Source organism: Kitasatospora sp. NPDC086009 (assembly GCF_044540385.1).
GTDB lineage: Bacteria > Actinomycetota > Actinomycetes > Streptomycetales > Streptomycetaceae > Kitasatospora.
In genome coordinates, this window is sequence record NZ_JBITSA010000002.1 from 273,054 (window position 1) to 327,899 (window position 54,846).

A 54,846-nucleotide genomic window follows, 5' to 3' on the forward strand; every position below is an offset into this window, starting at 1 on the left:
ATCACCTCCTGAACTGCCCACGCGAGGCTGTGTGCCGCTTCGCCGACCTCGGATGCGCACAGTACGTGGATCGTCTTCTGCATCACCCACACCCTGTCAAGGACCTGCCGTGCCCGGGCCTGCCACTGTTCGTCAGCCAGGTTGTGGTGATACCGATCCACCGCGACTCGTTCAGCTTCCTGCACCGCAGACAGAAATTCGACGAGGTGAGTAAGCCGCTCGTTGCGGCGCGCCTCGGCACGTTCATGAGCACTGCGGCGTGCCTCGCCGCGTTCCAAGGCGCGTCCTGCCGAGCGCTGGGCCAGCATCGACATGAGCCCGCCGAGTAGGACGCCGATGAGCGGCGCAAGCGTTGTCCACACAACGTCCGACTATGACATCGATGGCGTGAACACGGCACGGGGTTCGGGCAATCTCGGGCCGGGGCCGGGGCCGGGGCCGGGGCCGGGACGCGGCCAGGTCGTCGCCGCACTCGACAACGGCGGGCAGCAGACGGCGGAAGATCTGAGATCTTCGCGCTGCCCTGGGCGTTCTTGGCCACAGCGCGGACCGGGGGATCCAGCACGGGCGGCCATGGCGGCGACGTCCGGTCTCCCGTCGCTTGTCGGCCTGCTCAAGCGTGAAGCCGAGCGATCGGGCAGTCCCCCGCCGGCGGCCGGAGAGACAGACAGGGCGGCCAAGATCGTTCTGTGACGAATGACCTGGACGCCTTGCTCACCGCACTGTATGTGAAGATCGACGACGAGCTGACGGACACCCGGCGGCTGGGACGCCCTCCCCGGCTGACCGATTCCGAGCTCGTCTGCCTCGCCGTCGCCCAGGCGATGCTGGGCTTCACCTCGGAGTCCAGGTGGCTGCGGTTCGTCAGCTCCCGCCTCGGCGAGATGTTCCCCTTCATGCCGAAGCAGCCGGGCTGGAACAAGCGGCTGCGGGCTGCGCTGCCGCTGGTCAGGCGGGCTATACGGCTCCTTGCGACAGACACCGACTTCTGGTTCGACAACCACTGGATCATCGACTCCACCCCGGTCGAGTGCGGCCGGTCACGCCCCCCGTGAAGCGGTCGGACCTGGCAGGCTGGGCCGGATACGGATACGGATACGGATACGGATACGGATACGGATACTGTGCCAGCCATTCCCGATACTTCTGGGGCCTGCGGCTGTACCTGGTGTGCGCCCCAACTGGCATGCCGATCCTGTGGTCCCTGGCGAACCCGAAGCTGGACGAGCGCGAGGTGCTGACGGCGATGTCGGATCGTGAGCCGGAAACAGTCACCGACCGCCCCGGCCTGCTGATGATCACGGACAAGGGCTTCGCCTCCAAGGAATTCGAGACCGATCTGGCCATGCGCGGGGCAGAGCTGCTGCGGCCCCGTTCAAGCGGGAGAAACGCCGCAAGGGCGAGTCACTGCTGAAATCGGTGCGGCAGCTGATCGAGTCGGTGAACGACACCCTCAAAGGCCAGCTCGACCTGGAACAACACGGCGGACGGACCTTTGAGGGCATCGCCGTCCGCGTCGCCCAACGCGTCCTCGCGCTGGCCGCAGCAATCTGGCACAACCACAAGACCGGACAGCCAATCACACGGTCCCTGATCGCCTACGACCACTGATCACTTCGGAATGACTCGTCTAGGGGAACACCTGACGCAGAAGCGGGTCCGGCAGGCCGCGGCGGCGCCACTCGCGGGGGTAGCCCAGCGAGACCTCCTCGAAGCGGACGCCGTCGTAGTTGGTCACCCGAGGGATGTGCAGGTGCCCGTAGATCATCGCGGCGGTGTTGAAGCGCCGGTGCCAGTCCGCCGTCAGCTCGGTGCCGCACCACTGGGCGAACTCCGGGTACCAGAGGATCTCGGTGGGCTGGCGGACCAGCGGGTAGTGGTTGACCAGGACCAGCGGCAGCTCCGGGTCGCAGGCCGCCAGGCGCTTCTCGGTGAGCCGGACGCGCTCGCGGCACCAGGAGTCGCGGTCGGGGAACGGGTCCGGGTGGAGCATCCGCTCGTCCGAGCAGACCACACCGCTGTTGTACGCGGCTTCCAGGGACTCCTTCTTCGTGGTCGTACCGGGAGCCCGGAAGGTGTAGTCGTACAGCAGGAACAGCGGCGCGATGGCGACCGGTCCGCCGGCGCCCTCCCAGACCGGGTACGGGTCCTCGGGAGTGACGACACCGAGTCGGCGGCAGAGGTCCACCAGGTACTCGTAGCGGGCGACACCCCGCAGCTGCACCGGGTCGTCGGGGTGGGTCCAGAGCTCGTGGTTGCCGGGGGCCCAGATGACCCGGGCGAAGCGCTCGGCGAGCAGGCTCAGGGACCACTCGATGGTGGTGCTGATCTCGGCGATGTCACCGGCGACGATCAGCCAGTCGTCGGGCGAGTCGGGTTGCAGCTTCGCCACCAGGTCGCGGTTCTCCTGGTAGGAGACGTGCAGATCGCTGACGGCGAGCAGCCGGCCAGCCCGTTCGGGGCCTCCCGTCCGCCCCGACTGCGCGTCACTCTGGTACTCGGTCGTCACTCCAGCCCCCATGTCGTCACCCGGCCGATGCCGCCACAGTACGGGGACGGACGGGCTTCGCGCCGCAGGTTGGCTGGATCAGTCGTTCGAGCGGCTCGGTTCCGCCGTTGGGACGAGAGTGACCGGAGCGGCCAGGGCGGCCAGGGCGGCCAGGGCATCAAGGGCGTTCGAGGGCCGAGGGGGCCGCCAGGACGCCGGAGCCGCTGGGCCGTCAGGAAGGCGTGACCGGCGCCGAGGTCAGTCGCCGATCTGCCAGAGCACGCCGTGGCTGGTGGCGGTGGTGACGGCGAGGACGACCAGCGCGGCGACGCCGAGGACGATGCCGAGCAGGGCGCGCCCACGGCGGTGGGTGCCCCGGACGAGGGCGAGCGTGCCGAGGGTGATGGCCAGGGGGCCGAGAACGATGTTGAAGAGCAGCAGGCCCGGCAGGCCGAGCAGGAAGGAGGCGACGGCCAGGTTGTCGGCCTCGGCGGTGCGGTGGCGCCGAACAGCGGCGCCGGTGCTGGTGGCGGTGGCGGTGTTCATGACGGCGGGTGTCCTTCCGGGACGGTGGTGTGGCGAGAGGGTCAGCGCTGACGCAGGCGGGCGATGCCCTCGCGGGCGCCGAACGCGAGCAGCCAGGCGGCGATGGCAGCGGCGGCGGTGAGGAAGACCGGGAGCGTGGTGTGCGCGGCTGCGCCGATGAGGACGCCCATGGCGACCAGGGCGGTGAGCAGGATCATGGCGGTCCCTTCCGGCGGCTTCCACCGCCTTGGGTTTACAAGTGTTCGCTGAATCCTCTGTCACTCTACGCGGGCTGGCCATTTTCGGCAAACGATTGTTTACTGAATGGCGTGAGTCACACCGTTGGGGCCAGGCAGGCCCAGAAGCAGCAGAGTCGGCGCGCGTTGCTGGACGCGGGGCTGCACCTGCTGGCCGATCAGAACCTCGCGAGCGTCGGCGTTCGCGAGGTCACCCGGGAGGCGGGACTCTCGCCGGCCGCCTTCTATCGGCACTTCCCGGACCTCGCCGCCCTCGGGGTGGCCCTGGTCGAGGAATCGCTCGCCAGCCTCCATGTGATGATCCGTTCCGTACTCGCCGGTGCGGGCGGGTCCGACGAGCTGATCGACCGGACGGTGGACGTCATCGAGCAGCATGTGCGTGACCATCGGCCGCACGTCCGCTTCCTGGCGCGCGAGCGGCACGGGGGAGTGCGGCAGGTGCGGGAGGCGATCGACGTCGAACTCGGGCGCTTCGCCACGGAGGTGGGTGCGGCGCTCGCGCTCCAGCCGGTGTCGCAGGGATGGAGTGAGGAGGATCTGCGGACGCTCGCCGAGCTGTATGTCGACCACATGGTCTCCACGGCCGCCGCCCTCCTGGAGGCGCAGGAGGCCGACCCGGAGCGCGAGCGGCACATCGCCGCCACCGCCCGACTGCAGCTGCGTCTCATCAGCCTCGGTCGCCGCCACTGGCAGGGCGGCTGACGGTAGCCCTGGTCGGCGGTGCCGCCGTCCCACTTGGGGCGCTCGGTCCCGTGCCCCACTGCCGCGCCCCACTCCCGCCGCTCCGCGCCCCGGTCCTCACTCCGGTCCTCACCCCGCTCCCCAGCCCCCGAGGCCTCCCTCCGTCTGACCTCCCCTCGTGGTGGACCCTTGACAACTCGTCATGTCCGCGCCAGTTTTGGTGCACCCCCACAACGAGAGGTCTCTCATGAAGAAGCCGCTCATAGGCACGTTCGCCGCGCTCCTGTTCGCCGGGGCGACCGCCCTGGCCGGCGCCCCCGCCGCCGTCGCCTCGTCGCCCGCGGACGCGCGGACCGCCCCCGCGGCCGCGACCGAGGCACAGGTCGCGGCCCAGACCCTGGCCGACCCCCAGCTCCAGGCCTCGTCCCAGGACCAGCAGGCCCGGGCTGCCGTGAACTTCGCCGGGACGGTGGCGCTCAGCAACTGTTCCGGTTCGCTCGTCCGGCTTCCGGCCTCCGCCGCGACGGACCCGGCGCTCATCCTCTCCAACGGCCACTGCCTGGAGACCGGGTTCCCCGGCCCCGGCCAGGTGGTCGTCAACCAGTCCTCCAGCCGCACGTTCTCGCTGCTCAACGGCACCGGCTCCAAGGTCGCCACGCTGCGCGCGAACAAGGTGGTCTACGGCACGATGACCGACACCGACGTGTCGATCTACCAGCTGAACACCACCTATGCCGCGATCCAGTCGAGCTACGGCATCGCCCCGCTGACCATCTCCGCGAGCCACCCGGTGCAGGGCACCTCCATCAAGGTCGTCTCCGGGTACTGGAAGAAGACCTACTCGTGCTCGGTCGACGGCTTCGTCTACCGGCTCAAGGAGGGCTCCTGGACCTGGAAGGACTCGGTCCGTTACACCTCCAGCTGCAACACGATCGGCGGTACCTCCGGCTCCCCGGTGATCGACACCAGCACCGGCCAGGTCGTCGCCGTGAACAACACGGGTAACGAGGACGGCGAGCGCTGCACGGACAACAACCCGTGCGAGGTCGACCAGAACGGTGTGGTGACCGTCCGCCAGGGCATCAACTATGCCCAGGAGACCTACGGCATCCCGGCCTGCTTCGCCGCCGGGAACCGCCTCGACCTCACCCGGGCCGGCTGCACCCTGCCGCGCCCCTGATCAGCACATCTTTCCCCGGTGGGCCATCCGCGATCCCGCGGGTGGCCCACTCGGCCGTCTACCGGACGGCCGATCGTCCGGCAGTCGGGCGCCGATTGCCGGAGAGTGTCGAACAGTTCCATTGACCCGATGGAGAGTTGATGTCCACCAAGCTCAGAAGGCTGCTGGTCGCCGTTCTGCTGATGCCGCTGCTCGGCCTCGGTCTGGCGACGCCCGCCCTGGCGGCCGGCGCCGACGCGTCGGCCGGCCCGGTCTCGGCCGCGGACAACCCCGCGGCCGACATCAAGGACCGCCTGGCCGCGATCCCGGGGATGACCGTCACCGAGGAGAAGCCGACCACCACCGGTCACCGCTACTTCCTGCTCACCTACACCCAGCCGATCGACCACCTCCGCCCCTGGCTGGGCACCTTCCAGCAGCGGCTGAGCGTGCTGCACCGGGGGTACGACCGCCCGACCGTCTTCTACACCAACGGCTACACGCTCGGCACCAACCCCTCGCGCACCGAGCCGACCCGGCTGACCGACGGCAACCAGGTCTCGATCGAGTACCGCTACTTCTCGCCGTCCCGCCCGGAGCCGGCCGACTGGACCAAGGCCGGCATCGAGCAGGCCGCCACCGACTCGCACCGGATCATCACCGCGCTGAAGCGCGTCTACCACCGCGCGTGGCTGTCGACCGGGGCCAGCAAGGGCGGTATGTCCTCGACCTACCACCGCCGCTTCTTCCCGGACGACGTGGACGGCACCATCGCGTACGTCGCGCCGAACGACGTCGACAACCGCGAGGACTCCGCCTACACCGAGTTCTTCCGGACCGTGGGTACCCCGGAGTGCCGGGCCACGCTCGCCGCCGCGCAGCGCGAGCTGCTCGTCCGCCGCGACCGCCTGGAGGCCCGCTACGTGGCCGACAACGCGGCGGCCGGCTCCACCTTCGCCACCACGGGCAGCGCCGACCGGGCCTACGAGGCGGGCGTGCTCGACGTCGTCTGGGCGTTCTGGCAGTACAGCACCGAGGCGGACTGCGCCGCCGTCCCGGTGGCGGCCACCGCCACCGACGACGAGCTGTACGCGTGGTTCGACACCCAGTCCGGCATCACCGGCAACAGCGACCAGTCGCTCGCCCAGTACACCGCGTACTACTACCAGGCGGGCACCCAGCTGGGTTCGCCGTCCTTCGACGTCTCGCACCTGAAGGGCCTGCAGCACTACGACTACAAGGAGCTGTACTCGCCGCGCACGTACGTGCCGAAGAACATCCCGATGCGCTTCGACGCGTCCGCGATGCGCGACATCGACCGCTGGGTGAAGCACTCCGCCGAGCGGATGATCTTCGTCTACGGCCAGAACGACCCGTGGGGCGCCGAGCCGTTCCGGCTGGGCCGGGGCAGTGAGGACAGCTACGTCTACACCGTGGCCGGCGGCAACCACGGGTCCAACATCGGCAAGCTGAAGGCCGACGAGTCGGTCCAGGCCACCGCCAAGGTGCTGGAGTGGGCCGGCCTGGCCGACCCGGCCGCCGCCAAGTCCCTCGCGCAGTCCCACCAGATCCCGCCGTTCGGGCCGCTGGACGAGGAAGGCCTCAAGCTGGAGCACCACCGGCTGTAACGCGCCACGGCTGTCACGCGTCGCCGGCCGTCACGCATCACCGAGTGTCACGCGTGAGCCGACCGACCCACCGGGGCCACCCGTCGCCATCGCGAGGGGTGGCCCTTCGGCGTCCCCGTCCGACGCGGAACCTCCGCCGCACGTGGAATCCTCCCCGGGCGCAAGCCCCCGCTGGACGCGGAGAACGCAGCGTGCCCCCTCCCCGAAGCAATGAATCGGTGCTTCAATACTTTCATGGCCTATCGACGCACCCCCGCCGTACAAGCCCGACTGGACGCCCAGCGCGAGGCGGTCCTGCAGGCTGCGGTCGGGTTGCTCGCCGAGCGCGGCTACGGCGGCTGCTCGATGGCCGCCGTCGCGGACCGCGCCGGAATCGCCACCGGCAGCCTCTACCAGCACTTCGCCAACAAGGCCGAGCTGTCGGTCGAGCTGTTCCGCCGGGTGGTCAACCGCGAGATCGCCGCGGTGACCTCGGCCGTCGCCCGCCACGAGACCCCGAAGCGGCGGATCGCCGCCGTGGTCGAGACCTTCGCCGCCCGCGCCCTGCGGGCGCCCAGGCTCGCCCACGTACTGCTGGTCGAGCCGGCCGACGCCGTCGTGGACGCCGAACGGCTGGTGTTCCGGCGGGCGTTCCGCGATGTGATCGCCACCGAGATCGCCGCCGCCGTGGCGGCCGGTCAACTGCCCCGGCAGGACCCGGAGCTGACCGCGGCCGCCCTGGTCGGCGCGGTGGGCGAGGCGCTGGCCGGTCCGCTCGCCGCGGCCCACGCACCCGTTTCCGGGGACACCCCGCCCGAGGTGGTCCCCGCCCTGGTCTCCTTCACCCTGCGTGCCCTGGGAGGACGCGATGACAGCGACGCCTGACACGACCACGCCCGACACGACCGCACCCGACGTGACCGCACCCACTCCGGTGGCCCCCGTTCCGGTGTACGCGCCCTCCCGGACGCACGAGGTCACCAACCAGGTGCCGCTGCCGTACGGGCACGACACCGCCGCCGACCCGACCCTGCTCGCAGGCCTGCACCGGGCCGGCGCGGGCTGGGCCGAGGCCGAGCTGCACGAGCTCGGCCGGCTGGCCGGTTCCGAACAGGCCGCCGACTGGGGGCGGTTGGCCAATGAGCACCCGCCCGTGCTGTGCACCCACGACCGGTTCGGTCACCGGATCGACGAGGTCGAGTTCCACCCGTACTGGCACGAGCTGATGCGCACCGCCGTCGGCCACGGTCTGCACGCCACGCCCTGGCGGGACGGCCGGCCGGGCGCGCATTCCGCCCGCGCCGCCAAGTTCTTCGTCTGGGGCCAGGTCGAGGCCGGTCACACCTGCCCGATCTCGATGACCTACGCCGCCGTCCCCGCCCTGCGCGCAAGCCCGGCGCTGGCTGCCGAGTTGGAGCCGCTGCTGGCCGCGACCGAGTACGACTTCGGGCTGCGCGAGCCGCACGGCAAACGGGGACTGATCGCCGGCATGTCGATGACCGAGAAGCAGGGCGGCTCGGACGTCCGCACCAACACCACCACCGCCGCTCCGCAGGCGGACGGCACCTACCGGCTGACCGGCCACAAGTGGTTCACCTCGGCGCCGATGTCGGACCTCTTCCTGACGCTCGCCCAGGCTCCGGGCGGGCTGAGCTGCTTCATGCTGCCCCGTGTCCTGCCGGACGGCACCCGCAACCGCCTCCACCTCCAGCGGCTCAAGGACAAGCTGGGCAACAAGTCCAACGCCTCCGCCGAGCTCGAGTACGACGGCGCGGTCGGCTGGCTGGTGGGGGAGGAGGGCCGGGGGGTCCGGACCATCATCGAGATGGTCAACATGACCCGTCTCGACTGCACCGTGGGCGCCGCCTCCGGCATGCGCCTGGGGGCCACCCGGGCGGTCCAGCACGCCCTGCACCGGCGGGCGTTCGGCAAGGCGCTGGTCGACCAGCCGCTGATGCGCAACGTGCTCGCCGACCTGGTGGTGGAGTCCGAGGCGGCCACCGTCGTGGCGATGCGCCTCGCCGAGGCCACCGACCGGGCGCTGGCGGGGGACGGGACCGAGACGCTGGTGCGCCGGCTGGGGCTGGCCGTCGCCAAGTACTGGGTCTGCAAGCGCGGTCCGGCGCACGCCGCCGAGGCACTGGAGTGCCTGGGCGGCAACGGCTACGTCGAGGAGTCCGGGATGCCCCGGCTCTACCGCGAGGCGCCGCTGGTCTCGATCTGGGAGGGCTCCGGCAACGTCGCCGCCCTGGACGCGCTCCGCGCCATGGCCAAGCACCCGGAGACCGTCGAGGCCTTCCTCGGCGAGCTGGACGCCGCCGCCGGCGCGGACCGCCGGCTGGACGCCGCCGTCGCCGAACTCCGCAAGCAGCTCACCGATCCGAGCGATCTGGAGTACCGGACGCGCCGACTGGTCGAGGCGATGGCGCTGGCCTTCCAGGGATCGCTGCTGGTCCGCCACGGCGACCCGGCGGTGGCCGACGCCTTCTGCGCCTCCCGCCTCGGCGGCGACCACGGCGCGGCCTTCGGCACCCTGCCCGCCGGCCTCGACGCCGGGGCGATCATCGACCGCGCCCGCCCGGTGCCCGCATGAGCGCGGACGACGCGGCTGAGACCGCCGAGACCGCCGAGACCGCCGAGACCGCCGAGACCGCCGAGACCGCCGAGACCGCCGAGGTGGCCGAGGCGGACACGGCGACCGAGGCCAGCCAGGCAATCGAGGCGAACGAAGTAATCGAGGCGAACGAGGTAGACAAGGCAACCAAAGCGGACGAGGCCGCTGCGGTCCGCGGCTTCTGGCAGGCGCTCGGCCTCCCCGGCCTGATCGACGTGCACACCCACTTCATGCCGAAGAACGTCCTCGACAAGGTGTGGGCGTACTTCGACCTGGCCGGTCCGCTCGTCAACCGGCCCTGGCCGATCACCTACCGCGTCGCCGAGGCCGAACGGGTCGAGCGGCTGCGGGAGTTCGGCGTCCGGGCGTTCACCTCCATGCTGTACCCGCACAAGCCCGGGATGGCGGCCTGGCTGAACGCCTGGGCCGCCGACTTCGCCGCCCGCACCCCGGACTGCCTGCACACCGCGACCTTCTTCGCCGAACCCGAGGCGCCCGGCTACGTGGCGCGGGCGGTCGAGGACGGCGCCCAGGTGTTCAAGGCGCACCTCCAGGTCGGCGGCTACGACCCGACGGACCGCCGGCTGGACGCGGTCTGGGGGCTGCTGGCCGAGACCGGTACGCCGGTGGTCACCCACTGCGGATCCGGGCCGGTGGCGGGCAAGTTCACCGGCCCCGGCCCGATCGGCGAGGTCCTGGACCGGCACCCGGGGCTGGTCCTGGTGGTCGCCCACCTCGGCATGTCCGAGTACCGGGACTTCCTCGACCTCGCCGAGCGCCACCCGTCCGTCCGGCTGGACACCACCATGGCGTTCACCGACTTCGTCGAGGCCGACGACCCGTTCCCGCGCAGCGAACTGTCCCGCCTGCGTGCGCTCCAGGACCGCGTCCTGCTCGGCAGCGACTTCCCCAACATCCCGTACCGGTACGTCCACCAGCTGGAGGCGCTGGCCGGGCTGGGACTGGGGGAGGAGTGGCTGCGGGCGGTCTGCCACGACAACGCGGCCGCACTCTTCGGGCTCACCCCGAAGGGCTGACCCCGAAGGGCTGACCCCGGCGGGCCGACCGGTGGCGGGCTGACTGGCGGCAGGCCGGCCCTGGCCCACCCCGCCCGGTGCCCGGCCGGCCCGGCCGGGCACCCACCACGCCCCGGTCACCGCACGGCCCGCAGCACCTCCACCAGGGCCGGGTGCAGCCCGGGCGCGGCGGCGAGGAAGCTGTCCGAGCCGGGTGTCCAGGCCGCCCCGGCGGCGTCCGTCACCGTCGCGCCCGCCTCGGCCGCGATCAGGGCGCCCGGCAGCAGGTTGCCCGCGTCCGCCCCGTACTCCCAGAACAGCGTCAGGTGTCCGGAGCCGACCTGGGCGACCTGCAAGGAGGTCGGGCCGAGGCAGCGGACCGCCAGGACCGAGCCCAGCACCGCCGTGAGCGACTCGCCCGCGCGGCGCAGCGCCACCGGGTCCGCGGCCACCAGCGGCGGCTGCGCCGTCCCGGCGACGGCCACCGCCGGGTCGCGCTCCAGCGGTGCGACGGGCCGCCCGTCCAGTTCGGCGCCGCCGCCGCGGACCGCGCGGTACGTCCGCCCGGCGAGCTCGGGGGTGTGCACCACGGCCAGCACCGCGACGCCGTCCCGGACCAGCGTGGCGGTGACCGCCCACGGCTGCTGGCCGAGCAGGTACTGCACGGCGCCGTCGGTCGCGTCGCAGAGCCACCACTCGCCCTCGGCCGGTAGCGTGCCCGCCGGTTCGTCGCTCACCCAGCCGGCCTGCGGACGCAGCGCGCCCAGCCGGGCCCGCAGGCGGGCGGCGACCGGGTCGTCCAACTCGGCGAAGCGCGCGGTCAGTTCCCCGAGCGTCCGCCCGGGGGTGGGCCCGGCCGGCCGCGCCGCCGCCAGCTCCGCGCCGACCTCCCGCACCGCCGCCTCGACCCCGGGCAGCAGCTCCCTGAGCGCCCGTACCTCGTCCATGGCCGTCCTCCGATCCGTCGCGGGCCGGGAGGGGAACTCCCGGCCGTCGGGTACCAGGGGTACCGTCGGTGCTGCCGAACAGGACGGACGGCCGGGTGGTTCCGGCGGAGATCGGACTCTATGGACCTCTCAACTGCTGATCCGGACAGCGTGCTGGACGCGCTGGACCGCCGCCTGGTCTGCGCGCTACAGGTCGACGGCCGGGCCGAGACCGGCCGGATCGCCGAGGTGCTCGGCGTCTCCGCGCGGACGGTCACCCGCCGGCTGGCCCGGCTGCAGCAGACCGGGCTGCTGCGGGTGGTCCGGATGCCCGACGTCGAGGACGCCGCCGTCGGTGCGCTGCTGCTGCGCGTCCGGGTGCTGCGCGGCAAGGCCGACACCATCGCCCAGGCCCTGGCCGACCGCCCGGACGTTCCCTTCGTCGACGTCATGCTCGGCGGCCAGGAGATCGGTGCGGTGATGCTGGGCGAGGCCGGTGGGCGGGACCAGCTGCTGTACGGGCGGTTGCCCGCCACCGCGGCGGTCACCGAGACCACCGCGCACGCGGTGCTGCACGCCTTCTCCGACGCGGGGCAGTGGCGGGCCGGCTACCTGGACGAGGCCGAGGTGGCCGCCCTGACCCCGCCGCCCGTCGCGACCGCCCCGGAGAAGCCCCCGCTCGACGCGCTGGACCACGCGCTGCTCGCCCGCCTCGGCGTGGACGCCCGGCAGTCCCACGCCGCCCTTGCGGCGGCCGTCGGCGCTCCCGAGTCGACCGTCCGCCGCCGGTTGCACCGGCTCGCCGGCGCCGGTCTGCTGCGCACCCACGCCACTGTCGATCCACGGCTGCTGGGCATGGCCGTGGACGCCAACCTCTGGCTGGACGTCCCGCCGGGCCGGCTCGCCGAGGTCGGTACGGCGATGGCCCGCCACCCCCAGGTGCACGGGGTGTTCGCGACCAGCGGTCCGGCCAACCTGGTGGCCACCCTGTTCTGCGCGGACCACGGCGGTCTCTACCGCTTCCTCACCGGAACACTCGGCCCGCTCGGCGTCGACCGGGCCGAGACGGCGATCGTCGCCCGCGCGGTGAAGCGGGCGGGCGTCCCGGTGCGGCGTCCGCGGCCACGGCCCTGAACCGGCTCGCGGCACCGGGCGCGCGGCACCGGGCGCGCGGCAGCGCCCCCGCGCCGGTATCCCCCGCGCCGGTATCCCCCCCGGCGGGGCGGCCGCAGGTCAGGCGCCGGTGGTCGAACCGGGCCGGATGACCATCAGGACGACGACCACGGCCCAGAGCAGGTTGAACACCCCGGCCGTCATCGGCAGCAGCCGCAGGCCTTGGACGGCCTTGCCGTGCTCCGGTGCCCCGGCGTCGAGGTCGAGCGCGTCCACCGCGGCCTGCTGCGCGGGCAGTACGAACAGCAGCAGCGCGAGCGCCGACAGCGCGGTGAGCACCATGGAGACGATCAGCCAGGACTGCCCGAGCACGTCCATCACCTGGGCGACGCCGATGCCCAGGATCGGGACGGCTATCCCCAGCAGCGCGTAGACCTGGGTGATCCGGTGCAGCAGTCGCAGGGTGCCGGCCTCGGCGGCCCGCTCCGGTCCGCCGGCCAGTGCGGCAGCGGCCCGGCGCGGGAACATGCTGACGGCCACCGCCACCGGGCCGATGAACAGCACCGAGGCGAGGACGTGCAGGCTCAGCAGGAACTTGGCCATGGCGGGAACACCCTTTGATCCAACGGGGGCTGCGCGCCGGGGACGCGGCGCGGGCAGCCGGGGCGTCCGGTTTCCGAGCCCCGAGCAGGCACGCTAACACCGCTTATCCGGGCCCCGGCCGTGCGGGTGGGACCACGGTTCCAGGGGCGGGAGGGCCCGTGGGTCAGCCGGCCGGCGGCGTCAGCACCACGACCCGGGGGGCGGCGGTGCTGGCGACCGAGACGGCCGCTCCCTGTCGGACGTCCGCCCAGTCGAGCAGGTGGAGGTCCTGGTAGCGGCTGTGCAGCGGCTCGCCCGCCGGCACGTCGAGCGGCAGTGCGGAGAGGTCGACGCCGGCCAGGGTGTCCAGGCTGGCCCGGCCGAGCTTGATCAGCGACTCCTTGCGCACCCACAGGCGCAGGAACGCCCGCCCGGGCTCCGGGTGCGCCTCGACCTGCCGCAGTTCGGCCGGGCTGAGCACCCGTGCGGCGACGTCGAGGAGCGAGCCGCTCCGTGCTGTCAGCTCGACGTCGACGCCGACCGGCTGGTACCCGGCGGCGGCCGCGACGACGCCGTGGGTGTGCGAGAGGCTCACCTGGACGTCCGGGTGGTCCGGCAGGTAGGGCCGGCCGTGGTCGCCCTTGCCGCAGTCGGGGCAGTTCTGGGCCAGCGTCAGCCCGGCCGCCGGCACGCCGAGCAGCCGGGCGGCGCAGAGCCGGACCAGGATGTGCGCGGCGGTGAAGTCGACCCGCCCCGACTCGTGCCGGAAGCGCGCGGCGCGTTCGTGTTCGAGGGCGGTGAGCAGGTGGTCGCCGGCTTCGGGGTGCCGCAGGACGTCCGCGCTGGCCGAGACGGCGGCGAGCGGAGCCTGCGGGTCCTGGTCCTCGGAAGTCATGCTCCCAACCTAGCGGGGCCGCCCGTGGTCGTGGCCGCCCGCGGGCGTGATCGGCGCCCGCCCGGACAGCTTGGGATCGATCCTGACGGTCTGTAGGGTGTGGTTCGTCCGATTTGGTGTTGGATGTACCGGATCTGTCGTGTATCAGATGGGATCTACTGAAACGTGGCGGGTTGTGCGACCCGCCACTCTCTCTGTGCGGAGGAATGTGCGATGGATCAGGGCATGGGTTCGCCGGAGCGCAGGACGGCCGCCGACCGGAGGCCGTCGGCCGTCCGCGGACGCCGGGCGGTCCGACTGGCGGTGGCGACCGCCGTCGCCGCGCTCCCGATGGCCGCGGTGCTGACGGTGGGCTCGGCCGCACCACTGGCCCCGCCGCTGGGGGCGTGCTCCGGGCCCGACTGCCCGGCGGTCTGGCCGACGCCGCCGCACAACGGGGACTTCGCCGGCCGGGACGCCACGATCAACGTCTTCACCGGCGGCGACTACACCGTGAACGGCCGGGCGGCCGAGGTCGAGGGCAAGATCGTCACCCTGGGGGACCTCACCGTAGACAAGAGCCAGGGCGGCGGCGCCTTCAACATGGGGGTGGTCGGGGTCGGTTCGCGGGTGGTGCCGCCCAACGGCAGCGACTTCGTGACCGTCGGCGGCGCCGTGGACGTCAAGGCCGGCAACCGGATCCTCATCGGCGGCAGCGACTCCAAGGGCGCGGCCTTCGGCAACCTCCGTCACGCGGGCACGGTCACCGGCACCGTCGACATCGACCCCACCGGCCGGTCGATCGCGGATCCGGACGCCGCCGCGCCCTACCGTTCGGTGCTGAACCAGATCGAGGAGGTCTCCGCCTGCGTCGCCAGGGCGACCGCGACCGGCACGGTCACGGTGACCGGCAGCGAGGCCACCTTCGCGGGGGACGGGACCAGCATGAAGCAGGTCTTCAACGTCACCGGGAACCTGGGCTCGACCACCCGGCAGATCGGCCTGGTCTTCACCGGCGTCCCGGCCGGCGCCACCGTGGTCGTCAACATGCTGGCGGCCGACCCGGTCATCAACACCTACACCGGTACCGGCCTCCCGGGGGACCAGACCACCGAGATGCGTTCCAGGCTGATGTGGAACTTCCCCACGGCCACCGACGCGCGGATCCTCGGCGGCGCCCAGTTCCAGGGCTCGGTCATGGCGGGCAACGCGGGGGGCACCACGACCCTCGCCCAGCCCGGCATGAACGGCCGGGTCTACCTGGCGGGCAATCTGATCCAGACCGGCAACGGCGGCTACGAGATCCACGGTTACCCGTTCGACGGGGACCTGCCGGACTGCGCCGTGACGCCCAGCCCCTCGCCGACCTCGCCGAGCCCGTCGCCGACCTCCCCCAGCCCCACGCCGACCTCCACCTCGCCGTCCCCGACCTCGGCCTCACCCTCCCCGACGTCGCCGACCTCCACGTCCAGCACCCCGGCCCCCACGTCGTCCGGCCCCGCTCCGACCGGTCCGAGCGAGCACCCGACCAGCCACCGGCCCAGTAGCCACCGGCCGACCAGCCAGCTCCCGGCTCCCGGCTCGTCGACCGGCGGGGGCGGGCAGCTGCCGTCGACCGGCGCGGGTGACGGCCCGGTCGTGCTCGGCCTGGCCGGTGTCGCCCTGCTCGGCCTCGGCGGCCTCGCCGTCCTGGTCGCCCGCCGACGCGGACGCCACAGCTAGCCCGCAGGGCCTTGCAGGCCCCACCAGTCCCGCAGGCCCCACCGGACCGAGGCGCCTGACCGCAGAGGCGCCGGAGTTCCGTTGGGTCGCCCGGTCACCCGACCGGGCGACCCGACCCGCGACCGGCCCCGTCGGCCGGGGCCCCGGTCCGGGAGCTGCCCTGCGGTGACCTGCGGTGATCTGATCTGACCACCGGATCGACCGGCCCCGGGCAGGCCCGCCCTGGCGGGTGGGGACCCGTTCGGCCGGCACGAACGGGCGTGCGCCGCACCTGCTCAGTGCTCGTCGAAGAAGCGCTCCACCGTGTCGCGCTCGGCGGCGACGGCCGCCAGCGACTCGCCGACGATCCGGCCGGCCAGGTCGACCGCCAGTTCGCCGACGTCCTGCCGGAGGGTGACGGCCGCGAGTGCCTGGTCGACGGTGATCCGGGCGTGGGCCTCGGCGACCAGCCGGTCGCGCTCCCGGACCCCGTCCTCGCGGGCCGCCGCGATGGCGGCCGCGCCCCGTTCGGCGGCCTCCTGCCGGATCCGCGCCGCCTCGTGCCGCGCGTCCGCCAGTTCGTTCCGGTAGGCCTCGTAGACGCGATCCGCCTCGGCGTGGAGCGCCTCGGCCCGCTCCACGCCGCCCTCGGTGGCGTCCCGGCGATCGGCCTGGAGCCGCTCGATCCGCGGGAGCACCCGGCGGCCCAGCACCCGGACCACCAGGAGGAAGCAGATCAGGCCGACGATCAGTTGGCCGGGTTCGGGCTTCAGTGGACCGAGCTCGAAGTTCATCTGCTCCTCCTATGACCTGATGTCCCGTCATAGAAGGTGCTGCCCGCCCTGGTTGGCGCCGAACCGCGGCCGAACCGCGGCCGAACCGCGGCCGACCCGCGGACCCGGCTCCTGAGCCGGCCCTGCACCGGGGCCGGCCCCGCACCGGAGCCGGCCCCGCTCCGGTCCGGTCAGGTCACCTCGCCGCGCCGGCCGAACCGCTCCGCCCGCCACTCGCCGGTCTCCAGCACCTCGGCCAGTTGCCGCGCGGCGTCCCAGACGTCCACGTACGACAGGTACAGCGGGGTGAAGCCGAAGCGCATGAGGTCCGGTGCGCGGAAGTCCCCGATCACCCCGCGCTCGATCAGCGCCTGCACCACCGGGTAGCCGTCGGCGTGCCGCAGGGCGACCTGGCTGCCGCGCCGGGCGTGCTCGCGCGGGGTGGCCACCTCGATCCCCTCCAGTCCCTCCACCAGCGCGATGAAGAGGTCGGTCAGGGCCAGGCTCTTCGTCCGTACCGCGTCCAGGTCGGCGCGCTCCCAGATGTCCAGGCTGGTGCCCAGCGCGGCCTGGCCGAGCAGCGAGGGCGAGCTGGTCAGGAAGCGCCCGATGCCCTCCCTCGGGTCGTACCCGGGCTCGAAGGCGAACGGGCGGGCGTGGCCGAACCAGCCGCTCAGCGGCTGCCGCGGGCCGGCCGCGAGGTGGCGCCGGGCCACGTACAGGAAGGCCGGCGCGCCGGGGCCGGCGTTCAGGTACTTGTAGGTGCAGCCGACCGCGAAGTCCGCGTTGCTCGCGTCGAGTTCGATCGGCAGGGCGCCCACCGAGTGGCAGACGTCCCAGATCATCAGGGCGCCCGCGGCCTGCACCCGGGCGGTGATCCCGGGCATGTCCAGCAGCTCGCCGGTGCGGTAGTCCACATGCGAGAGGACGACGACGGCGACGTCCGCGTCCAGGTGCCGGTCGAGCTCCCCGGGGGTGGTCAGCACGCTGCGCGCGCCCTCGAACAGCCCGGTCACGCCCTCGGCGATGTAGAGGTCGGTGGGGAAGGCCGCGCCGTCGCCGAGCACCGTGTGCCGGCCGGGGCGCAGCCGCAGCGCGGCCGTCAGCACCTTGAACAGGTTGACCGAGGTGGTGTCGCAGACCACGACCTCCTCGGGGCCGGCCCCGATCAGCGGCGCGATCCGTCGGCCGAGCCGGTAGGGCTGCTCGAACCAGCCGGCCTCGTTCCAGCTGCGGATCAGCTCGCGGCCCCACTCCTCCTCGACGACCTGCCGCACCCGCTCCGGGGTGCGGGCCGGCAGCGCTCCGAGCGAGTTCCCGTCCAGGTAGACGACGCCCTCGGGCAGGGCGAACTCCTTGCGGAACGCCGCCAGCGGGTCGACGGCGTCCAGCGCCGCGCACTCCTCGCGCGTCATGATGCCCAACGTCCTGCCCACTCTCTCGCTCACAGCTCGTCCCGTACGGTCCACAGCTCGGGGAACACGTCCTGCTCGGCGGCCTTGCGCAGCCAGGTGAGGCCGCTGGAGCCGCCCGAGCCGGGCTTGGCGCCCATCGCGCGCTTCACCGCGGCCAGGTGCCGCTGGCGCCAGCGGGTGACCCGCTCGGCGACGTCCAGCAGCGCTTCGGCGAGCGGCTGCAGCGCCGCGTGCGCGGGGTCGGCGTAGACCTGCCGCCAGGCGGCCTCCACGGCCGGATCGGCCCGGTGCCGCTGCTCGGAGGGCTCGTGCGGCACCGCCAGTCCGCGCCGGGCGAGCAGCGCCAGGGCGTCGTCGTACAGACCGGGGGCGCGCAGCGCCTCGCTCAGCTCGGCCCGCGTCTCGGGTATCTCGTCGTACATCCGCAGCAGGCCGGCGTTCTTGTTGCCCAGCAGGAACTCCAGGTGCAGGAAGGCCGATGACTGGAACCCGGAGGCCTCGCCGAACACCGAGCGGAAGGCGTTGAACTCCTGCGGGGTCATGGTCGCCAGCAGGTCCCAGGACTCCACCAGGACGTCCTGCACATGGGTGCCGCGCCGCAGCGCGGCCAGCGCGGCCGGCAGGTCGTCCTCGCGCATGGCCTGCTGGGCCAGCGTCCACTCGTGCCGGAGCAGGCCGAAGAGCAGCTCCATCACCTGGGTGGTGACGATGAACGACAGCTCGGCCGGGACCTTGCTGCGCGGCTGCTGCAGGCTGTGCAGCTCCTCCAGGCGCGCGTACCGGGCGTAGGGGGTGCCCCGACCCGGCTCACCGCCCCGACCGAACGACAGGTTGGGTGTCTCCACCGTGTCGTGCCCCATCCCGATCCCTCCTGATGACCCGGCCGGCGGATGCCGCCCTACCGGTGACGCGGCCGCCTGCTGGTCCGTAGTGGCCGGGGCCCCATTGTGCGGCGGTCACTGCCCCCACTTGAATGGGCACCGGGCACGGCAACCGCAGCCGGACCTGCCGATCGAGAGGTCTTCCCACCGATTCCCTTTACGATCGCAAAAGAGCGGGATCCAGCCAGTCGATCAACCTCTCCGGGAGCCGCCATGGACGCCGTCGACCGCCGCCTGCTGGCCGAGCTGCAGGCCGATGCCCGGCTCTCGTACAACGAACTCTCCCGCCGGGTGAGCCTCTCCGCACCCGCCGTCGCCGAACGGGTGCGCCGGTTGGAGGCCGAGGGGGTGATCAGCGGGTACCACGCGCACGTCGACCCCGCCCGGGCCGGGCTGCCGATCACCGCGCTGGTCCAGCTCCAGTGCTACGGCCCGCGCTGCGTGCTGCGCGACCCGGAGGTGCCGCGGTGGCCGGAGGTCCTCCAACTGCACCGGGTGACCGGCGGGGCCTGCTGCGTGCTGCTGGTGGCGGTCCCCGCGATGGCCGCCTTCGAGGCACTGATCGACCGCCTCGGCGGCTATGGGCAGCCGGCCAGCTCGATGATCCTCTCCAGCCCGGTGCCCTGGCGGCCGGTGGTCGCGCCCTGACGCCCGCGCCGGCGCCGCGCCGCCCTCAGTGCGCCTCGGGCAGGTGCAGGCCCAGCCCCGCCAGGCCGTTCAGGAACAGCTCCACGCCGACCGCCGCCAGCAGCAGGCCGAGCAGCCGGGAGAGCACCTCCAGCGACGTCCGGTGGGTGCGCCGCATCAGCGGGGCGAGCGCCGCCACGCAGATGTAGTTGATCGCCACCACGGCGAGGTAGGCACCGACGACGGTGGTCCGCCAGCCCCAGTCGTCCTTTGTGAGCGAGCCCACCAGCACCGCGGTGACCGCCAGCGGGCTGGCCACGTACGGGAGCATCAGTTCGCGGATGCCGTCCACCATCGGGTTCGGCAGGTGGTCGTCGTCCTCGCCGGTGCCGGCGCCGAGGTGGATGCCGAGGACCAGGGCGACGGCGTAGACGAAGAAGATCGTCCCGCCGGCCAGTTGCAGCGACTGGTCGCTGATGTGGAACAGCGAGGTCACGAAGTCCGCGCTGTAGGCGAGCACCAGGCCGATCAGGGCGGTGATCAGGGAACTCCAGGCCGCCAGCCGCCGCAGTTCGTGGGTGCTGCGGGTGGCGGCCAGCCGGGCGAAGGACAGCAGGACCTTCGGCGGGCCCACGACGGCGAAGAAGGCGATGAACGCGCTGCTCAGGTTGAAGACGAACATGGGCCAAGCATGATCGGGACGCTCAGCGCAGTTCGACCGCCACGCCCTCGGTGCGCAGGGTGTCGAGGATCGCGTCGAAGTAGCTCAGCCGCCGCCCGCCGATGACGACGGTGCCCGTGAGGTGCCGCCGGGCGGTGCCGGCGTCCCGCCAGACCAGGGTGAACGGGGGAGCGGGCCCGAAGCCGCCGTGCAGGCAGTCGGCCAGTGCGTCGAGGTTGCTGCCGTAGTAGCCGCCGGGGCCGTTCAGGGCGGCGCCCAGGGCGGTGTAGAACGCGACGCGGTCGGTGATCGCGTTGCCGTCCAGCTGGTAGGCGGGCGGCGGCGCGGGCGGGTCGGTGGCCATCGTTCCTCCATTCCTCGGTGCTCCGATGTTCGCCCGGATGGCGGCCCCGGGTCGAGCCGGCCCGCCCTTTCGGCTCCTATGGAAGCCGGATCACCTCCGCTGGAACGAGGGGATCACCTCCGCTGGAACGAGGACTCGACATGTGTCTGAACCGTAAGGATCTCGGCCTGCTGGCCCTGCGCGGCGCCGTCGGCGGGGTGCTGATCGCGCACGGCACCCAGAAGCTGTTCGGCTGGTTCGGTGGCGGCGGCCTGGAGGGCACCACCCAGGCGATGGAGCACATGGGCTTCCACCCGGCCCGGCAGAGCGCCCTGGCGGCCGGCCTCGGTGAGGCCGGCGGCGGCGCGCTGCTGGTGGCGGGGCTGGCCACCCCGGCGGCCGGCGCGGTGGTGGCCGGCACCATGGCGGGCGCGGTCGCGGTGCACGCCCCGTCCGGCTTCTTCGTGATGTCGGGCGGCTATGAGTACCCGGCGTTCCTGGGGGCGACCGGGCTCGCGCTGGGCCTGGCGGGCCCGGGGCGGTACTCGCTCGACCACCTGACCGGCCACGCCTTCGACCGGCCCTGGGTGGGCCTGGTGGCGTTCGCCGCGAGCGCCGCCTCGGCGTACGGCGTGGTGGCCCGCCGCCGGCACGTGGTGCGGCTGCGCGAGGAGCGGGCCGCCGTGGAGGCGCAGACGCAGGAGGGCTCGGGGCTGTCCTGAAACCGCCCCACCGGAGTTCCGCGCGCCGGGGCGGTGCGCGGAACCCCGCGGTCGCGGCCCGCCGCGACCCTCACCCGGATGCCCACCCCTGTTGGCGGGCGCGGTCGCGCCCTCGGAGGGTGGGCGTGAGGTGTGCCGGGCAGCCCGGCGCCGAGCCGGAGCAGAGCCGCCGCAGCGCGGAGACGAAGCAGCGCGGACGACGACGCGCAGAATCGAGGACCCATGGACCGCCAGTCGCCGACCCGGGCGAACCGCCCGACCGGCCCGACCCACCCGACCCGCACCACCGCCCAGGACGTCACCGCCGCGGTGGTGCGCCGTCCCCGCCGGGCGGTGGCCGGTGTCCTGGCCGCCGCCGCCCTGGGCACGGCGGCGCTGGCCGGCTGCTCCTCGGACAGCGAGCCGAGCAAGGCCGTCTCCTCGGCCGCCGGCGCGGTCCAGTCGGGCCTCTCGGCCGCCGCCTCCGCCGCCGCCTCGGCGGTGGAGTCGGCCGCGAGCGGGCTCTCCTCGGCGGCCTCCTCCGCGGTGGCGTCGGTGGCCGCCTCGGCGCAGGCGGCGGCCTCCTCGGCGGTCTCGAACGTCAAGGGCGGGCTGGACGCCAAGGGGGACGTCACGGTGAGCGGGGTGACGATCGGCTCGGACGGCAAGGCCGAGGCGACGCTCTCCGTCGCCAACCACGAGCAGCAGTCCAACCGGTACGTGATTCAGGTCAACTTCACCGACGACTCCGGCAATGTCCTGGACGCGACGGCGGTGACCGTTCCGGACGTGGCCGCCGGGCAGACCGCCCAGGCCACCGCCCGGAGCAACCGCGACCTCTCCGGCTCGGTGAAGGTCGTGGTGGCCAACGCCGTCCGGTACTGATCCGCAGGTCAGCGGGGCCGGCCCGGCGGGGGTCAACCTTAAGCGCGACTCAAGCCTCAACATCACCCCTTGACGGGCGAGTTGGTCTAGTCCATTTTAATCCACAGGTGCAGGGAGCCCCTGAACCGGCGTCAGCGGTCTGTGGCCGCGGGCGCCGGTTCGGCATATCCCGGTGTCCGTCAGGCATGTACCCGCTCGATTCCCTTTCCCCCGTTCTGTCATGCCCTGGTCGTACGGCCCCACCCCGTACGAGCCCGCCAGGCGCGGCGGATCCCCCACAACCAGGAGTCACGCACCCATGCTCCGTTCACGTATCGAAAGGGCCGGGACCCCGGCTCAGGAGGGCGGCCGCCGGCGGCGCCCGAAGAGCCTGGCCGCCCTCGCGGTCGGCACGACCGCCTCCCTGCTGCTCGGCGCGGGCCTCGCCCTCACCGGTGGTGCCTCGGCCAGCGCGGCCGTCACCAACTCCACCGGCGCGCCCGCCACCAGCGGTGGCATCAAGGTCGCCTACTTCGACCAGTGGTCGATCTACGCGAACGCGTACTACCCGAAGACGATCCAGGACACCGGCGTCGCCGGGAAGCTGGACTACCTGATCTACTCGTTCGCGAACATCCACCCCACCAACCTGAACTGTTTCGAGGCCACCAAGGCCGCGAGCCAGGACGACAACAACCCCAACGCGGGTGACGGTGCGGGCGACGCGTTCGCCGACTACCAGAAGAGCTTCGGCCCGGACATCTCGGTCGACGGCGTCGGCGACGCCTGGGGCCAGCCGATCGCGGGCAACTTCAACCAGCTGAAGAAGCTGAAGGCGAAGAACCCCAACCTCAAGGTCCTGATCTCGCTGGGCGGTTGGACGTACTCCAAGTACTTCTCGGCGGCGGCCGCCACGGACGCCTCCCGCAAGAAGCTGGTCTCGTCCTGCATCGACATGTTCATCAAGGGCAACCTGCCGACGGACGCCGGCTACGGCGGCCCGGGCTCGGCGGCCGGCATCTTCGACGGCATCGACATCGACTGGGAGTACCCGGGCGGCGGCGGCCACACCGGCAACATCTCCAGCCCGAGCGACAAGCAGAACTTCACCCTGCTGCTGAAGGAGCTGCGCGAGCAGCTGGACGCCCAGGGCAAGACCGACGGCAAGACCTACGCCACGGCGGCGGCGGTCGGCGCCGGCCAGGACAAGATCCGGAACGTGGAGACCGACAAGATCGGTCAGTACCTCACATTCCTGGACATCATGACCTACGACATGCACGGTGCCTGGGACGCCAAGGGCCCGACCAACCACCAGGCCCCGATCTACTCCGGCCCGGACGACCCGATGACCCCGGCCGCGCCGGGCAACGGCAAGTACTCGGTCGATGCCGCGATCAAGGCGTACACCGCCGGTGACACCGACTACGGCATCCCGGGCGGCTTCCCCGCCAAGAAGATCAACGTGGGTGTGCCGTTCTACTACCGCGGCTGGACCGGCGTCCAGAACAACGGCAAGAACGGTCTCTTCCAGCCCGCCACCGGCCCGGCCACCGGCGCGGCGATGTCCGGCAACGTCCCCGGCATCCAGATGTACAAGGAGCTCGCGGGCTTCGTCGACAACCCGGCCCGGACCTTCTGGGACGACACGGCGAAGACCACGTACTTCTACGACGGCTCCACGTTCTGGAGCGGTGAGGACACCCGGTCGATCCAGGCCAAGGTCGACTACGCCCACTGCAACGGCCTCGGCGGCTCCTTCGCCTTCTCGCTGTACGACCTGGGGACCAAGACCGCGCTGTTCGACAAGATGGTCGAGGCCACCAACGGGTCCGCCGCCGCCTGCCCGGCCGCGCCGAGCCCCACCCCGACCCCGACCAAGACGGTGACCCCCACGCCGACCCCGACCGCGACGGCCACCCCGACCGCGACGGCCACCCCCACCGCGACCCCGACGCCGACCACCACCCCGACCTCTCCGGCCGGCTGCTCCGCCGCCCCGAGCTGGGACGCGGCGGCCACCTACGCCACCTCGACCAAGGTCTCCTGGAAGGGCCACTACTACACCAACAAGTGGTGGACCAAGGGCGAGGACCCCGCCACCACCGGTCAGTGGGGCGTCTGGACCGACAACGGCCCCTGCTGAGGCCGTACCGCTCCACCGTTCAGGTGCCCGGCTGTCCGCGGGCCCGCGCACCTGAGCAGCACCTGAAGATCTGAGGGCCCTGACGGACCCTCGCACCACGAGTCCGGCCCGCCGGGGGACGACACCCCGGCGGGCCGGACTTTCCACGTTCCCGGGCCCGGGGCGGGCCACCAGGCCACCGGCCCGCCGGGCTCAGGCCAGGTCGTCGGTGCGCCCGAGGGCGTCGGGCTGGCTCTCCTCGATCCGGCGCAGCATCCGGGCCAGCATCGCGGACAGCACGGTGCGGTCCTCGCCGACGACGTCCTGGAGCAGCTCCTCCTCGAAGACGGCCGCCATCCGCATCGACTCCAGCCACTTGTCGCGGCCGTTCTCGGTCAGCTCGATGATCACCCGGACCCGGTTGGTCTCGTCCCGCTCCCGGGTGACGAGGTCCTCGGCGACCATCCGGTCGATCCGGTGGGTCATCGCGGCCGGGGTGAGCCCGAGCCGCTTGGCCAGCTCGCCCGGTCCCAGCCGGTACGGGTTCCCGGCGACCACCAGGGCCTTGAGCACCTCCCACTCGGCGGAGGTGATTCCCAGCACAGTCAGCTGCCGGCTGTAGGAGACGCCCATCCGCCGGGCGACCCGGGAGAGGGTCTGCACGATGGTCTCCACCTGCGGGTCCACGGTGGGGAATTCCCGCTGGTAGACGGCTACCTGCTCGGCGATGCCCAGCTCGTCGGGGGCGGCCGGCGCGGGCTTGTCTGCTGTCATGCGGACCAGTGTCGCACGTGGGGGTGCAGACCTTAAGCCTTTGACTCCGCAGTCTTCCGGTGCTAAGACTTTATCTCGGCAGACTTTAGCTCTTAAATCTTCTGCCCTTAAGAGTATTCATTGAAACCAGCGAAGGGGTGTGCACGGTGACCGGCACGGTGAAGCAGCAGAGGCAGCGGCGTCATGGGGCGGGCGGCCCGCTGCGCCGCGTCCAGATCGGCAACGCGCTCAGTGCGTTCGGCAGCGGATTCACGATGCCGTACATGTTCGTGTACGTGGACCAGGTGCGGGGGCTGGGCTCGCTGGCCGCCGGGATGGTGTTCACCGTCTTCGCGCTGGCCGCGCTCGCGGTGCTCCCGTTCACCGGCCGCGGCATCGACCGGTACGGCCCGCGCCCGGTGCTGCTCGCCGGCGCCGCGCTCGCCGCCACCGGCGCGTTCGCCTTCGGCCACGCCACCGGCACCCCGGCCCTGCTGGTCTCGTCCTTCCTGTTCGGCGCGGGTGTCACCACCTGCCAGCCGGCGCTCGCCACCATGATCGTCCGCTGCTCGACCGCCGCGACCAGGTCGCACGCCTTCGCGCTGCAGTTCACCCTGATCAACCTGGGCATGGGCATCGGCGCGCTGGTCGGCGGCCAGATCGTGGACGTCGCCGACCCGGCCAGCCTGACCCGGCTGTTCACCATCGAGGCCGTCACCTTCCTGGGCCTGGCCCTGGTCACCGGCAGCGCCCGGATCCCGAACGCGGCCCCGGTCCTGGTCCCGGGCGCGGCCAAGGGCCCCCAGGGCCTGCGCGCGCTGGTCGCCGACAAGGCGATGCTGCGGCTCTGCGTGCTCGCCGGGCTGATCTTCTTCACCTGCTACGGCCAGTTCGAGTCCGGTGTCGCGGCCTTCGCCACCGACACCGTCGGCACCGCGCCCTCCACCCTGGGCATCGCCATCGGCGCCAACGCGCTGACCATCGTCGTGCTGCAGATGTTCGTGGTGCGGATCACCGCCCGCCGCCGGCGCACCACCGCGATGGCCGCGGCCGGCGTGGTCTGGCTGGGTGCCTGGGCGATGGCCCTAGTGGCCGGCCTGATCCGGACCGAGACCATGGCCGCCACGGTCGCGATCGTCTCGATCTACGCCCTGTTCGGGGTGGGCGAGTCGCTGCTCGCCCCCACCCTGGGCCCGATCGTCGCCGATCTCGCCCCGGCCCGGCTGCTCGGCACCTACAACTCCGGGTACGCCCTGGTGAAGCAGGTCGCGATCGCGGTCGGCCCGGCCGTCGGCGTGCTGCTGGTCGGCTCCGGCACCTGGCCGCTCTACCTGGCGGCGATGGCCGGCTCCACCGTGCTGATCGTGGTCCTGGCGCTGCGGCTGCGCCCGTACCTCACCGCCGTCCAGGACAACGCGGCCCCGGCCGTCGTCCGGACGACCCTCCCGGTCCGGGAGCTCCAGACCGCGGCGTGACGCCCGGCCTGACATGCCACGACTGCGCCGTCCGGGTCACCTGGACGGCGCTCGTCGCGCTTGGATTCGTGACCACCGGCACATAGTGTCAGTGGCTGTTGACCGTCCGGCTCCGACCGGCACAGGCGAGACAGGCGAATCGGCGAGGCTATGACGCAAGCGGCGCTCACGCACCCACCCGCACCAGCGGCCCCCGCAGCCCCCGTACCGGCCCGTCGGGGGCTGCCGCGCTGGGCGGCCGAACGGGCCGGCTGGCTCGGGCCGATCGGCGTGGCGCTCTTCGCCGGACTGCTGCGGTTCTGGAACCTCGGCTACCCCAACGCCTTCGTCTTCGACGAGACGTACTACCCCAAGGACGCCTGGTCGCTGCTGCGACAGGGCTACGAGGGCACCTGGCCGGACAGCGCCAACGCCGACATCCTGGGGGTGCCGCAGCGCATCCCGCTCACCTCCGCGCCGGAGTTCATCGCCCACCCGCCACTCGGCAAATGGGTCATCTCGCTCGGCGAATGGGGCTTCGGCCTGCACCCCTTCGGCTGGCGTTTCATGACCGCGCTGCTCGGCACCGTGACCGTGCTGATGCTGGCCCGGATCGGCCGCCGGCTGTTCGGCTCCACCCTGATCGGCTGCACCGCCGCCCTGCTGATGGCCGTCGACGGGCTCCAGCTGGTGATGAGCCGGGTCGGCCTGCTGGACGGCGTCCAGATGTTCTTCGTGCTCGCCGCCTTCGGCTCCCTGCTGGTCGACCGCGACCGCACCCGGGCCCGGCTGGCGTCCGCCCGCGACGGCGCGCAGCCGGACGGCGACCGGATCCGCCTCGGCCCGCGCCCCTGGCGGATCGCCGCCGGGGTCGCGCTCGGCGCCGCCTGCGCGGTCAAGTGGAACGGCGTCATGGTGCTCGCCGCGTTCGGCCTGCTCACCGTGCTCTGGGACCAGTCCGGCCGCCGCTGGGCCGGCGCCCGCCGCCCCTGGCGCTCGATGCTGCGCCGGGACGCGCTGCCCGCCCTGCTCGCCATGGTCGGCTCGGCCCTCGTGGTGTACGTCGGCTCCTGGGCCGGCTGGCTCGCCGCCGGCGGCCGCACCGGCGGCGGGTACGACCGGCACTGGGCCGACGACCGGGCCGGCCTCTCCGCCGACAGCTTCCTCGGCGTCCCGCTGCCGCAGGTCCCGCTGAGCTGGGTGCCGGCGCCGCTGCGCAGCCTCTGGCACTACCACGCCCAGATGTACGACTTCAACACCGGCCTGAGCACCCCGCACACCTACCAGTCGAACCCGTTCAGCTGGCTGGTCCAGGGCCGCCCGGTCTCCATGTACTGGGAGCAGGTGCCGAACGGGCAGCAGGGCTGCACGGCCTCCGGCGGCTGCGCCGCGCAGATCCTCGGCCTCGGTACCCCACTGCTCTGGTGGACGGCCTGCTTCGCCCTGGCCTACCTGCTCTGGCGCTGGTTCTTCCGCCGGGACTGGCGCTCGGGCGCGGTGCTCTGCGGCGTCGCCGGCGTCTACCTGCCGTGGTTCCAGTACCAGGAGCGGACGGTCTTCTCGTTCTACATGGTGGTGCTGGTGCCCTTCCTCTGCCTGGCCGTGGCGCAGATGCTCGGGGCGATGCTCGGCCCGGCCGGGTGCTCGCCCGAGCGGCGCCGGGTGGGTGCGGCCGGGGCCGGGCTGATCGTGCTGGCGATCGTGGCCTGCTTCGCCTTCTTCTATCCGCTCTACACGGCGGAGGTGATCCCCATGACGTCCTGGCAGGACCGGATGTGGTTCACCAGCTGGATCTGAGGCATGGCGCTCGCGGCGGCCGCGGGGAACCAGCTGCTGCCGGTCACCCCCCTGCTGGGGGTGGTCGCCGCCGTGCTGCTGGCCGCCGCCGTGGCGGTGGCCGGGTGGGGCCTGCTCGGGCACGGCCACGCGGTGCTGCGGGCCGGGCTGCGCGCGGCGGCGCAGCTGGCCGCCGTCGCGCTGGTGATCACCTGGGTGGTCGGCTCGCTCTGGTGGTCGGCGCTGTTCGTGCTGCTGATGTTCGCGGTCGCGGTGCGCACCGCCGGGAGGCGGCTGACCGCCGGCCCGCAGTGGGTCCGGGCGGCCGTGCCGATCGGCGCCGGGGTGCTGCCGGTGCTCGGGCTGCTGCTGGGGGTCGGGTTGCTGCCGCCGAAGGGCCTCTCGGTCATCCCGGTGGCGGGCATCCTGATCGGCGGAGCGCTCACCGCGACCTCGCTCGCCGGCCGGCGTGCCCTGGACGAGCTGCGCCAGCGGCACGGCGAGGTGGAGGCGGCGTTCGCGCTGGGCTTCGAGGAGCGCGACGCCCGGCTGGAGATCTGCCGGACGGCCGCCGCGACCTCGCTCGTCCCGGCCCTCGACCAGACCAGGACGGTGGGCCTGGTCACGCTGCCCGGGGCGTTCGTCGGCATGCTGCTCGGTGGCGCCTCCCCGGTGCAGGCCGGCGCGGTGCAGCTGTTCGTGCTGGTCGCTCTGCTGGCGGTGGAGTCGGTGGCGGTCGTCGTGGTGCTGGAGCTGGTCGCCCGCGGGCTGCTGGGCGCCTCGCCGCCCGGCGCCGTCGGGTAGGCTTGGCGCGTTGAAGGGGAGTAGCCCTCCACCGGACCGTCGACATACTGGCCCCTCGGGGCCCGGCGCCCGGGGCATCTGTCAGCTGGATGCCGGCGAGACCTTCGGCCGCAGTGCTGTGATGTTCTGACCAGCGCTGTCGGGCCGGAGCGACCCCTCACGGAGCTGCCGAGGCCGGGCAGCCCGACCCCTGAGGGATACCGAACCCCCGATGAGCCTGACCGTAGCCGCGATCACCTTCGGCATCGTCTTCCTGTCCGAACTGCCGGACAAGACCGCCCTGGCCAGTCTGATGCTCGGCGCCAAGTACCGGGCGAGCTATGTCTTCGCGGGCATCGCCGCCGCCTTCGCCCTCCAGGTCGGCATCGCCCTGGTCGCCGGGCACCTGCTCGCGCTGCTCCCGCACCGCTGGGTGGAGGGCGTCACCGGCCTGCTGTTCCTGGCCGGGGCCGCGATGCTGCTCTTCCACGGCGGCGGTGACGACGAGGACGGCCACGCCGCCAAGGAGCCGTCCGCCAACAGCTTCTGGAAGGTCGCCGGGGCCAGCTTCGTGGTCGTGGCGATCGCCGAGTTCGGCGACCTCACCCAGATCATGACCGCCAACCTCGCGGCCAAGTACGCCGACCCGCTCGCCGTCGGCCTCGGCGCCTGGCTGGCGCTCTGCGCCGTCGCCGGGATCGCCATCCTCGGCGGCCAGAAGCTGCTGAAGCACGTCCCGATGAAGATGATCATCCGGGTGGCGGCCGGGATCATGGTGCTGATGGCCGGGTTCAGCATCTTCCAGGCGATCACCGGCTGACCGGGGGTCAGCAGGTACCCGGGTCGCTCTCCAGGGCGGCCCGGGTCTTCGGCCCGTAGAAGGCGCCGCCCGGACCCGTCTCGCCCTTGATCTTGAAGCTGCGCTGGTAGTCACCGAGCACGGTCGCGGTCCACCAGTCGAAGGTGCTGGTGGCGATCGACTTGTCGACGAATCCGCACGAGGTGGCCGCGAGCCGCAGCTGCATGTCCTTGACGTCCGCCCCGGTCATCCCGCGCTCCAGCACCCGCACCGTCGGTGTCGGGGCCGGAGTGGTCGCCGTCGGAGTCGGCGTGGCGGTGGCCGTCGGGGTCGGCGCGGTGGAGGTGGGGGCCGGCGCCGGGGGAGCCGCCGGGACCGGAGCGCTCGTCACGGCCGTGGCGCTCGGCGCCGCCGGCCGGCTCGTGGTCGGTCTGGCCGTCCTGCTCGGGGACGGGCTCGGGGCCTCGCTGGTGGACGGCGGCGCGCTCGGGCTCGGCGCCGGGGTGGTCGGGTCGACCGGGACGGGCGCCAGCGTCGTGGAGGGGGCGGGCTGCGCCCGGTCGCCCGGCTCGGCGGAGGGCGTCACCGCGTACGCCAGGCCGACGGTGAGCACCAGCAGCCCGGCGCCGGCCGCGGCCAGCAGGCCCTTGCGCCGGGCGGGCATGCCCTCCTCGGCCTGCTCCGCCGTGCGCCGGGCGGCCCGGCCGCCGGTCGGCCCCGGGGCGTCGGGCGCCGCCGGGTGGAACGGGAAGTAGCCGATCTCGGCGCCGTCGGCCGGGGGCTGTCCCACCGTCGGCCCGGGGCCCGGCGGCGGCACCGACATCACCGGTGGGAGCACGGTCGTCGCGTAGGCGTCCGCGTCCGGCCCGGCCGGTCGCGCCGGCGGGCCGTCAGCGGCCTGGGCGGGCGGCAGCACGGTGGTGGCGAACGGGTCCGCTGGGGCGCCGGCCGGCGGGGCGTCCACGATCGGGCCGAGGGCCTGCGGCACGTACGGGCGGACCAGCGGCGGGCCTTCGAGGTGCGGGAGGACGGCGGTCTCGGTCAGGCCCGGATCCGGGAGGCACCGGCACCCGGCGGAGCGTGCGGTGCCGCACGTCGGGCAGTGCTGGTCCGGCATCGCCGGTCCTCCTCGGTCTCGAATCGTCTTCCGCCCGCCCCGGGAGGGGTGTCCCCGGGGGCGAACGCGCCTGATTATGCAGGACGGTCCCAGGGGTGGACAGGGGCGTCCGGGCCACCGCGGGGGTGTTGTGACGGTTGGTGGTGGTTGTGACCCGATGAACGGCTGGCCGGTCGGCGACGTCCCCCGAATGGCCGCCGTTCTTACGTTCGGCTCAACTGAACGGCGCAGACCGGGGCATTTCTGACAGCATGGTGGCTGGGAGTGATCATCCGCACGGACCCCGCCGACCGGGATCCGCGACCCCTGGAGTCTCCATGACGGATCCGATCGCCGCGTCCGACCGCAGCCCGGCCGGCGAGCCCGGGCCGCCGGAGGTCACCGCCCCCAACCTCTGGGTGCCGATCGGCGCGCTGCTGCTGGCGATGCTGCTGGCCGCGCTCGACCAGACCATCGTCTCCACCGCACTGCCGACCATCGTCAGCGACCTCGGCGGCCTGGAACACCTCTCCTGGGTGGTCACCGCCTACATGCTGGCCTCCACGGCGGCCACCCCGCTCTGGGGCAAGCTCGGCGACATGTACGGCCGGAAGCGCTTCTTCCAGGCCTCGATCGTGATCTTCCTGGTGGGCTCGGTGCTCTGCGGTATCGCCCAGAACATGGGCGAGCTGATCGCCTTCCGGGCCCTCCAGGGCCTCGGCGGGGGCGGGTTGATGGTGCTCTCCCAGGCGATCGTCGGTGACCTGGTCTCACCCCGGGACCGCGGCAAGTACCAGGGCCTGTTCGGCGCGGTCTTCGGCGTCACCAGCGTGCTCGGACCGCTGCTCGGCGGACTCTTCGTGGACAACCTCAGCTGGCGCTGGGTCTTCTACATCAACCTGCCGGTCGGGGTGGTCGCCCTGGTGGTGATCGCCGCCGTCCTGCACGGGACGGAGGTGAAGCGCCGGCACCGGATCGACTACCTGGGCACGGTCCTGATCGCCTCGGTGGCCACCTGCCTGGTGCTGATGACCTCGCTCGGCGGGACGACCTGGGCCTGGAGCTCCTGGCAGATCGTCGGGCTCGGCGTGCTGGGCGTCGTCCTGCTGGTCGCCTTCGTCCTGGTCGAGCGGACCGCGGCCGAGCCGGTGCTGCCGCTGCGGCTGTTCCGCTCCCGGACGTTCAGCCTGGTCGCGGTGATCTCCTTCGTGGTCGGTTTCGCGATGTTCGGCGCGCTCACCTACCTGCCGACGTTCCTCCAGGTGGTCATGCAGGTCTCGCCGACCATGTCCGGCATCCACATGCTGCCGATGGTGCTGGGGATGCTGTTCACCTCGATCGGCTCCGGCCAGATCGTCGCCCGGACCGGCCACTACCGGGCCTTCCCGATCGCCGGAACGGCCGTCACCACGGTGGGCCTGCTACTGCTCTCCGGCCTGGACGAGCACAGCAGCACCTTCGAGATGAGCTGCTACTTCCTGGTCTTCGGCCTGGGCCTCGGCCTGGTGATGCAGGTGCTGGTGCTGATCGTGCAGAACTCCGTCGGCTACCAGGACCTGGGCGTGGCCACCGCCGGCGCCACCTTCTTCCGGTCCATCGGGGCGTCGTTCGGCGTCTCCATCTTCGGCACCGTGTTCGCCTCCGGGCTCAACAGCCGGCTCTCCGACGCGCTCGCCTCCGGGGTCCCGGTGCCGGCCGGTTTCGACCCCGGCGCGATCACCTCCGACCCCCGGGTGATCGCCGCCCTGCCGGCCGCCACGCAGGACGCGATCTACCACGCGTACTCCGAGTCGATCACCCGGGTCTTCCTGTACGCGGTACCGGTGGCGTTGGTCGCCTTCGTGCTGTCGCTCTTCCTGCGCGAGCAGAAGCTGCGCTCGACGGTGACCGCGCCCGACCTGAGCGAGTCGATCGGCCTCAATCCGGTGGAGCGCTCCTCGCTGGACGAGATCGCCCGCTCCCTGTCGGTGCTGAGCACCCGGGAGGCCCGGCGCGACCTGTTCCGGCGGATCACGGAGGGCGCCGGGCTCGACCTCAAGCCGGCCTCCAGCTGGCTGCTGCTGCAGATGCACCACCACGGGTCGGCCGAGCCCGCCGAACTGGCGGAGCGCCGGGTCGTGCCGCTCGCGGTCGTCGAGGAGGCCGCCCGGGAGGTCGAGGACCGGGGGCTGGCCGCGCGCACCGGCGGTCTGCCGCTGCGGCTCACCGAGCCGGGGGAGGCGGCGGCGGTCCGGCTGGTGGCGGCCCGCCGTGAGCAGCTCTCCGAACTGCTCGGGGACTGGGACGAGAAGCAGTACGCGGACCTGGCGGCGCTGCTGACCAAGCTTTCCGCCGCGCTCTGCGCGGACGAGCGCGACCGGCCGGACCGGGCCGGGGCGGAGCCCGCGGAGCGGCGGTCGGGGTAGGGGGTGGGTGCCTTGGTGGTGGGTCGGGCGTGCCGGCGGGTGCCTTGGTGGTGGGTCGGGCGTGCCGGGGGCGTCGGTGCCGGGTGGTGCCTCAGGGGGTCCCGAACCACCGGGGCGTGTCGAGCCGGAACGGGTCGCCGGGGGCGAGGGTGCGCAGGTCCGTCTCCAGGGCGCGCAGTCGCTCCTCACCGAGGGTGTCGGACCACTGGGCGCGCAGTTCGTCGAAGATCCGGGCGGACCGGACCAGGCAGTCCACGCCCCGGGCGGTGAGCCGGACCACCTTGCGGCGGGCGTCGGCGGGGTCGCTGCCGCGCTCGACGTAGCCGAGCTGTTCGAGCTGTTCGACGGTCTTGCCGGCGGCCTGCTTGGAGACGCCGAGGCGGCGGCCGAGTTCGACGGCGGTGGTGCCGTCCGGCCCGATCGCCTGGAACACGAAGCCGTGCATCGGCCGCAGGTCGGGGTGGCCCTCGCGGGCGATCCGCTCGTGCAGCTCATCGATGATCAAGCGGAAGGCGAGCAGCAGCCGCAGCGGCAGCTCGAAGCCGGGGGGAGCGGAGTCGCTTGACACGATAGACAACCTCATTGACCATATAGACAACGTCATTGACCATTCTAGGGGGCCGCACCCATGTCCGTCATCCGCCGTACCGAAGCCCGTCGTACCGAGACGCCCAACGCCGCCATGACCACCCTCGCCTCGCCCACCCAGGGCGGCAGCGCGGTCGCGATGTGGCGCGTGGAGATGGCCGCCGGCGGCCAGGGCCCGCTGCACGTCTTCGACGTCGAGCAGGTCTGGACCGTCCTGACCGGCGCCCTGTCCGTCGAACTGGGCGAGGACGCCTTCGCGCTGGCGGCCGGCGACACGGCCGTGCTGCCCGCCGGTGTGGCGCGCCGGATCTCCGCCGGGGAAGCCGTCACCGCGCTGGTCGCCGCGCCGGGCGGGGCCCGGGTGTCCGTCGCCGGCCGGCCGGAGGAGGAGCCCTTCGTCCCCGGCTGGATCGCCTGATCCACGGGCATCGGCCCCCGCACCGCCCCTTCCGGAGCGGTGCGGGGGCCGGTGGAGGTTCGGCGGCCGCTGGGGGTCGGGCCGGGCGGAGGTGGCCGCCGCGGTTCAGCTGGTCGACCATGCCCAGGAGGCCTCGTCGTTGCGCGGGTTCGGGGTCAGGCTGCCGCGGCCTCGGGACGCGCCACCGCTCGTTCGGGGAGACGTTCCGCGCCTGCCGCCACCCGCTTGTGGGGCAGGATGGAGCCATGAGCGTAGTCAAGATCAACGTACTGACCGTCCCCACCGAGCAGCGCGAGGTGCTGGAGAAGCGCTTCGCCTCCCGCGCGGGCTCCGTGGAGAACTCCGACGGCTTCGAGTGGTTCGAACTGCTCCGCCCGGTCGAGGGCACCGACAACTACCTCGTCTACACCCGGTGGGCCGACGAGGAGTCCTTCAAGGCCTGGATGGAGGGCCCCATGCAGGCTGCCCACCGCCAGGGCCCGCCGCCCGCCGAGGGCGAGGCGCCGCAGCGCCCGGCGGCCTCCGGCTCGACCCTCTGGTCCTTCGAGGTCGTCCAGTCGGCCGGCCCGAAGGGCTGACCGCTTCCCTCGGGCCCTCTCCTCGCACGGGTTTCGCGGGGGAGGGCCCGAACCACGTTCTCAGCCGCCCGCGATGACGGCGAGGTGGGCGGTGGCTGACCGGGACGGGCTGTCGAGGAGCGCCTTGCCCTTCGCCGCCGTTCCGAGAGAAGGCTGCCCGAGGCGACGCCAGGGTCTCCAGGTCCGGCCTCTTCTCTTGATCAGAAGCGGTTCGGCTCCTCATCAACGGGAGGGGTCTGCGTCGGGGTTGCCCGATCCGCCTCGATGGCGCCGGCCGCCTCGGCTGCTTCCCGGAAGGTGACGACCGCCTCGCCGTTCTCCCGCGCCCATGCGGTGAGCATCCTGATGGGCTCCTCCAGGGTTCGCCCGAGATCGGTCAGGCCGTACTCCACGCGCGGCGGCGCCTCGGCGTACGCGTGCCGCTCGACCAGCCCGTTGGCCTGGAGCCGGCGCAACGTCTGGGTCAGCACCTTGCGCGAGACGCCACCGCTCAGCTCGACCAACTCGCCGTGACGCAACGGGCCGTCGGTCAGCGCGAAGAGCGTGACCATGGACCACTTGCTGGCGATGATCTCCATGGCCAGGAGAGCGGGACAGTCGGCGAGGAAGGCGATTCCCGGTCGCAGGCTCATGCCCCGAAGGTTACCTGGAGGTACCTGATGGCCGCCTATCGTCGTGGAGGTGCGCACGCCTCTTACCCGCATCGCATGATTGAGGTTCAGCCATGTTCGTCTCACTCGCCGTCGTCACCGTGGTCATGTCGGCGCTTCTCCTGGCATCAGCCGGGGCCAAGGCTCTGCGGACGCGGCACATCACCGAGCAGATGTCCACACTCGGACTGTCGCAGAGCATGATGGCCTTCCTGATCGGCGCTCAGATCGCCGGCGCGGCCGGTGCGATCGCCGGACTCCGGTGGGCACCCGTCGGGATCGCCGCCGCGATAGGCCTTTCGCTCTACTTCGCCGGGGCGGTCGCCTTCCACCTGCGCGTCGGCGACCGCAAGGGCGCGTCTCCGGCGGCGGTCCTCACCATCGCCTCCGTCGCCCTGGTCGTGCTGCGCGCCGCCACCCTCTGACAGCGGACGGCCGGCTGCCGTCGGGGCCGCGGGGGGCACGTTCCAGGCCGCCAAGCGCCTGGCCACAGTTCGGCCGAGTTGCCCTCCGTCCTTCTCGCGGGTCTCGGCCGTCCTGCCCATCGAGGTGGTGTGCCCCGGATTCGGCCGGGGCGCACCACCGTTCAGGGGGTGGGCGGTGGGCGGAACTCGACCGGGGCGGCGAAGGCGGCGCGGCGGGTGGCTCGGCGGAGGGCGCGGAGGACGGTGGTGCCGAGGGTGAGGCAGAGGACGACGGTGAGGACGGCGCGGGGGAGGTCCCAGCCGAGGGAGGTGGTGAGGCAGTAGGCGGCGAAGCGGACCAGGTTGGCGCTCACGTCGTCCCCCGGGACGAAGGAGATCGAGCCGGACAGGCCGGCGATATAAGGCCAGCCCTGGAGGTTCATCACCGTGCCGTAGAGCAGTGAGGCGACGGCGCCGTAGCCGGCGAGCAGGGCGAGTTCGCGGCGGCCGCGCAGGGTGGCGGCGCCCGGGAGCAGGCCGGCGCCCAGGCAGACCCAGCCCATGGCGAGCATCTGGAACGGGAGCCAGGGGCCGACCCCGCCGGTCAGCAGCGCGGAGGCGAACATCGAGAGCGAGCCGAGGACGAAGCCGAAGCCGGGGCCGAGGACCCGCCCGGCGAGCACCATCAGGAAGAACATCGGCTCCAGGCCGGCGGTGCCCGCGCCGAGCGGGCGCAGCGCGGCGCCCGCCGCGGCCAGGACGCCGAGCAGGGCGACCGACTTGGCGTCCAGGCCCGGCGCGCCGCCGCCGGCCGTGCGGCCCTCGGAGATCTGGGCGATCACCACCGCGAGGAGGAGCGGCAGGAGGAGGGCGAACAGCCAGGGGGCGTCGGTTGAGTGGCCGACCAGGGCGGAGTCGGTGGCGGCGAGCAGCGGCCAGCCGAAGGCGGCCACGCCGACCGAGGAGGTGAGCAGCAGGGTGGCGATCGAGCGGCGGCCGAGGGGGACGGGGCGGTTCCCCGCGCGGGGGGTGCGGTTCGTCCGGCTCGGGTTCGTTCGACTTCGGGGCATTCGGCTTCGGGGCATTCGGCTTCGGTTCATTCGGCGCTCCCGGCGAGGGCCTGTTCGACCTGGTGGACGGTGAGCCAGGGGCCGGGCGCGAGGATCTTGGAGACCTGCGGGGCGAAGGTGGGGGAGGAGACCACCACCTCCGGGGTCGGGCCGTCCGCGACGATCTCTCCGTCGGCCAGGATCACCGTGCGGTGGGCGAGTTCGGCGGCGAGCTCGACGTCGTGGGTGGCGAGCAGGACGGCGTGGCCCTCGGCGGCGAGCGTCCGCAGGATCTCCACCAGGCGTGCCTTGGCGGCGTAGTCGAGACCCCGGGTGGGCTCGTCGAGCAGGATCAGCGGCGGCCGGGCGGTGAGCACCACGGCCAGCGCCAGGGTGAGCCGTTGGCCCTCGGAGAGGTCGCGCGGGTGGGTGGCGTCGGCGATGCCGGGCAGTAGCCGCTCCACCAGGGCGCGGCAGGTGCCCGGGTCGGCGCCCGCGTCGCCGTCCGCCGCGGCGCACTCAGCGGCGACGCTCTCCCCGTACAGCAGGTCGCGCGGGTCCTGCGGGACGAGGCCGACCTGGCGGATCAGCTCGGCGGGCCGGGTGCGGTGCGGGGCCCGGCCGCCGACCCGGACGCTGCCGGCGGCGGGGGCGTGCAGGCCGACCAGAGCGCCGAGCAGGGTGGACTTGCCGGCGCCGTTGCGGCCCATGAGTGCCGTGATCTCCCCGGGGTGGAGGGCGAGGTCCACTCCGCGCAGAGCCGGGACGGGGCCGCGCTTGACGGCGAGGCGGTCGGCGGTGGCGAGCGGGGCGGTGGCCGGGTCGGTGGGTGCGGCGGCGGGGCGCAGTCCGTCCAGTCGGGTACGGAGGGTGGCGGCCTTGCGGCGGGCGTCGCGGACCGTGAGCGGCAGCGGGGTCCATCCGGCGAGCCGGCCGAGGCCGACCACGGGCGGGTGGACGGGGGAGTGCGCCATCACCTCGGCCGGTTCGCCGAGGACGGGCGGGGCGCCGGGGGTCAGCAGCAGGACCTGGTCGGCGTACTGGACGACCCGCTCCAGCCGGTGCTCCGCCATCAGGACGGTGGTGCCCAGGTCGTGGACCAGGCGTTGCAGAACCGCCAGCACCTCCTCGGCGGCGCCCGGGTCGAGGGCCGAGGTGGGCTCGTCCAGGACCAGAACGCGCGGGTGGACGGTGAGCACCGAGCCGATGGCGACGCGCTGTTGCTGGCCACCGGAGAGCGAGCCGAGCGCGCGGTCGCGCAGATCGGCGAGGCCGAGCAGGTCGAGCGTCTCCTCGACCCGGCGCCGCATCACGTCCGGCGCCAGGCCCAGCGACTCCATGCCGTAGGCGAGTTCGTCCTCGACCGTGTCGGTGACGAAGTGGGCGAGCGGGTCCTGGCCCACCGTGCCGACCAGGTCGGCGAGTTCGCGCGGCCGGTGCTCGCGGGTGTCGCGCCCGGCGACGGTCACCCGGCCGTGCAGCACGCCGCCGGTGAAGTGCGGGACGAGGCCGCTGACGGTGCCCAGCAGGGTGGACTTGCCGGAGCCGGAGGGGCCCACCAGCAGGCAGAGCTCCCCTTCGGGGACGGTCAGGTCGACGCCGCTGAGCGCCGGGGCCTCGGCGTCGGTGTACTGGACGGAGACCTGCTCGAAGGTGATCACGAGGCCCTCCGGGGCGGGTGCGGGGTGACGAACGCCGGTACCAGGCCGATCAGTACGGCGAGGACGGCGGTCAGGGGCAGGGCGGGAGCGGTCGGCGGGACGACGGTCGGGGCGAAGGCGGCGGGATCGAGGGCGGAGAGCCAGATCGTCAACGCGGCCACGGCGGCGCCCGATCCGGCGGTCAGCCACTCGGGGAGGGCCCACGGGTCGGGGCGGTAGCGCGTCCGGGGGGAGCGGCGGCCGCCGAGCAGCAGACCGGCGAAGGCCGCGGCCAGGCCGAGCAGCAGGACGGGCGCCGCCCAGCCGGCGCCGCCGGCGGTGAGCAGTCCGTAGGCGGCGAGGCAGATCCCGAGCAGGCCGGACAGGGTGAGCGCGGCGGTGGTGCGGGCGAGGCGGGGCGGGACGTCGGTGGTGCGGCCGAAGCCGCGGGTGTCCATCGCGGCGGCCAGTGCGACCGAACGCTCCAACGCGCCCTCCAGGACGGGCAGTCCGACGCTCAGCACGGCGGCCACGCCCCGGTCGGTGCGCCCGCGCAGACGGCGAGCGGCGCGCAGCCGCTGCACGTCGGCGACCAGGTTGGGCGCGAAGGTCATCGCGACCACGACGGCCACGCCCGCCTCGTAGAGCGCGCCGGGCAGCGTGCGCAGCAGGCGGGTCGGACTGGCAAGGGCGTTCGCGGCGCCGACGCAGACCAGCAGGGTGGCCAGCCGCAGCCCGTCGTAGAGCGCGGCGAGCAGGCCCTCGACGGTGACCCGGCCGCCGATCCGGACGCCCTGAGCCCAGGCGGGCAGCGGTACTTCGGGGAGGGTGAGGAGGACGTGGGTGCCGGGGATCGGGGAGCCGAGCAGGACCGCGAAGACCAGGCGGATGCCGAGGACCACCAGGCCGAGGCGGAGGAACGCGCCGTAGGAACGGGACCACGGCGCGTCCCCGCGGCGGGCGGCCACGACGTAGCCGGCGACGGCGGCGAGCAGGAGGAGCAGCAGCGGGTTGGTGGTGCGGGTGGCGGCCGCGCCGAGGCCGAGTGCCCACAGCCACCAGGCGCCGGGGTGCAGTTGGCGGGGGCCGAGCGGGGTGCGGGCGGCGCGCGGGGTGCGGCGGGGAGGCCGGGGGAGGCGGGCGCGGTGCGGGGGGTGGGGCTGGCCGGGGGCGCGGGGTGTGGTCACGGGGTGGGGTCCAGGTCGGGGCGGGTGGGGGAGAGGGCGGAGGGCGGGTGCAGGTGTGGGTGTGGGTGCAGGTGTGGGGGTGGGGGCGGAGTAGGAAGTCGGCTGGGCCGACTTCCTACTCCGGGCGCTTCCCGCGGCCTTGTCCACGTTTCTGCGGGCGGGGTCCTGCTTTCGCTTGCGGCCCGGGGTTTCTGTAGACCGGTCGATATATGTAGACCGGTCTACAGAGATGGGGTGCTCTCTATGTAGACCGGTCGGTATAAAGGTCCCGATCCGGCCCAGGGTGGGGCTGGGGGCCCGCTAGGCGCGGACCCGGCCCGGAGGCCGGGCGGGGCTGACGGGCCGGGCGCGTGGTGCGCGCCCGGCCCGGCATCCCTTCTATGCAGACCGGTCTACATAGGTGGACCGGTCTACATATTCGACCCGACTCAGCGGCGACGACGGGCCTGCCAGACCGCACCGGCGGCCAGGGCGGCGACCAGGACGCCCCCGGCGATCAAGCCGATGTCGGCGCCGCTGCCGTGGTCACCGTCGGCCGAGCCGCCCCCGGAACCGTCACCGGCACCGTTCGCGGCCGGTTTGTTCGCCGCGCCGAGCTGGTCGCCGCAGCCGGCCTTCGGATAGCCGGCGATGGCACAGAGCAGGCCGTTGGTGTCGTATCGCAGTGGTGGGGCGACGGCCGCCAGGACCTCGGCCGAGTTGGCACCGGTGGGCACGACCGCACAGGCCGTGCGGAGTCCGGGCGGGGTCTCGCCGGGGGAGTCGGCGGCGGTGCCGAAGTCCAGGACCACGGCGACGCGTTTGCGCCCCGGCTGTTCGGCGGTACCGCCGCAGGTGGTGGCGAAGTCCCCGGCGGCACCGGGCCGGGCGGCCTCCCGGCCGCCGTCGGGGCTGACGGCGAAGCGCCACCCGTCCACGCCCCCGTCCTGCGGCACGTACACGGCCGGGCCCTGCTGCTGGTAGCCCCAGGCGCCGTCGGACCACTTCCAGAACGACCAGTACCGGTACCCGGCGGCCTGCGCGGGCGCCGCGCCGATGACCAGCAGGATCAGCACCCCGGCGATCAGTCCGGCGAGGAACCGGACGACCGCAGCCACCACCCGCCGACGCCGCTGGGGGTCGGCACAGGCCCGCCCGGCACGAACAGCACCGGCGCGACCAGCACCAGCGCGACCCGCACCGGCACGACCGACACCGGCATCGGCGGCGTCGGCGTCGGCGGCGCGGGCGGTGGTCCGGGGGGTGCCGGGGGTGGTCACAGCTTCTGGCCCCGCTTGCGCTGCAGGCTCAGCAGCAGCCCGCCGCCGATGCCGATCAGCAGGCCGACGCCGATCACCCACCACTGGCCGAAGCCGCCGTCCTTCTTCTTCTCGGCCGGCGCCGAGGAGGCAGGGGCGGAGGCCGCGCCGGTCGCCTTGGGCGCCGGGCCCAGCGCCGTCAGCTGCCCGACCAGGTCGCCGCCGAACGCGGCGGGGTCCCGCTGGGCGGCCTGGGCGACCAGCAGCAGGGTGGCGGTGGCCGAGGCGTCGGTGCCGCCCTTGGTCCAGGTGCCGCCCTCCTTGGCCAGCCAGTCCACCGCGCCGGTCGCCTGCTGCGGGTGCCCGCTCTGGATCAGGCCGAGCGCGGCCCAGGCGGTGGCGGTGTAGTCGGGGGTCGGGGCGGCCCCGGGAAGGGTCAGCGTCAGGTGCTGGTCACCGGCCGCGAGCTGGGCGGTGAGGTAGGCCCCGGCCGCCTCGGCGGAGTCCGCGCGCGCCACGAGCGGTTCCGTGGAGCCGTTCGCGCAGGGCAGGGCCTTGGGCGCGGCGTCGGTCCGGTTGGTGTTGGTGACCGGAAGCTTCCCGCCCGCCGCGGCGAGCGTGGCCTGGGCACTGGCCAGGGCGTTCGGGGCGAGCGCGCCGGCCGGGTCGGGCTGGTAGGCGAAGGCCCCGCGCTGGTCGGCGGGGGCGGCGCAGCCGAGCTGGAAGAGCGCCAGCCCGTCGTAGGCGCTCCGGCCAGCCTTGGCGACGGCCGCCGGGTCCAGCTTGGCGGCGAGCAGGGCGTTCACGGCCAGGCCCGTGGAGTTGGCGTCACCGGGGCTGCCGGGGTTGTAGGGCCAGCTGCCGTCCGCGTTCTGGTTGGCCTTGAACCACTGGACGCCCTTGTCGACGGAGTCCTGGTGGCCGCCGAGCGCGACCAGGGCCTGGACGGCGACGGCGGTGGCGTTGCTGTCCTCGGTCTTGGGGTCGCACGCGGCGGAGGCGTCCGCGCGGTAGGACGGCCAGCCGCCGTCCGCGCACTGCTGGCCGGTGAGCCAGGAGACGGCGGAGTCGGCCGGGGTCACCTTGGCGCCCGCCAGCGCGGTGAGGGCGAGGGACTGGCGCCACACGCCGTCGTACGTCGGGTCGCCCTTGCCGTAGAGGCCCTCGGGGACGGGCGCGGTGGCGCCGGCCGAGGGGCTGTCGGCGAGGGCCGGTGCGGCGGCGGCGCCGGCCAGCAGGGCGGCGGACAGGGCTGCGGCGCCCAGGCGGGCGGCGGTGAGCATGGTGGGGTTGAGCCTTTCGATGAGCGGTGGGGTGGCCCGGGTGGGCCGTTCCGTAGACCTCGACGGTGCCGGGCACGGGGTGCCCGGCATGGCCGCTCGCCTCTCTCCGGGCACTCCGACTGCCCCGGCCGTCCAGCGCCGGGCTCACGGTTGCGGGTCAGTGCCGGATTCGCACCGGCTTTCCCCGGAGGAGAAGCGGGATGGAGTTGTCCTGCCCGTCGACTTTAGCCGCCGCGACCGTGACCGCCGTGCCTCCGGTCGCCGCGCGGAGGAGTCGGGGCGCCAACCGCGCCCGGACCCCGGAGCCACCCCGGCCCCGAACCCACCCGAGCCCCGGAATTACCAACCCCGACCAACCCCGACCCACCCCGACCGATCCCGCCCGCGCCCCGAGAACAGGTTCCACTTCCCCGCCCCTTCCCCGCCCCGCCCGCGGGCGCGCGCTCAGGGCAGCGTGAGCAGCCGCGCGGCGGTGTGCAGATCGGCGCGGACCTCGGCGATCGAGGCCCGCCCGGAGAGCCAGGAGACCAGCGCCGAGTGCCAGGTGTGCTCGATCACCCGGACGGCCGCACGCTGGCTCTCGGTCGGCGGCCCGGACTGGCCGATCGCGTCCAGGATCAGCTGCCCGGTGGCCGAGCTCACCTGGTCCACCTCGGCGCTCACCGAGCGGTCGGCGAACGACAGCGCCCGCACCATCGCCTCGGCCAGCAGCGGTTCGCGCTGGAGCGCGTGGAACGCCCGGGTGAGCGTCTCGGCGACCCGCGAGGCCGCGTCCTGCTCGGCCGGCGGGTGCCGTCGGACCTGCTCCTGGAGGCCCTGCAACTGCTCCAGCATGACCGCGACCAGCAGATGGACCTTGGACGGGAAGTACCGGTACAGGGTGCCGAGCGCCACCTGCGCGCCCTCCGCGACCTCCCGCATCTGCACCGCCTCGTACCCGCCGCGGGCGGCCAGCCCGGTCGCGGCCCGCAGGATCCGCCGCCGCCGTTCGGCCTGGCGGGCGGTCAGCGGCGGGTCGGCGGACTGCCCGGCGGGCCCGGCGGGGCCGGGGGCGGCGGCGGGCACGGAGGTGACGGGCGGTGGCAAGGGTGCTCCCGGGGCGCGAGAGTGACGGGGGGTGCTCCGGTCGGTCCGGCGGACGCTCCGGCAGTGCTCCGGCGTGGCGTGAATCACCAGCCCTGGCATCTGAGGAGAAGCTACGGGCCGGTATCTTCGAGGTCTCTCATTGTTCACATGGTCACGGGCGAACTCCACACCGCACTGAAACCTGATCTACTTTAGCGACCGGCAGCACAGACTTCAGCAAGGACGGGAGCCGACGATGACCGCGCAGCCGCTGCGGATTGCCCTGCTGTCGTACCGCGGCGACCCGTTCTGCGGCGGCCAGGGCGTCTACGTACGGCACCTCTCCCGCGAGCTGGCGCGCCTCGGCCACCACGTGGACGTGATCGGCTCCCAGCCCTACCCCGTCCTGGACGAGGTCGAGGGCCCCGGCTCGGTCCGCCTGGTCGAGCTGCCCAGCCTGGACCTCTACCGCGCCGACGACCCGTTCCGCACCCCGGGGCTCGCCGAGTACCGGGGCCCGGTGGACCTGCTGGAGTTCGCCACCATGCGCACCGGCGGCTTCCCCGAGCCGCTGACCTTCTCGCTGCGCGCCCGTCAGTACCTCGCGCTGCACAAGGGCCGCTACGACGTGGTGCACGACAACCAGACCCTCGGGTACGGGCTGCTCGGCCTCGCGCGGCACGGCTTCCCTCTGGTGACCACGATCCATCACCCGATCACCGTGGACCGGCAGCTGGAGCTGGACGCGGCGCCGAGCCTGGCCCGCCGGCTGTCGCTGCGCCGCTGGTACGCGTTCACCCGGATGCAGCGCCGGGTGGCCGCCCGGCTGGACAGCATCATCACCGTCTCCGGCACCTCGAAGCGCGAGATCGCCGAGCACCTGGGCGCCTCGCCGGGCGCCGTCTCGGTGGTGCCGATCGGCGCCGACACCCGGCTCTGGTCGCCGTCCGAGCGGGTCGCCCGGGTGCCCGGCCGGATCGTCACCACCTCCAGCGCCGACGTCCCGCTCAAGGGCCTGGTCCACCTGGTCGAGGCGCTGGCCAAGGTCCGCACCGAGCGGGACGCGCACCTGGTCGTGGTCGGCAAGCCGCAGAAGGAGCGGGGGCCGGTCGCCGAGGCGGTGCGCCGCTTCGGGCTGGAGCGGTTCATCGAGTTCCGGCACGGCCTGACCGACGGGGAGCTGGTCGACCTGTACCGCTCGGCCGAGGTGGCCTGCGTGCCGTCGCTGTACGAGGGTTTCTCGCTGCCCGCCGCCGAGGCGATGGCCACCGGTACGCCGCTGGTCGCCACCACCGGCGGGGCGATCCCCGAGGTGGCCGGGCCGGACGGCGAGACCTGTCTCGCGGTGCCGCCGGGCGACGCGGGCGCGCTGGCGGCGGCGCTCGGCCGGCTGCTGGACGATCCGGCGCTGCGTCGCACGCTCGGTGAGGCCGGGCGCGAGCGGGTGCTCGCCCGGTTCACCTGGGAGCGGGCCGCCGCGCTGACCGCCGACAGCTACCGGGCGGCGATCGCCACCGGTGCCGGGCGGCGGGCGCGGTCCGGTCCGGGCTGGCGGTACGTGGCCTGACGGGTCGCCGGACCCGTCCGCGTCGGACCCGCCCCGGGCGGATCCTGCGCTCCGCCGGACTCGGCCGGCCCGGCCGGGACCGGCCCGGCGTCACAAACGTTTGGTACCAGAGGAATGGGAGCCCGCAGTGCTGACCGTTGATTTCTCGCGCTTCCCGCTCGCCCCCGGCGACCGGGTGCTCGACCTGGGCTGCGGCGGGGGGCGGCACGCGTTCGAGTGCTACCGGCGCGGGGCCCGGGTGACCGCCCTCGACCAGAGCGCCGAGGAGATCGCCGAGGTCAAGAAGTGGTTCGCCGCCATGGCGGAGGCCGGCGAGGCTCCGGAGGGCGCGTCGGCGGTCGCGATGGAGGGCAACGCGCTGGCCCTGCCGTTCGAGGACGAGTACTTCGACAAGATCATCATCTCTGAGGTGATGGAGCACATCCCCGACGACAAGGGCGTGCTCAACGAGATGTTCCGGGTGCTCAAGCCCGGTGGGCTGCTGGCCGTCACCGTGCCGCGCTGGCTGCCCGAGAAGATCTGCTGGGCGCTCTCCGACGAGTACCACGAGGTGGAGGGCGGCCACATCCGGATCTACCGGGGCGACGAGCTGCTCGACAAGCTCAAGGACGCCGGTCTGGAGCCGTACGGCACCCACCACGCGCACGCGCTGCACTCGCCCTACTGGTGGATCAAGTGCGCGGTGGGGGTGGACAACGACAAGGCGCTGCCGGTCAAGGCCTACCACCAGCTGCTGGTCTGGGACATCGTCGGCACCCCGGTGATCAGCAAGCTCACCAAGGCCGCCGAGAAGGCCCTCAACCCGGTGATCGGCAAGAGCTTCGTCGCCTACGCCTCCAAGCCGAACCGCGCCGAGCCCGTGGCGGACCTCGTCGAGCCCGCCACCGGCCGCGCCGACGAGGCGGCGGACCGCGCCGACGCCGGGCGGGCGGGCGAGTGACCGCCGCCGTCCCCGAGGCGCTGCTGCTGGACGGGGTGCTCGATGCCGAGCAGGCCGCCCGGACCGTCCGCAGCATCCTCGCCGAGCAGCAGGACGACGGCGCGATACCGTGGTTCACCGGCCACCACCTGGACCCGTGGGACCACACCGAGGCCGCGATGGCCCTGGACACCGCCGGCGAGCACGCCGCCGCCGAGGCCGCCTACCGCTGGCTGGCGGCCCACCAGAACCCCGACGGCTCCTGGTACGCCGCCTACGCGTACGGGCAGGACGTCCCGGACGGCACGGTCTCGGACGCGGCCAAGGAGACCAACTTCTGCGCCTACGTGGCGGTCGGCGTCTGGCACCACCACCTGAGCACCGGGGACGACGCGTTCCTGGACTGGATCTGGCCGGTCGTGCGGCGCGCCCTCGACTTCATCGTCGGCCTGCGGCTGCCGGGCGGTCCGATCTCCTGGCGGGTGGACGAGCACGGCGAGGCGCCCGACGAGGCGCTGCTGACCGGCTCCTCCAGCATCCTGCACGCCCTGCGCTGCGGTCTGGCCGTCGCCGACTACCTGGAGGAGCCGCAGCCCGACTGGGAGCTGGCGGCCGGCCGGCTGCGGCACGCCATCGCGCACCACCCCGAGCGGTTCCTGGACAAGGACCGCTTCTCGATGGACTGGTACTACCCCGTGCTCGGCACCGCGCTGCGCGGCCGGGCCGCGCTGGAGCGGATCGAACGGGAGTGGGACCGCTTCGTCGTCCCCGGCCTCGGCGTGCGCTGCGTCAGCGACCGCCCCTGGGTGACCGGCGGGGAGAGCGCGGAACTGGCCATGGCGCTCTGGGCGGTCGGCGAGTCCGACCGCGCGGTCGAGATCCTGCGCTGGATCCAGAAGCACCTGCGGCACAGCGACGGCTCGTACTGGACCGGCTACGTCTTCGAGGACGACGCCATCTGGCCCGAGGAGCGCACCACCTGGACGGCGGGGGCGCTGCTGCTGGCCGTCGCGGCGCTCGGCGGCGACCCGGCCACGGTGACGGTCTTCGGCGGTGACCAGCTGCCCACCGGGCTGGTGGTCCAGGACTGCTGCTGAACGACCGCCGCTGACCCGCCCGCACGCCGCGGCGACGCACGACGAATACGCACGACGAAGGGGCGGGACCGGATCAACTCCGGTCCCGCCCCTTCGTCGTGCGTGGCGGTGTGTCAGCCGCGCTGGATGCCGGTGGTGTCGGCCAGCAAGCCCTGGGAGCCGTCCTGGAGCTGGGCGACCAGCGCGGCACCGCGCTGCTCGACCGCCAGGTACCAGGTGCCCGGAACGAGTTCACCGACCGGGGCGCCGGCCGGGTTGTCCTTCGGGGACAGCTGGCGCGGCGCCGGGACGGCGAACCAGAACGGCGCGAAGTCGGGCGCCGGAGCCTGCTGGGCCTGGGCCGGCTGCGCCTGGGTGGGCGCCGGGGCCTGGTGCGCGGCGGCGTGCTGCGCGGCCTGCTGCTGGGCGGCGTCCTGCGGCTGGCCGGCCTGCGGGGCCGGGTAGCCGTAGCCGCCGGGCTGGCCGCCGAACGCGGGCGACTGCACCTGCTGCGGGTCCTGGCCCGGGGCCGGGTAGCCGTACTGGCCGGGCTGGCCCGGCTGCGGGGCCGGGTAGCCGCCGGGGTAGCCCTGCGGGACGGCCGGCTTGTCGGTGACCAGCGGGGCCTTCAGCGCGGGCACCAGCGGACCGGCCGCGGCGGCACCGGCGAGGACCAGGAGCAAGATGACGGCCAGCCAGGCGCCGAAACCGTGGTCCAGACCCTTCGGGCCACCGCCCAGGGCCCAGATCGAGGTCCAGAGTGCGGCGACGGCGAACGCGATGCCCCACTGGTCCAGCCGCAGGCCGAGCACCTGGCGGGTGGCGGCGGCGGCGCCCTGGAAGCGCTGCACCAGGATCAGCACGGCGGAGAGGATGCCGAGCAGGAAGACCGAGGGCAGCACGGGGAACAGGACGCTGTCCCAGGCGTTCTGCGACGTGTCGCCGCAGTACCTGCCACTGCAGTCCACGGTCCAGTACGGCAGGAAGGAGGCGATGAAGAGCAGGACGGCCGCACCTGCGACGGCGGCGTCTCCCCTGGTGAGAGCGCGCAGATTCACTAACGTTCCCCTCGTTGGTGTGTCGTGGACGGCGGTTATCTCGCGGTCGGCTGACCGGTCCGGAAAACTCTGAACGGACCAGAAGCCTAGGGCCAACCGCCTCGCGGGTGCACAGCGGGCTCGGGAATGGGGCGAAGTCGTTGCAAACTGCGCGCGCCCGGTCCCTTGCTGTCCACCTTACGGCGGCACGGGCCGGGCCGCCCGGGCCGGCTACCGCGTGGTCAGAAAGGCCGTCAGTGCGTCGGCGATCCCCCGGGCGGCCTGCTGGCGCCACTGAGGGTCCGTCATCCTTTTGGCGTCGGTCGAATTGCGCATGTTACCGCACTCGATGAACACCTTGGGCACGGTCGAGAGGTTCAGCCCGCCGAGGTCGGAGCGGGTGTCCAGACCCTGGCTCGCGATGTAGTCGGCGTACGGCTCGCCCGTCGCCGCGTGGAAGCTGTCGCGCAGCAGCAGGCCGAGCCGGTGCGAGGGCGCGACGATCGCGGAGTTGTCCGCCGTGCCCGCGACCACCTTGGCGGGCATGATCACGTGGAACCCGCTGCCGCCGGGCGGGCCGCCGTCCCCGTGCACCGAGACCGCCGCGTCGGCGTGCGCGGTGGCGCCCGCCTTCGCGCGCGCGTCGATGCACGGGCCCCAGGACTGGTCGCCGTCCTGCACCAGGACGACCGTCGCCCCCCGGGCGGTGAGGATCGCGCGGGCCCGGCGGGAGACGTCCAGGGTGTACTCGGCCTCGCTGTACCCGGCGTTGGTGGAGGTGCCGGTGGTGTCGCACTCCTTGCGGGCGTTGCCGATGTCGACCTGACGGTTGATCTCGGTGGTGTGCGCGGCGTTGCCGGGGTTGTGACCGGGATCGAGCAGGACGGTCCGCCCGGCCAGCGCGGTGGCGGACCCGGCGCTCTCCGAGGCCGTCGGAGCGGTCGTCGGGTCGGCTGTCGGAGCGGCCTGGGCGGCCGCCGGCGGGTCGGCCGACGCGGTGGGGGCCCCCGGCGGGGCGGTGTCCGCCGGTGCGGAGAACGGCGCCGCGGAGAACGGCCCCGACGGCGGGGCGGCGGCGGCCCCGGCGGCGTGGGCGGCCCCGGTGTCGTCCCGGCCGCGGTCGGCGACGGCCTGCCAGCCCAGCCAGCCGGCCAGGCAGAGCGGCACCAGGACGGCGGCCACGGTGGTGGTGCGCAGCAGCCGGGAGCGGCGCGGCGGTTCGTCGTGCGGAGCGGCGGTGGTGCGGGTCACGGGTGGTTCAGATCCTGTCCTGGGTGCGCGCGGTCAGGCCGTACGGGTCGGCGATCGCCTTCCACTTCGTCACGAAGTCCCGCTTCGCCTGGGTGGCCTGCGGGTTGAGCTCGTCCGCGTGCTTCTTGTCGGCGGTGTTCGGGGCCGAGCCCGAGCAGCCCTGGGCGGAGACGGCGCGGGCCCAGCTGGCGTACGCCCGGTCGATGTCGGCGGACAGCTGCCAGGCGGACTTCAGCGACTGCACCGCGTCCGCGCCGCCGGGCAGGTCGGTGACGGTCAGCGTGGCGAGCTTGGCGAGCAGCTGGTCGCGCTGCTTGGCGCCGCTGTCGAAGACCTGCACGGCGCTGTCGATGTCGGCCTTGGCGGGGCAGCTGCTCACCTTGGCGACCGCGCTGCCGATCGGCGCCTTCGCGCTCTCGCCCTGGGTCAGCAGCTCGTCCAGGGCCTTGGCCTGCTCCGGCGCGCCCGGCCCGGCCGCGCCGGCGGTCGGGCTCGCGGAGGCGGACGCGGTGTCGCTGGCGGCGGGGCTCGGCGCGCCGGACGATCCGTCGGGGCCCGGCGCGGGCGGCGGGTTCCCGGCCGTGCTCTGGCCGGCGCTCGCGGAGGGAGTCGGGGCGGCGCTCTGGTCGGCCGGGTCGTCCTTGCCCTTCGCGGCCCACAGGATGCCGCCGCCGAGGGCCAGGACGAACAGCAGCGCGAAGGCGATCAGCAGCGGGGCGCGCCGGTTGGCCGGGCGGTCCTCGGCGTCGAGGTCCTCGTAGTCCGCGGCGTAGTCCGGCTGCTGGTACGGCGGGTACTGCTGGGCCGGGTACCCGGGGTACTGCTGGGGGTACGGGCCGGCGTCGTACGGGGGCTGGGCCTGCGGCTGGGCCGGCGGCGGCGGGTAGCCGTAGCCGCCGCCGGCGGGGCCCTGGGGGGCCGCGTGGCCCGGGAAGCCGGACGCGGGCGGCTGCGGTCCGGTGGGCGGGGCGGGGTGGCCCTGGCCACCGGCCAGGTACGGGCGGGCGGCCAGCGGCGGGCCCTGGTCGCCGACGCCGCCCGCCGTGGGCGGCTGCGGCGGGAAGGGCGACGGGCCGGGCGGCTGCGGCGCCTCGCCGGGGCGGCCGGGCGCGGGAGGAACCGGCCGGGCGGCGGCGGGCGGAGCGGCCGGGGGCTGGGCCGCGCCGGGGGCGGGCTGCTGCGGTCCGCGCACCCAGCCGCCGGCGCCGCCGCGCGCGGTCGGATCCCAGACCGCCGGAGCGGTGTTCTGCTGGTCCGTCATTGCTGGCCCCCACCGTCCGCCGGGTCGCTCTGCCTGGTGCTGTGCCGCTGTCGTCGGCGCGCGTGCGCCGCGCGGACACCGTACCGTTCGAACCCCCGCCCGACAGCCCCGGCACGACGTTAGAGCATCCGTGATCGGCTGGGGGCCGGTCCGGCGATCTCGTCGGGCCGCCCCGATGTTCGAGCGCGGCGTTCGAGCGCGGCGTTCGACGGCGGCGCTCGAAGGGCCGGGCCGGGCGGGGCTCCGCGGCCCGGTCGCTCAGCCGCGGGAGCGGCGCAGGACCCGCAGCGAGCCGGTCACCGAGACCTCCTCGAAGCCCTCGGCGAGCGCCCGCAGGTAGACCCGGTACGGCGCCTGGCCGCCGTCCGCCGGGTCGGGGAAGACGTCGTGCACCACCAGCAGGCCCTCGGGGGCCAGGTGGCGGGCCCAGCCCTCGTAGTCGCCGGTGGCGTGCTCGTCGGTGTGGCCGCCGTCGATGAAGACCAGGCCGAGCCGACCGCCCCAGAGCGCCGCGATCTGCGGCGACCGGCCGACCAGGGCGACCACGTGGTCCTCCAGCCCGGCCGCGTGCAGGGTGCGGCGGAACCGGGGGAGCGTGTCCATCCGGCCCACCTCCTGGTCCACCAGCGTCGGGTCGTGGTACTCCCAGCCCGGCTGCTGCTCCTCGGAGCCCCGGTGGTGGTCGACGGTCAGCGCCACCGTGCCCGCCTCCCGGGCGGCGGCGGCTAGGAGGATCGCCGACCGCCCGCAGTAGGTGCCGATCTCCAGCACCGGCAGCCCGGTCCGCCGGGCCGCCGTCAGCGCCGCCGCGTACAGGGCGAGGCCCTCGTCCACCGGCATGAACCCGGTCGCGCCCTCGAAGGCCGCCAGCACCTCGGGTGCGGGGCGCGGGTTCTCCAGGAGGTCGGACATGGTGCAGCTCCCTTGCCGGGTGATTCGGTGCTCGTGCTCGCCGTCGGACCCTACTGGACGGTAGGCCGCGGCGCCCGTCCCGGGCGGATCCTCAGCCGGCCAGCAGGGTGCGCGCGATGCGGACGCGGTGCGGCGCCAGCTCGGCGGCGATGGCGGCGGTCTCGGCGGGCGTCGTCGTGACGGCGGCCGACAGCTCGGGGCCCCGGTCGAGGAGGGCGAGCCGCAGGTGGGTCGGCGGGTGGGTGGGGTCCACCGCGCCCCGCTCCAGGGCGGAGCGGCGCAGCAGGCGCTCGTGCTCCAGCGCAGGGACGTCGGCGGCCTGGTCGCGCAGCCGCTCCCAGAACGCCTCGGGGGCGGCCGCCGGCCGCGTGGACGGCGCCGCCGGGGCGTGCCGCGGACCGCGGCGCGACGCACGGGGCCGGCTCTGCAGCTCCGCGCGTGCCCGGGCCGCCGCCGTCTCCACCGCCTGGCCGAGCAGCAGGGTCCGCAGCAGGCGCCGGGCCGCCCCGGTGGACGCGGTGCGGGCGGCCAGCGTGTCCGCGTGGTACTCGGCCTGCTGCCCGGCGCGCGAGGTCAGCCGGTCGAGCAGCCGGAGCAGCGCCAGCAGCAGCCGGGCGACGCCGCCGAGCAGGACGACGAGGAGCAGGTCGGTGAGCTGGAACAGCAACTGCAGCCCCACCGCGTCCCGGTAGTGGCCGCGCGGACGGGTGAGGTCGTACCAGTGGGCGAGCGCGTGGATCGCCGAACCGAGCCAGAGGCCCTGCCGGTGGTCGCCGTTGACCCGGTGGCCGAACTCGTGCCCCAGCAGGGCGATCCGCTCCTGCTCGCCGAGTACCTCCCAGAGCGGCAGACCCAGGGTGAGCACCGACCGTCGGCGCAGCCCGACCGCCCCCATGCTCGCGTTGAACGCGCCGTCGACCCGGATCACGCCGACCGGCCCGGCGCCCACCTCGGCGGCGACGCGGTCCGCCAGGCCGTAGAGGGCGGGCGCCTCGGCACGGTCCAGCACGCCCTCGCCGCGCGGGGTCCGGCCGAGCCGGGGCCGGAGCAGGACCACCAGGCCGAGCACGGCCGCGCCCAGACAGCGGAGCGGGGTGTTGCCGGTGACGAGCAGCCACAGGCCCCAGCCGCACAGGGCCGCGGTGGTCAGGTGGACCACGCCGGCGATGACCGAGGCGGCCAGCCAGGCCCGCTGCCCGACGGTGGCCGGCCGACCGGCCGCGATGTCCTCGTAGAGCCGGTCGGTCCGGGCCGTCGCGGCCGCCGCGTGCCGGGCGGCCGCGACGGCCCGGCGGGTGGCGGCGGGCGCGTCCGCCGGCTCGGGGGACAGGTTCCATTCGCACTGCGGACACCAGACGGCGAACCGGGGGTCGGCGTCGACGGGGGCGGCGCAGCGCGGGCAGTCCTGCGGTGCGGCGCCGGTGGCGGCGGGTGCGTCCGGGGCGGTGGCGGTGGGCGTGGCCCCGGTGGGCGTGGGTCTGACGGGTGTGGACACGGCGGGTGATCATGCCAGGGGCGCGGCGCCGGAGGCCAACCGTGTCACGGGCCGGTACTCCAGGGGCGAATGGAACGTGTTCTACTCCGCCCGGGCGCGTCGTGCCAGAATCGGCCCCGACCACCGACCGAGGCGAACCGGGAGCAAGCTCCATGCGCGCAGCCATCCTGCACAAGACCGGCCAGGACACGCTCGACGTCCGCGACGACGTGGTCGCGACCGGCTTCGGCCCCGGCAAGGTGAGGGTCCGCCTGCGGGCCGCCAGCCTCTGCCACTCGGACCTGTCGGCGATGAGCGGCGTCCTGCCGCAGCCCGCGCCGTTCGTTCCCGGCCACGAGGGCGCCGGCGACGTGGTGGAGGTCGGCGAGGGCGTGGCCGACGTCCGGGTCGGCGACCGCGTCGTGCTCTGCTGGATGGCGCCCTGCGGCCGCTGCGCCCACTGCGAGCGCGGGCGGGGCCACCTCTGCGTCGCGAGCCTGCGCCGGCTCGGCGCGCCGGGCTTCCGGTTCGGCGGCGACGACGTCTCGGGGGCGCCGGTGGAGGCCTCCGGCTTCTACGGCACCGGCGCGTTCGCCGAGGAGGTGGTGGTCGACCGCGACGCCGTCATCACCGTCCCCGCCGACCTGCCCTACGAGCTGGCCGCGCTGATCGGCTGCGGGGTGACCACCGGCATCGGCGCCGCCGTGCACACCGCCCGGGTCGAGCCCGGGGCCTGCGTCGCGGTGATCGGCGCGGGCGGCGTCGGGATCGCCACCGTGCAGGGCGCCCGGGTCTGCGGCGCCGGCCGGATCGCCGTGGTGGACCCGGTCGCCTCGCGCCGGGAGCGGGCACTGGCCTTCGGCGCCACGGAGGCGCTGGCACCCGACGAGCTGAAGGCCGCCGCGAAGGCCCTGCCGGGCGGCGGGTTCGACTACGTCTTCGAGGCGGTCGGCCGCTCGGCCACCGTCCGGGCCGGGTACGACGCGGCGCGGCGCGGGGGCGCGGTCGTGGTGATCGGCGCCGGCGCGCAGGACGACCGCGCGCAGTTCACCATGGGCGAGCTCTTCTTCAACGAGAAGCGGCTGCTGCCCTCGCTGTACGGCGGCGCCTCCGTGCCGCGCACCATGGCGCTGGTGGTGGAGCTGTGGCGGGCCGGGCGGATCGACCTCGCGGGCATGGTCACGCACCGGGTCCCGCTGGCGGACGTCAACGAGGCCGTCGCGCAGATGCGGGGCGGCGAGGCGCTGCGCACGGTCGTCACACTGGACTGAGCGGCGCGGGCGTCGGCGGTGGAGCCGGGGCCGCCCGGGAGGCCGCCGTGGCGCGACAGGGCCCGCCGGCGCACGCGGCGGGCCCTGTCACGAAGGACGGCGGGGCTGCGTCAGCCCCGCGCGGCGCCCAGGCCGAGGCGGTGCCGGCCGTGCGGATCGGCCTCGGGCCTGTCGTCGGGGGCGGAGGGGCCCCGGTGGCGACCGTGCGACGCGCTGTCCCCGGCCGTGGTCCCGTCGGCGTCGGTCCCGGTGATCGCGGGTCCGGTGGTGTCGGTGAGGGTGTCGGACATCAAAATCGTCTTCCGTGCGAGGGGCGGGTGGTTCGGCGCCGGCTGGCACCGCGGACGCGGTCGGGCGCGTGACCGGGCGCCTGGACCGCGCCAGGGCCGGTGATCACGGCCCGCGCCCCGGCCACCCTAACGGCCGGAACGGGCGGGATCCTATCGAGATCACGAGGGGCACCCGGGGAGCGGTACGGGCGCTCGGTGTGTTCCCGGGACGGCCTCCATCCGCCGTCCCGGGTACCGCCCCGGGCCATCGGGCCGGGAGTCTGTGAGATCGGGCGGCTAGCCCGGCCGACCGGTGCGCAGGAAGCCGGCCAGCAGCTCGTGCAGCACGGCCGCGCCCTCCTCGGCCAGCACCTCGTGTCCGGCCCCGGCCGCCTCGACGTACCGGAAGTCGGCGCCCTCGGTACGTCCGATCCGCAGCAACTCGTGGCGCAGCGCGCGGGACTGGCTCACCGGGACGACCTCGTCCCGGTCGCCGTGCACCATCAGCAGGGGTGCGCGGAGCCGGTGCGCGAGCTGGAGGACGTCGCGCGGGCCGCGGGCGTCGGCGATCGACTCGCCGCCGCCCAGCCGGGTGGTCAACGCCCTGACCGGGGTGGCCGCTTCGGCCAGCAGTCGGGCGCCGGACAGGAACGGTGCGACCACCGCGCAGCGCGCGACCTGCTCGGCGGGCGCGTGCGCGGCCGCCAGCA

53 protein-coding genes, 1 pseudogene and 1 riboswitch (2 of these 55 running past the window's edge) are annotated in these 54,846 nt (G+C 73.8%); of the genes and pseudogenes, 25 read left to right on the forward strand and 29 right to left on the reverse strand.

Translation table 11 applies throughout. The annotated features are described in order from the left end of the window. On the reverse strand, positions 1-362 hold the 5' portion of the coding sequence (locus ACIF6L_RS06895) for a hypothetical protein (RefSeq protein WP_396486974.1). 109 nt of this gene lie to the left of the window's left edge; 362 of the gene's 471 nt are visible here — the first part of the coding sequence; the start codon lies at positions 360-362; the stop codon falls past the left edge of the window. Positions 363-689: 327 nt separating this feature from the next. Between ACIF6L_RS06895 and ACIF6L_RS06900 the strand changes: the two are divergent. Next, a pseudogene (locus ACIF6L_RS06900) lies at positions 690-1,611 on the forward strand (IS982 family transposase). A 19-nt stretch (positions 1,612-1,630) separates the two neighbouring features. Here ACIF6L_RS06900 and ACIF6L_RS06905 read toward each other — a convergent pair. The 3 genes from ACIF6L_RS06905 to ACIF6L_RS06915 form a co-directional block, all read right to left on the reverse strand. After that, complete coding sequence (locus tag ACIF6L_RS06905; RefSeq protein WP_396486973.1) at positions 1,631-2,509, reverse strand: metallophosphoesterase family protein; 879 nt, start codon at positions 2,507-2,509, stop codon at positions 1,631-1,633. 237 nt (positions 2,510-2,746) lie between these two features. Next, a complete protein-coding gene (locus tag ACIF6L_RS06910) occupies positions 2,747-3,034 on the reverse strand; it encodes a DUF4190 domain-containing protein (RefSeq protein ID WP_329487455.1) in 288 nt (95 codons plus the stop codon). Positions 3,035-3,075: 41 nt separating this feature from the next. After that, positions 3,076-3,231, reverse strand: a complete 156-nt coding sequence (locus ACIF6L_RS06915) for a hypothetical protein (RefSeq protein ID WP_329487454.1) — start codon at positions 3,229-3,231, stop codon at positions 3,076-3,078. A 111-nt stretch (positions 3,232-3,342) separates the two neighbouring features. On the opposite strand from ACIF6L_RS06915, the gene ACIF6L_RS06920 reads away from it, so the two are divergent. The 6 genes from ACIF6L_RS06920 to ACIF6L_RS06945 all read left to right on the forward strand — a co-directional run bounded on the left by ACIF6L_RS06920 (position 3,343) and on the right by ACIF6L_RS06945 (position 10,368). Continuing rightward, the gene (locus ACIF6L_RS06920) at positions 3,343-3,972 is read left to right on the forward strand and encodes a TetR family transcriptional regulator (protein ID WP_396486972.1); all 630 of its coding nucleotides are present in this window, start codon (positions 3,343-3,345) and stop codon (positions 3,970-3,972) included. Between the two features lie 226 nt (positions 3,973-4,198). After that, positions 4,199-5,131, forward strand: a complete 933-nt coding sequence (locus ACIF6L_RS06925; protein ID WP_329487452.1) for a serine protease — start codon at positions 4,199-4,201, stop codon at positions 5,129-5,131. A gap of 140 nt (positions 5,132-5,271) precedes the next feature. Further along, on the forward strand, positions 5,272-6,738 hold the full coding sequence (locus tag ACIF6L_RS06930; protein ID WP_396486971.1) for a S28 family serine protease: 1,467 nt from the start codon (positions 5,272-5,274) through the stop codon (positions 6,736-6,738). Positions 6,739-6,972: 234 nt separating this feature from the next. Further along, entirely contained in the window at positions 6,973-7,602 is a 630-nt protein-coding gene (locus ACIF6L_RS06935) for a TetR/AcrR family transcriptional regulator (RefSeq protein ID WP_329487450.1), read from the forward strand. Continuing rightward, complete coding sequence (locus ACIF6L_RS06940) at positions 7,586-9,310, forward strand: acyl-CoA dehydrogenase family protein (protein ID WP_396486970.1); 1,725 nt, start codon at positions 7,586-7,588, stop codon at positions 9,308-9,310. Before ACIF6L_RS06935 ends, ACIF6L_RS06940 begins: the two co-directional genes overlap by 17 nt. Then, positions 9,307-10,368, forward strand: a complete 1,062-nt coding sequence (locus tag ACIF6L_RS06945) for an amidohydrolase family protein (protein ID WP_396486969.1) — start codon at positions 9,307-9,309, stop codon at positions 10,366-10,368. The genes ACIF6L_RS06940 and ACIF6L_RS06945 overlap by 4 nt, the downstream gene beginning before the upstream one ends. Positions 10,369-10,484: 116 nt before the next feature. Here ACIF6L_RS06945 and ACIF6L_RS06950 read toward each other — a convergent pair whose 3' ends face one another. Then, on the reverse strand, positions 10,485-11,294 hold the full coding sequence (locus tag ACIF6L_RS06950; RefSeq protein ID WP_396486968.1) for an inositol monophosphatase family protein: 810 nt from the start codon (positions 11,292-11,294) through the stop codon (positions 10,485-10,487). Between the two features lie 120 nt (positions 11,295-11,414). Between ACIF6L_RS06950 and ACIF6L_RS06955 the strand changes: the two genes are divergently transcribed. Next, positions 11,415-12,407, forward strand: coding sequence for an Lrp/AsnC family transcriptional regulator (locus tag ACIF6L_RS06955; protein ID WP_396486967.1), 993 nt, complete (start codon positions 11,415-11,417; stop codon positions 12,405-12,407). 99 nt (positions 12,408-12,506) lie between these two features. On the opposite strand, the gene ACIF6L_RS06960 is transcribed toward ACIF6L_RS06955, so the two are convergent. Together ACIF6L_RS06960 and ACIF6L_RS06965 are read right to left on the reverse strand one after the other, a co-directional pair. Beyond that, positions 12,507-12,989, reverse strand: a complete 483-nt coding sequence (locus ACIF6L_RS06960; RefSeq protein WP_329487445.1) for a DUF2269 family protein — start codon at positions 12,987-12,989, stop codon at positions 12,507-12,509. A 163-nt stretch (positions 12,990-13,152) separates the two neighbouring features. Further along, a complete protein-coding gene (locus tag ACIF6L_RS06965; RefSeq protein WP_396486966.1) occupies positions 13,153-13,863 on the reverse strand; it encodes a 4'-phosphopantetheinyl transferase family protein in 711 nt (236 codons plus the stop codon). Positions 13,864-14,076: 213 nt separating this feature from the next. Between ACIF6L_RS06965 and ACIF6L_RS06970 the strand changes: the two genes are divergently transcribed. Then, positions 14,077-15,564 carry a choice-of-anchor A family protein gene (locus ACIF6L_RS06970; protein ID WP_396486965.1) on the forward strand — a complete coding sequence of 496 codons (1,488 nt, stop codon included), beginning with the start codon at positions 14,077-14,079 and terminating at the stop codon, positions 15,562-15,564. A gap of 275 nt (positions 15,565-15,839) precedes the next feature. On the opposite strand, the gene ACIF6L_RS06975 is transcribed toward ACIF6L_RS06970, so the two are convergent. The 3 genes from ACIF6L_RS06975 to ACIF6L_RS06985 all read right to left on the reverse strand — a co-directional run bounded on the left by ACIF6L_RS06975 (position 15,840) and on the right by ACIF6L_RS06985 (position 18,591). Then, a complete protein-coding gene (locus tag ACIF6L_RS06975; protein WP_396486964.1) occupies positions 15,840-16,337 on the reverse strand; it encodes a F0F1 ATP synthase subunit B in 498 nt (165 codons plus the stop codon). Between the two features lie 170 nt (positions 16,338-16,507). Next, complete coding sequence (gene kynU, locus ACIF6L_RS06980) at positions 16,508-17,731, reverse strand: kynureninase (RefSeq protein WP_359839457.1); 1,224 nt, start codon at positions 17,729-17,731, stop codon at positions 16,508-16,510. 29 nt (positions 17,732-17,760) lie between these two features. Then, positions 17,761-18,591 carry a tryptophan 2,3-dioxygenase family protein gene (locus ACIF6L_RS06985; RefSeq protein WP_329487440.1) on the reverse strand — a complete coding sequence of 277 codons (831 nt, stop codon included), beginning with the start codon at positions 18,589-18,591 and terminating at the stop codon, positions 17,761-17,763. A 234-nt stretch (positions 18,592-18,825) separates the two neighbouring features. Here ACIF6L_RS06985 and ACIF6L_RS06990 point away from each other — a divergent pair, with 234 nt between their 5' ends. After that, positions 18,826-19,260, forward strand: a complete 435-nt coding sequence (locus ACIF6L_RS06990; protein WP_329487439.1) for an Lrp/AsnC family transcriptional regulator — start codon at positions 18,826-18,828, stop codon at positions 19,258-19,260. Positions 19,261-19,285: 25 nt separating this feature from the next. Here ACIF6L_RS06990 and ACIF6L_RS06995 read toward each other — a convergent pair whose 3' ends face one another. Next, positions 19,286-19,921: a MarC family protein gene (locus ACIF6L_RS06995; RefSeq protein ID WP_396486963.1), complete on the reverse strand. Its 636-nt coding sequence runs from the start codon at positions 19,919-19,921 to the stop codon at positions 19,286-19,288. A gap of 22 nt (positions 19,922-19,943) precedes the next feature. Further along, the gene (locus tag ACIF6L_RS07000) at positions 19,944-20,264 is read right to left on the reverse strand and encodes a barstar family protein (RefSeq protein WP_396486962.1); all 321 of its coding nucleotides are present in this window, start codon (positions 20,262-20,264) and stop codon (positions 19,944-19,946) included. 140 nt (positions 20,265-20,404) lie between these two features. On the opposite strand from ACIF6L_RS07000, the gene ACIF6L_RS07005 reads away from it, so the two are divergent. The 3 genes from ACIF6L_RS07005 (at position 20,405) to ACIF6L_RS07015 (ending at position 23,954) form a co-directional block, all read left to right on the forward strand. Continuing rightward, complete coding sequence (locus ACIF6L_RS07005) at positions 20,405-20,965, forward strand: DoxX family protein (RefSeq protein WP_329487436.1); 561 nt, start codon at positions 20,405-20,407, stop codon at positions 20,963-20,965. Positions 20,966-21,187: 222 nt separating this feature from the next. After that, on the forward strand, positions 21,188-21,829 hold the full coding sequence (locus ACIF6L_RS07010) for a hypothetical protein (RefSeq protein ID WP_329487435.1): 642 nt from the start codon (positions 21,188-21,190) through the stop codon (positions 21,827-21,829). Between the two features lie 298 nt (positions 21,830-22,127). Then, on the forward strand, positions 22,128-23,954 hold the full coding sequence (locus tag ACIF6L_RS07015; RefSeq protein ID WP_359839459.1) for a glycosyl hydrolase family 18 protein: 1,827 nt from the start codon (positions 22,128-22,130) through the stop codon (positions 23,952-23,954). 192 nt (positions 23,955-24,146) lie between these two features. On the opposite strand, the gene ACIF6L_RS07020 is transcribed toward ACIF6L_RS07015, so the two are convergent. Further along, a complete protein-coding gene (locus tag ACIF6L_RS07020) occupies positions 24,147-24,707 on the reverse strand; it encodes a MarR family transcriptional regulator (protein ID WP_329487432.1) in 561 nt (186 codons plus the stop codon). Between the two features lie 158 nt (positions 24,708-24,865). On the opposite strand from ACIF6L_RS07020, the gene ACIF6L_RS07025 reads away from it, so the two are divergent. From ACIF6L_RS07025 to ACIF6L_RS07040, 4 genes are all read left to right on the forward strand, one after another. Beyond that, positions 24,866-26,161, forward strand: coding sequence for an MFS transporter (locus ACIF6L_RS07025; RefSeq protein ID WP_359802858.1), 1,296 nt, complete (start codon positions 24,866-24,868; stop codon positions 26,159-26,161). A gap of 150 nt (positions 26,162-26,311) precedes the next feature. Beyond that, positions 26,312-27,937 (forward strand): phospholipid carrier-dependent glycosyltransferase, encoded by a 1,626-nt coding sequence (locus ACIF6L_RS07030; RefSeq protein WP_329487430.1) that lies wholly within the window; start codon positions 26,312-26,314, stop codon positions 27,935-27,937. A gap of 3 nt (positions 27,938-27,940) precedes the next feature. Further along, complete coding sequence (locus ACIF6L_RS07035) at positions 27,941-28,720, forward strand: ABC transporter permease (RefSeq protein ID WP_359802854.1); 780 nt, start codon at positions 27,941-27,943, stop codon at positions 28,718-28,720. A 211-nt stretch (positions 28,721-28,931) separates the two neighbouring features. Continuing rightward, the gene (locus ACIF6L_RS07040) at positions 28,932-29,519 is read left to right on the forward strand and encodes a TMEM165/GDT1 family protein (RefSeq protein ID WP_329487428.1); all 588 of its coding nucleotides are present in this window, start codon (positions 28,932-28,934) and stop codon (positions 29,517-29,519) included. Positions 29,520-29,526: 7 nt separating this feature from the next. On the opposite strand, the gene ACIF6L_RS07045 is transcribed toward ACIF6L_RS07040, so the two are convergent. Continuing rightward, on the reverse strand, positions 29,527-30,615 hold the full coding sequence (locus ACIF6L_RS07045; RefSeq protein ID WP_396486961.1) for a hypothetical protein: 1,089 nt from the start codon (positions 30,613-30,615) through the stop codon (positions 29,527-29,529). A gap of 317 nt (positions 30,616-30,932) precedes the next feature. Here ACIF6L_RS07045 and ACIF6L_RS07050 point away from each other — a divergent pair, with 317 nt between their 5' ends. Then, positions 30,933-32,999 carry a DHA2 family efflux MFS transporter permease subunit gene (locus ACIF6L_RS07050; RefSeq protein ID WP_396486960.1) on the forward strand — a complete coding sequence of 689 codons (2,067 nt, stop codon included), beginning with the start codon at positions 30,933-30,935 and terminating at the stop codon, positions 32,997-32,999. Between the two features lie 91 nt (positions 33,000-33,090). Here the strand turns inward: ACIF6L_RS07050 and ACIF6L_RS07055 are convergent, their stop codons facing one another. Continuing rightward, positions 33,091-33,567, reverse strand: a complete 477-nt coding sequence (locus ACIF6L_RS07055; protein WP_396486959.1) for a MarR family winged helix-turn-helix transcriptional regulator — start codon at positions 33,565-33,567, stop codon at positions 33,091-33,093. A 60-nt stretch (positions 33,568-33,627) separates the two neighbouring features. On the opposite strand from ACIF6L_RS07055, the gene ACIF6L_RS07060 reads away from it, so the two are divergent. Both ACIF6L_RS07060 and ACIF6L_RS07065 read left to right on the forward strand, forming a co-directional pair. Next, positions 33,628-34,005 (forward strand): cupin domain-containing protein, encoded by a 378-nt coding sequence (locus ACIF6L_RS07060; RefSeq protein WP_396486958.1) that lies wholly within the window; start codon positions 33,628-33,630, stop codon positions 34,003-34,005. A gap of 245 nt (positions 34,006-34,250) precedes the next feature. Beyond that, positions 34,251-34,583: an antibiotic biosynthesis monooxygenase gene (locus ACIF6L_RS07065; RefSeq protein WP_329487423.1), complete on the forward strand. Its 333-nt coding sequence runs from the start codon at positions 34,251-34,253 to the stop codon at positions 34,581-34,583. A 200-nt stretch (positions 34,584-34,783) separates the two neighbouring features. Here ACIF6L_RS07065 and ACIF6L_RS07070 read toward each other — a convergent pair whose 3' ends face one another. Further along, positions 34,784-35,215, reverse strand: coding sequence for a helix-turn-helix domain-containing protein (locus ACIF6L_RS07070; RefSeq protein WP_359802846.1), 432 nt, complete (start codon positions 35,213-35,215; stop codon positions 34,784-34,786). 92 nt (positions 35,216-35,307) lie between these two features. On the opposite strand from ACIF6L_RS07070, the gene ACIF6L_RS07075 reads away from it, so the two are divergent. Then, entirely contained in the window at positions 35,308-35,658 is a 351-nt protein-coding gene (locus tag ACIF6L_RS07075; RefSeq protein WP_396486957.1) for a DoxX family protein, read from the forward strand. Between the two features lie 161 nt (positions 35,659-35,819). On the opposite strand, the gene ACIF6L_RS07080 is transcribed toward ACIF6L_RS07075, so the two are convergent. The 6 genes from ACIF6L_RS07080 to ACIF6L_RS07105 form a co-directional block, all read right to left on the reverse strand. Next, on the reverse strand, positions 35,820-36,707 hold the full coding sequence (locus tag ACIF6L_RS07080) for an ECF transporter S component (protein ID WP_396486956.1): 888 nt from the start codon (positions 36,705-36,707) through the stop codon (positions 35,820-35,822). A 26-nt stretch (positions 36,708-36,733) separates the two neighbouring features. After that, positions 36,734-38,347: an ABC transporter ATP-binding protein gene (locus ACIF6L_RS07085; protein ID WP_396486955.1), complete on the reverse strand. Its 1,614-nt coding sequence runs from the start codon at positions 38,345-38,347 to the stop codon at positions 36,734-36,736. Further along, positions 38,344-39,513, reverse strand: a complete 1,170-nt coding sequence (locus ACIF6L_RS07090) for a CbiQ family ECF transporter T component (protein WP_396486954.1) — start codon at positions 39,511-39,513, stop codon at positions 38,344-38,346. Before ACIF6L_RS07090 ends, ACIF6L_RS07085 begins: the two co-directional genes overlap by 4 nt. Before the next feature lie 428 nt (positions 39,514-39,941). After that, entirely contained in the window at positions 39,942-40,613 is a 672-nt protein-coding gene (locus ACIF6L_RS07095) for an SCO2322 family protein (RefSeq protein ID WP_396486953.1), read from the reverse strand. Between the two features lie 155 nt (positions 40,614-40,768). Next, entirely contained in the window at positions 40,769-42,034 is a 1,266-nt protein-coding gene (locus tag ACIF6L_RS07100; protein WP_359839476.1) for a hypothetical protein, read from the reverse strand. Between the two features lie 108 nt (positions 42,035-42,142). Continuing rightward, positions 42,143-42,219: riboswitch (cobalamin riboswitch) on the reverse strand. A gap of 259 nt (positions 42,220-42,478) precedes the next feature. Continuing rightward, complete coding sequence (locus ACIF6L_RS07105) at positions 42,479-43,120, reverse strand: TetR family transcriptional regulator (protein ID WP_396486952.1); 642 nt, start codon at positions 43,118-43,120, stop codon at positions 42,479-42,481. A 235-nt stretch (positions 43,121-43,355) separates the two neighbouring features. On the opposite strand from ACIF6L_RS07105, the gene ACIF6L_RS07110 reads away from it, so the two are divergent. The 3 genes from ACIF6L_RS07110 to ACIF6L_RS07120 all read left to right on the forward strand — a co-directional run bounded on the left by ACIF6L_RS07110 (position 43,356) and on the right by ACIF6L_RS07120 (position 46,682). Continuing rightward, on the forward strand, positions 43,356-44,666 hold the full coding sequence (locus ACIF6L_RS07110; RefSeq protein ID WP_352289552.1) for a glycosyltransferase family 4 protein: 1,311 nt from the start codon (positions 43,356-43,358) through the stop codon (positions 44,664-44,666). 127 nt (positions 44,667-44,793) lie between these two features. Next, positions 44,794-45,606: a class I SAM-dependent methyltransferase gene (locus tag ACIF6L_RS07115; RefSeq protein ID WP_329487415.1), complete on the forward strand. Its 813-nt coding sequence runs from the start codon at positions 44,794-44,796 to the stop codon at positions 45,604-45,606. Beyond that, the gene (locus ACIF6L_RS07120) at positions 45,603-46,682 is read left to right on the forward strand and encodes a prenyltransferase (RefSeq protein WP_396486951.1); all 1,080 of its coding nucleotides are present in this window, start codon (positions 45,603-45,605) and stop codon (positions 46,680-46,682) included. Before ACIF6L_RS07115 ends, ACIF6L_RS07120 begins: the two co-directional genes overlap by 4 nt. A 113-nt stretch (positions 46,683-46,795) precedes the next feature. On the opposite strand, the gene ACIF6L_RS07125 is transcribed toward ACIF6L_RS07120, so the two are convergent. The 5 genes from ACIF6L_RS07125 to ACIF6L_RS07145 form a co-directional block, all read right to left on the reverse strand. After that, positions 46,796-47,719, reverse strand: coding sequence for a hypothetical protein (locus ACIF6L_RS07125; RefSeq protein ID WP_396486950.1), 924 nt, complete (start codon positions 47,717-47,719; stop codon positions 46,796-46,798). A gap of 210 nt (positions 47,720-47,929) precedes the next feature. Continuing rightward, positions 47,930-48,949 (reverse strand): N-acetylmuramoyl-L-alanine amidase, encoded by a 1,020-nt coding sequence (locus ACIF6L_RS07130; protein WP_396486949.1) that lies wholly within the window; start codon positions 48,947-48,949, stop codon positions 47,930-47,932. A gap of 7 nt (positions 48,950-48,956) precedes the next feature. Further along, positions 48,957-50,210, reverse strand: coding sequence for a hypothetical protein (locus tag ACIF6L_RS07135; RefSeq protein WP_396486948.1), 1,254 nt, complete (start codon positions 50,208-50,210; stop codon positions 48,957-48,959). A 258-nt stretch (positions 50,211-50,468) separates the two neighbouring features. After that, the gene (locus ACIF6L_RS07140; RefSeq protein WP_329487410.1) at positions 50,469-51,122 is read right to left on the reverse strand and encodes a class I SAM-dependent methyltransferase; all 654 of its coding nucleotides are present in this window, start codon (positions 51,120-51,122) and stop codon (positions 50,469-50,471) included. A 91-nt stretch (positions 51,123-51,213) separates the two neighbouring features. After that, complete coding sequence (locus tag ACIF6L_RS07145) at positions 51,214-52,617, reverse strand: M48 family metalloprotease (protein ID WP_396486947.1); 1,404 nt, start codon at positions 52,615-52,617, stop codon at positions 51,214-51,216. Between the two features lie 152 nt (positions 52,618-52,769). Here ACIF6L_RS07145 and ACIF6L_RS07150 point away from each other — a divergent pair, with 152 nt between their 5' ends. Next, the gene (locus ACIF6L_RS07150) at positions 52,770-53,867 is read left to right on the forward strand and encodes an alcohol dehydrogenase catalytic domain-containing protein (protein WP_359802827.1); all 1,098 of its coding nucleotides are present in this window, start codon (positions 52,770-52,772) and stop codon (positions 53,865-53,867) included. 110 nt (positions 53,868-53,977) lie between these two features. Here ACIF6L_RS07150 and ACIF6L_RS07155 read toward each other — a convergent pair whose 3' ends face one another. Both ACIF6L_RS07155 and ACIF6L_RS07160 read right to left on the reverse strand, forming a co-directional pair. Then, positions 53,978-54,157, reverse strand: a complete 180-nt coding sequence (locus ACIF6L_RS07155) for a hypothetical protein (RefSeq protein WP_396486946.1) — start codon at positions 54,155-54,157, stop codon at positions 53,978-53,980. Between the two features lie 276 nt (positions 54,158-54,433). Beyond that, positions 54,434-54,846, reverse strand: partial view of an alpha/beta hydrolase family protein gene (locus ACIF6L_RS07160; RefSeq protein WP_396486945.1) — the end only. The gene runs 1,591 nt beyond the window's last position; only the last 413 of its 2,004 coding nucleotides appear in the window; its start codon lies off the right edge, out of view; its stop codon occupies positions 54,434-54,436.

Coding starts and splice junctions, on each gene's coding strand:
- ACIF6L_RS07150 (WP_359802827.1), top strand. CDS start 52,770: ATGCGCGCAGCCATCCTGCACAAGACCGGCCAGGACACGCTCGACGTC.
- ACIF6L_RS06950 (WP_396486968.1), bottom strand. CDS start 11,294: ATGGACGAGGTACGGGCGCTCAGGGAGCTGCTGCCCGGGGTCGAGGCG.
- ACIF6L_RS07005 (WP_329487436.1), top strand. CDS start 20,405: ATGTGTCTGAACCGTAAGGATCTCGGCCTGCTGGCCCTGCGCGGCGCC.
- ACIF6L_RS06935 (WP_329487450.1), top strand. CDS start 6,973: ATGGCCTATCGACGCACCCCCGCCGTACAAGCCCGACTGGACGCCCAG.
- ACIF6L_RS07020 (WP_329487432.1), bottom strand. CDS start 24,707: ATGACAGCAGACAAGCCCGCGCCGGCCGCCCCCGACGAGCTGGGCATC.
- ACIF6L_RS07060 (WP_396486958.1), top strand. CDS start 33,628: ATGTCCGTCATCCGCCGTACCGAAGCCCGTCGTACCGAGACGCCCAAC.
- kynU (WP_359839457.1), bottom strand. CDS start 17,731: ATGACGCGCGAGGAGTGCGCGGCGCTGGACGCCGTCGACCCGCTGGCG.
- ACIF6L_RS07030 (WP_329487430.1), top strand. CDS start 26,312: ATGACGCAAGCGGCGCTCACGCACCCACCCGCACCAGCGGCCCCCGCA.
- ACIF6L_RS07050 (WP_396486960.1), top strand. CDS start 30,933: ATGACGGATCCGATCGCCGCGTCCGACCGCAGCCCGGCCGGCGAGCCC.
- ACIF6L_RS07035 (WP_359802854.1), top strand. CDS start 27,941: ATGGCGCTCGCGGCGGCCGCGGGGAACCAGCTGCTGCCGGTCACCCCC.
- ACIF6L_RS06990 (WP_329487439.1), top strand. CDS start 18,826: ATGGACGCCGTCGACCGCCGCCTGCTGGCCGAGCTGCAGGCCGATGCC.
- ACIF6L_RS06975 (WP_396486964.1), bottom strand. CDS start 16,337: ATGAACTTCGAGCTCGGTCCACTGAAGCCCGAACCCGGCCAACTGATC.
- ACIF6L_RS07070 (WP_359802846.1), bottom strand. CDS start 35,215: ATGAGCCTGCGACCGGGAATCGCCTTCCTCGCCGACTGTCCCGCTCTC.
- ACIF6L_RS06995 (WP_396486963.1), bottom strand. CDS start 19,921: ATGTTCGTCTTCAACCTGAGCAGCGCGTTCATCGCCTTCTTCGCCGTC.
- ACIF6L_RS06910 (WP_329487455.1), bottom strand. CDS start 3,034: ATGAACACCGCCACCGCCACCAGCACCGGCGCCGCTGTTCGGCGCCAC.
- ACIF6L_RS06965 (WP_396486966.1), bottom strand. CDS start 13,863: ATGACTTCCGAGGACCAGGACCCGCAGGCTCCGCTCGCCGCCGTCTCG.
- ACIF6L_RS07010 (WP_329487435.1), top strand. CDS start 21,188: ATGGACCGCCAGTCGCCGACCCGGGCGAACCGCCCGACCGGCCCGACC.
- ACIF6L_RS07100 (WP_359839476.1), bottom strand. CDS start 42,034: ATGCTCACCGCCGCCCGCCTGGGCGCCGCAGCCCTGTCCGCCGCCCTG.
- ACIF6L_RS06985 (WP_329487440.1), bottom strand. CDS start 18,591: ATGGGGCACGACACGGTGGAGACACCCAACCTGTCGTTCGGTCGGGGC.
- ACIF6L_RS07135 (WP_396486948.1), bottom strand. CDS start 50,210: ATGACGGACCAGCAGAACACCGCTCCGGCGGTCTGGGATCCGACCGCG.
- ACIF6L_RS06925 (WP_329487452.1), top strand. CDS start 4,199: ATGAAGAAGCCGCTCATAGGCACGTTCGCCGCGCTCCTGTTCGCCGGG.
- ACIF6L_RS07140 (WP_329487410.1), bottom strand. CDS start 51,122: ATGTCCGACCTCCTGGAGAACCCGCGCCCCGCACCCGAGGTGCTGGCG.
- ACIF6L_RS06940 (WP_396486970.1), top strand. CDS start 7,586: ATGACAGCGACGCCTGACACGACCACGCCCGACACGACCGCACCCGAC.
- ACIF6L_RS06970 (WP_396486965.1), top strand. CDS start 14,077: ATGGATCAGGGCATGGGTTCGCCGGAGCGCAGGACGGCCGCCGACCGG.
- ACIF6L_RS06955 (WP_396486967.1), top strand. CDS start 11,415: ATGGACCTCTCAACTGCTGATCCGGACAGCGTGCTGGACGCGCTGGAC.
- ACIF6L_RS07075 (WP_396486957.1), top strand. CDS start 35,308: ATGTTCGTCTCACTCGCCGTCGTCACCGTGGTCATGTCGGCGCTTCTC.
- ACIF6L_RS06945 (WP_396486969.1), top strand. CDS start 9,307: ATGAGCGCGGACGACGCGGCTGAGACCGCCGAGACCGCCGAGACCGCC.
- ACIF6L_RS07155 (WP_396486946.1), bottom strand. CDS start 54,157: ATGTCCGACACCCTCACCGACACCACCGGACCCGCGATCACCGGGACC.
- ACIF6L_RS07015 (WP_359839459.1), top strand. CDS start 22,128: ATGCTCCGTTCACGTATCGAAAGGGCCGGGACCCCGGCTCAGGAGGGC.
- ACIF6L_RS07080 (WP_396486956.1), bottom strand. CDS start 36,707: ATGCCCCGAAGTCGAACGAACCCGAGCCGGACGAACCGCACCCCCCGC.
- ACIF6L_RS06930 (WP_396486971.1), top strand. CDS start 5,272: ATGTCCACCAAGCTCAGAAGGCTGCTGGTCGCCGTTCTGCTGATGCCG.
- ACIF6L_RS06915 (WP_329487454.1), bottom strand. CDS start 3,231: ATGATCCTGCTCACCGCCCTGGTCGCCATGGGCGTCCTCATCGGCGCA.
- ACIF6L_RS06960 (WP_329487445.1), bottom strand. CDS start 12,989: ATGGCCAAGTTCCTGCTGAGCCTGCACGTCCTCGCCTCGGTGCTGTTC.
- ACIF6L_RS07040 (WP_329487428.1), top strand. CDS start 28,932: ATGAGCCTGACCGTAGCCGCGATCACCTTCGGCATCGTCTTCCTGTCC.
- ACIF6L_RS07065 (WP_329487423.1), top strand. CDS start 34,251: ATGAGCGTAGTCAAGATCAACGTACTGACCGTCCCCACCGAGCAGCGC.
- ACIF6L_RS07000 (WP_396486962.1), bottom strand. CDS start 20,264: ATGGCCACCGACCCGCCCGCGCCGCCGCCCGCCTACCAGCTGGACGGC.
- ACIF6L_RS07110 (WP_352289552.1), top strand. CDS start 43,356: ATGACCGCGCAGCCGCTGCGGATTGCCCTGCTGTCGTACCGCGGCGAC.
- ACIF6L_RS07045 (WP_396486961.1), bottom strand. CDS start 30,615: ATGCCGGACCAGCACTGCCCGACGTGCGGCACCGCACGCTCCGCCGGG.